This is a genomic window from Nocardia spongicola (assembly GCF_047200775.1).
Classification (GTDB): domain Bacteria; phylum Actinomycetota; class Actinomycetes; order Mycobacteriales; family Mycobacteriaceae; genus Nocardia.
The window spans coordinates 576716-633981 of record NZ_JBJZOO010000001.1 but is presented as its reverse complement, the minus strand read 5'-3'; the positions used below and the strand labels follow the sequence as shown (position 1 = coordinate 633981).

Sequence of the window (57266 nt, the reverse complement as noted above, 5' to 3'; positions counted from 1 at the left end):
GTCGGTCCCGGCTTCGGTGATGGTGCGGTGGAGCGCGTCGGCGTGCTGGTCGAGTGTTCGGGGGGTGTAGCAGTGCGGGTTGGCGTCAAGGACGAGTTCGGCGGTACCGGTCCGCAGGTAGAGGTTGATCGACAGATCTTCGACCGGTCCGGCGCTCAGGTTGTGTGCACGCACCTGGATGCCGGGTAGCCCCAGGTCGTAGTCGAACGGCATGATGTTGACCATCGGGCCGAGTAGGCTGCGTCCGCCGCCGATCAGGCCGAGTTCCGCGCGTAATCGTTCGTGCCGGTAGCGGGCGTGTCGCCGCGCGGTGCGCAGTTCGGCTCCGATGCGTGTGGTGAGTTCGGCGATGGTCTCGTCGGGGTCGACTCGGACCGGTAAGGCTATGGCATTGAGCACCATGCACGGTACGGTCGCGGCGGGCGAGCCGATCCGGTTCATCATGGGCACGCCGAGTGCTACGTCACGTTCTCCGGTGCGGCGGGCGAGGTAGATCGCTACCGCCGCGAGTATCGACTCCGCGATGTCGATGCGGGTGCGGGGCGCGGGTTGCCAGGAGGTGAGGGGGCGTCGTGTTCGGTGGGTGCCGATGGTGGGTGGGTGGGGTGTCGCGGTCAAGGTGGGTGCGCTGCGACCGGTCAGCGTTGTCCGCCAGTGTGTTCCGTCTTCGGCGCATCGGGTGGAACCGTGGTATGCCGTGTCGTCGGCGATGACATCGGTCAGGCTGTGGGTGAGCGGTGGGACGGTGTCGCCGGTGCCGGCACGGTAGTGGTCGGCCACCCGTCTGGCGCACAGTGCGAAACCGTAGCCGTCCAACGCGATGTGGTGTGCGCGGTGGTACCAGTACACCTGTTCGTTGTCGAGCACCAGGATGCGGTGGTGTGTGGTCACACCGTGGTGGGGGTCGGACGGTGTGTCGAGGTCGGCGCGCATGATCGTCATCGCTTCGGCATGGGGATCGGCGAGCTGGGTCAGGTCGTGGACGGTGACGGGCACCTCGTCGGGGAGGCCGATGATTTGGTGGGGACCGTGTTCGGTGTGTATCAGGCGGATTCGTTGTGCCTGGACGTCGGTGATCATGCGGCGGATCGCTTCGGCCAGTGCGGTTGGATCGACGGGGCCGTGCAGCGCAAGGTATTCGGCCAGGAGGAATGCTCGGCTGTCGGGCCACAGGCGTTGGGCGTCGACGATGCCGCGTTGTGCGGCGGTGAGGGCGATCGGGGTGGTCATCGGTGCTCCGTCAGCTGCTCGAGCCACAATCCAAGTACCGGTTCCTCGGCCAGGTCGGCGAAGGTGATCCTGGTTCCTGCCGCGCGCCAGCGCTCCACCAGGGTGGTGAGTCTGATCGAGTCGAGGCCGAGGTCGGTGAGGTCGGTGTCGGGATGTAGTTCGGTGGGGTCGGCGTAGAGCACGTCGGCGATATCGGTGATCACGTGTTGTCGGCTCAGCCGCATAGTGGTTCCTTCCTCGGGTGGCTCGACAGCCGCGGGGACACTGCCATCGCGGTGCTGGAGGCGGGCGGTGCGATGGCAGGCCACAGTGCGTGTTTCGGCCGGGGAGGCGCGTTCGTCTCAGTTGACGCGCCGATCACGATCCGCCCAGAATCGTTCCCGCAGTGTGCGGCGCAGGATCTTGCCGCTGGGGTTGCGTGGGATGGTGTCGAGGAACTCGTAGCGTGACGGTATTTTGAACGCGGCGAGTCTGCCGGTCAGGAAGCGTACGAGGTCTCGGGTGCGTAGCTCGGTGTCCGGGTGGGTGACCACGAACGCGTGCACACGTTCACCCCAGGTGTCGTCGGGTGTGCCGATCACCGCGCAGTCGTATACCGCGGGATGCGCGGTGATCGCTTTTTCCACTTCGGCGGGGTAGACGTTTTCTCCGGCGACGATGATCAGGTCTTTGACCCGGTCACGCAGCACCAGATAACCGTCGGTGTCGAGGTATCCGGCGTCACCGGTGCGGATCCAGCCGTCGGTCAGGGTGGCGGCGGTGGCCTCTGGGTCGGCGAAGTACTCCACCATCTGGGCCGGGCTGCGTAGGAACACCTCGCCGGATTCCCCGGTCGTGGCGCGTGTTCCGTCCACGCGGCGGATTTCGATGTCTACGCCAGGGTATGGTGTGCCCGCGGCGTGCAGGCGCTGCTGCCCGGGCACGTGGTCGGCGGGTGGGAGGCAGATCGCGGTGTTCCCGGTTTCGGTCAGACCGTAGATCTGGGCGAATTCGCAGCCGAAGGTGTCGACGGCGCGGGTCAGCAGATCCGGTCCGATCGGGGATCCGCCGTAGACGATCTTGCGCAGCGAGGCGAAGTCCGCTGCTGCTTTCCCTGGTTCGGACAGCAGCATCAGCAGCATCGACGGTACGAAACAGCTTGTGGTGACGTTGTTCTCCCGGATCGCGGTGATCGCTGCGGTCGCGGTGAAGGCCGGGATCACCACATTGGTCACACCGGCGCACAGACCTTGGAGCGCCCACCACAGTCCACCGATGTGGAAGGTGGGTAGTGCGAGCAGGTTCACCTCGGTGGGGTGCCAGTCGATCCAGTCGAGTCCGGCGGTGTCCAGCATGTTACGGACGGCGAAGAAGGTGCGATGCGCCAGCACCACACCTTTCGGGGTGCCGGTGGTGCCGCTGGTGTACATCTGCACGACCGGGGTGTCCGGTGTCGCGGTGACCGCGACGACCGCAGCGGGTTCGGTAGGTGTACGCCAGGATTCGAAGTCCGTGACCGGAACCACGAGATCGCAGGAGGATCCGATACGCGCCGGATCGTCGGTGACGACGAGCCGTGCGCGGCTGTGCTGGAGGATATCGGTGATTTCGCCGGGGGCCAGCCGCCAGTTGATCGGAACCAGGACTGCGCCGATGGTGGCGCAACCGTAGAGCAGCTCGAAGACGGCCGCTGTGTCTTTGGCCAGGTAGGCGATCCGGTCGTCGGCGCGGATACCCGCATCACACAGTGCCTGTGCCACTGCTGCCGCGCGGGCGGCGAGGTCGGCGTAGGTCGTTGTGGTGTTCGCTTCGAGCAATGCCGGATGTGCCGGGCGGGTGGCAGCGTGCCGCTGCAGGGTGGGTATCAGTGTCGGCAGGTTGTTCACCGGCCTGTCTCCCGGCTATCCGGGCGTGGCGGGTCCACCAGCACGATCTCGATGTCACCGGATGCGCTGCCGGTGGCGGTATCGGTGAACTCGACGTGGGTGCGCAGCGCGAGCAGCGGTCTGGACCGATGCCGGAATTCGACGGCGCCGATGGTCAGTTCCGCGTGGTAGGCGTGCGGGTCGATGGGTCGGCGGTAGTGGCTGTCGAATCTGCTGATGAGTACCGAGGGCAGTTGGCGGACCCAATAGTCGTCCAGCGACCAGTCCGCCAGTTCGGGGATGAACCGGTCGCGGATCGCGGCGGCCAGGGTGTAGTAGAACAGCTGGTTGTAGGAGATGGTGAATTCGACCGCGTTGAAGTGGCCGGTGTCATCGATGTAGCAGGACTGCGCGATGGCGAAGTCGCCGGCGCCGACGACGTGTTCGCCGCGGTGTTCGGCGCGGGCCCGGTGCAGGTAGACGGTGTCTTTATGGGCGTAAGGCCGCATGGCGCGTTCGAGTAACGCGATGTCTTCGGGTGGGCTTTCGGATACGGGTCGGGTTCCCGGTGCTGTGCTGCTGGTCATGCGGCGTCCTCCCGGGTCAGCGGGTATTCGTCGAGCACGGTGACGCGCAGCGATTCGGTTGCTTCGTTGCTCGGATTGTGCAGGGCGCGGTGGATGAGGGTGCGGTTGTCCCATAGGACCAGGTCGCCGGGCTCGTAGGATTGCAGGAAGATGTTCTCGTGCTCGTATCGGTCGTCCAGCTGGCCGGATTCGGTGAGCAGGTCTGTCAGTAGTGTCTCCGGCAGCGGTGTCGCGGACGCGTCTTCGATCGCGTAGGTGAACGCCTCCGACAGATACAGCACCTGTTCGCCGGTCACCGGGTGGGTCATCACGGTGGGCCATCGCTGTGCGGGGGTTTTGCGTTCGACCTCCGCGATGAGTTCACCCAAGGGGCGGAAGACGTCCGAGGGCCGGATCTTCACGTAGCGGCGGGCGCTGTGCTTGCAGTACGTGCCGGTGATCGCGTCACGTAGCCGCGGGCTCAATCGTCGATAGGCCTCGGCCATATCGATGAAGTAGGTGCCTCGGCTCGCGGTCGGGAGGCGCTGCGGGTAGAACAAGGTGACGGCGAATGGTTCGGGCATGAACTGGTAGTCGCTGTGCCAGAACGCGCCGGTCTTGGGTACTCCGATCCGTCCGGTGTCCCGGTCCAGGTTCGAGGAGACGAAGACGAGTTCGTTGTCGGGGTGGTGATACATCGGTTCGTAGTACGGCACCGGGGTGCCGAATTCCGTACCGAGCGCGACGAACTCGGTGATATCGAGTGACTGCCCTTTGAGCACCACGATCTTGTCGTGATAGATGTGCCGCCGTAATGTCGCCAGATCGTCCGCGGCCGCGTCGGCCGGGTCGAATCCGTGCACCTCGACGCCGCGACGATCCCCGGTTCGGGTGTCGATTCTCATGTGCTTTTTCCTCTGTCCAGCAGTGCGATCCGACGGTTGTGCGCCCCGGAAGACCGCGATGTTCACTCGAGCCGACATCACCGGCATGCCACCAGCCGTTGCTGTCGTGGGAGGTAGTCGGACAGTGGGGCCGTTCGGTTCCCGGCGCCGCACACAATGTTCCCTTCGTCTCAGCGGGGGTATCGCGCAGCGCCGTGGCGTGGTTGATCCCGCCGGATACTGGGGTGGTGGTGCGGAGGTGGCGTGCTAGGCTGCCGCTGCGCCCCGGCCGATTCCGGTCATCTCCCCTGCCACCAGCCGCACGATTCAGCGGTTTCGGCCGCTCAGCTCGAGAGCGAATTCCTGGTGAGCCACATCGATTCCGGCGAGGTCGGTGCCGAGCGGCGTTTTGTCGCCGACTCCGGTGCGCTGATGATCGCGGCCGTCGTCAACGGCGGGCTCGGTCTGGTGTTCTGGGCCGTCGCTGCGCGCACGCTGCCGGTGCAGGCAGTGGGCCGGTCCAGCACTGTGATCATGGCGGCGACAACGATCGGGGCTGTGTCCAATCTGAGCATGGGACCGTTTTTCGAGCGTTTCCTGCCTATTGCGGGTGCGGTGGCCCGCCCGGTGATCTTCCGTACGCATCTGGCTGTCGCCGGTGTCGCCGTTGTGCTCGCCGCCGCCTATGTGGCCGTGGCCCCACGCCATGAACTGTTCGGCAGTTCGGTGGACATCGCGGTATTCATGATCAGCACGGTCGTCGTCGGTGCGTTCGCACTGCAGGATTCGGTGCTCATCGGGTTGCTGCGCGGCCGGTGGGCGGCGCTCAAGAATGTCTTCCACGCGGTGGGCAAACTCATCCTTCTGGTGGTGTTCGCGTGCTGGTACACCGGTTCGACCGCGGTGCTGTTCGCTTGGACCGTGCCCGCCGCGGTCTCGGTGGTCGTTGCGCAGGTGGTGATCGCGACCGGCGGTGGTGGGCTCGATCGTTTGTTCGCCCGCACCGCCTGCGCGGTGCCGCCTTTGGCGAGGCTGGTGGGTGAGTGTGTCTCCCTCTATGGCATCGTGCTGGTGAACGCGGTGCTGCCGGTGTCGATCCCGCTGTTGGTGGTGCATATTCTCGGTGTTGTCGACGCCGCCTATTTCGGTGTGGCGTGGACATTGGTCGCTGGAACGACACTCGTCCTGTCGATCATCAGTGGTCCGTTCGTCGCGCGGGCGGCGGCACGTCCGGAGGAACTGCCTGCGTTGGTGCGTAGCCAGGCCCGGCTGCTGCTGTTCGTCGCGACGGCGGCGACTATCGTGCTCGGTGTTGTCGCGCCGATCGCGCTGGAACTGCTCGGCGCGGATTATGCCGAGAACGCGCGGCCGCTGCTGATGGCGATGGCCTGCGCGCAAATCCTCTCGGTACCGGGTTATGTGTTCGGTGGTCTGGTGCGGGTGCGGCGCACACTGGGTTATGCCCTGTGCGTCCAGATCGGGATGGTGGCGGGGGTGCTCACCCTGACCTGGTTGCTGTTGCCGAGGTTCGGTATCACCGCGGTCGGTATCGCGTACCTGGTGATGGAATTCGTCATGATCCTGGCCGTCGCGCAGCCGATCCGGCGGATGCTCACCGAGATCGGTGCCGCCGGGCGGGTACCGGCATGAGGAATCCGCGGATGACCGCCGCCTCAGCGGACCGGCCCGACTTGCAGTTGGTCACCGGCACCGGTCGGCACGCCGTGCGCCGTGCGCCGTGCTTGGAGACCACCCGCTATCCGACGGCCACAGTATTGCGATTGCGGCAGGTGCTCGATGCCAACCCGAGATGACCTGCCCACACCAGGTGGCCCGGTACGCACCTGCGGTGTCGAGGTGATCATTCCGGTGTTCGATGCCGCCGAATATGTACTCGATTGTGTGGCCTCGCTGGCTCGTCTCACACTGCGCCCGGAGCGGGTGATCGTCGTCGACGACTGTTCCACCGATGGCAGTGGCCGGTTGGCCGCCGCAGCGCTCACCGCCGCTGGAATACCGGTGACGGTGATCGAATCGGATTCCCGTGGCGGGCCGGGCATGGCCCGCAATCGAGGACTGGCCGCCGCGACCGCTGCCCTGGTCTGGTTTGTCGATGCCGACGACGTTGTCGCGCCGGAGGCGCTGCGTATCCTGCTCGAGGCACTGGGGGAACACGATTTCGCGGTCTGCCGTACCACCGTCATCGATGAATCCGGGACGATGATCGGTATCGATGAGCCGCTGCCACCGTACCCGGTGGTCTCCGGCATCGAGTACGGGCGCATGTTGTTGCACGGCACAGCACGTGCTTATGCGCCGACGAAGCTGTTCCGTCGTGCGCTGCTGCCTGCCGATCCGTGGGACGAGGTCCGTCGTTATGAGGATATGGCGGCCATGGTCGCGCTCGCGGTGCGCGCGCGGTCGGTCGCGTTGGTGCCCGATGCGCCCTACCGCTATCGCAGGCATGATCGGTCGGCCTCGCGATCGTTCGATCCGGTGTCGTTCGAGCTACTGGAACTGCCTGCCAGGGCGCTGTCGCGGATGACGGCGGCCGGTGCGGTGGTCGGTACCGCCGAAGCGGCCGAATTCACGTTGCGTGAGGCGGTGTTTCCGCTCGCGCATCTGGCGATGCGGGCCGAGGCCGGTCCGCGATCGCGGCAGGCGGTGTATGCCGCGCGGCGGCGTATCCGGTTCGCCGACCTCGCCGCGTTGGCAGGTGCGGGCCGGATACGCCCGGTCGCGGCAGCGATCCTGCTGCTGTTTTTCCCCCGTTGGTACGCAAGGATTCTGAGGAACCGATGAACATCAGGCAACGTCACGCTACCGACATCGTCGTCATGGACGCTTGGCGGGAGATTCTCGGTATCGACGATATCGACCCGCACGACACGTTCACCGCGCTCGGCGGGACCTCACTGCAGATCGTGGAGTTGCGGGAGCTGCTGACCCAACGGTTCGGGCTGCGGCTGAGCGTCGCCGACCTCGCCGCCGCACCCACTGTCGCGGAACTCGGTGCCCGGCTGGAGAGTGCCGGTCGCCGCGAGTTCACGGCCGGTTCGGTGGCGGTGACACGTGTCGGCCGGGCGGCGGGGCTGCCTCCGCAACCCGGTGCGCCGCAGATCAACGTCTTCTGTCTGCCGGGGTCAGGAGGCAGCTCGTGGTCGTTCGTGCCGTTGGCTGATCATCTGCCCGCCCAGGTGGCGGTACATGCCATCTGTCAGCGTGGACTCGAACACCGTGGGGTGCCGCATTTCCGGATGCGGTCGCTGACCGGTTATGTCGCGCGGGCGATCCGATCGGTGCAACCACACGGACCCTATGTGCTGCTGGGGCATTCGATGGGTGCGGTTGCCGCACTGGAGGTCGCGCACCGGCTGCGCGGCGACGGCGCCGATATCGCCCTGGTCGTGCTGTTGGACGCGCCGCTACCGGCGGCCACCGCGCGCAGGCTCGGTGAGCCGGTGCACGCACCGGGTGGCGCGGCCGGTGCGGGCGGGCATACGCTCGCCGAGCGCGCCGGTCTCTATGGTGCGATGCTCACCGCGGGAGTGGTGCGGCGACCGATCGGCAGACAGCAGCAGGTGTTCTACGAGATCGGGTTACGGGTGCAGAACCGGCATCGGATGCGGCCGAGGGAATGCCCGGTGCTCGCGGTGGTCACCGAACATACCGCCCATCATGTGCCTGGATGGCGGCGTGTGCTTGGCGATGTCCCGACTTACGTGGTCGACGGCGGGCATATGGATGTGGTGCGGGAGGGGCCGCTGCTACGGGGGGCGGCCACCCGGATCGGTGCGGAGATCCTGCGGCGGTGCGGCTGATCGCGCACCGCCGCGGTGAGCCGGGTCAGATCTCCCAGACCCGGCCCAGTGTCGTGACTATGTCACCGGAATCGCTGACCACGGTCACATACGGTTGTACGGTGGCTGTGCCGATGATGCCGGTGACGGTGCCGAGGAAGTTCACGATCTGGATATGTCCGGCGGTGCCGGTGATTTTGCCGCTGGCGACCTCCACCTGCCGTACCCCGGGACCGAAACCGGCTTCGATTTCACTGGTCACGGTGGGAACGAGGCTGATGCTGAGGCCGAGTCCGAGGCCGCTGGAGTCGATGTCGAGATCGAGCGATGGGCTGGTGTAGCCGACTCGGATCCTGCCGCCGAAGGTCGCCGGGTATCCGAGGAGGTAGCCGATCTTGATGGTCCCGGTGAACTCCTCGGCCTTGTCGCCGGTCACGGTGAATTCGGCTGTGCCGTCGTACAGCCATTGGCGGGTCAACGGATTGCGATCCAGTGGCGGCACTCCACGGATGACGGTGTCGGCTTGGATCGCGCTGATCGTCCGCTGCTTGGCGTCGACCACGATATCGGTGCTGTCGACGGCCGCGGCCGCCATACCACCGCCGAGAGTGCACGCCACGGTGGTGGCGAGCCCGAGGATCGCCAGTTTGGCGTGTCTTCCGGTGCCCAGATGCGAGAGGACTGTCTTCAATTCTTTCCTTTTCCATTTTCGTATCGCCGATCCCGACATCGGCGTGGCAGATCATCGGCCGGCTGCGGGTGGTCTCGGTCGGTGTGGTGTGCAGCGGGCCCGGCAGTGCGGCTGCCGCGGGATGGCCGCGGCGGCTGCTGTTCACCGGATTTCGGCGGTGGCCGAATGACAGGGCGGCCGGCGCACCCGCGGCGAACAGTTCCGGGCAGTGAGACTGCCGGATCGGTGCGGTCGATTCCACTCGGAGCGGGAGACCGGGAAAGTCTTTTGTGGCGAAAGCCATTGTCATTCGGGTGAACTGGGTTCGCGGGTGCAGCCGGTGTAGGGGCATATCAGCTGGTGCGGGGCGCTTCGCTCATCGTCCTTGCTCCGCGATCGTGACCGGTTCGTACACACTCACCCAATCGATCTGGATTTCGGTCAGCGCGGGTGTCCCTGCCCATGGGCACGGTGGGGCTCCCTCGGCCAGCGCCTTCCGGCAGCCGTCCGCTTGCGCTTGGATGCCGAGCCACATCGGCACCGACGGCACCCGCGTACCGGTCTCGGTTCCCCATACCCGGCCGTCGATGGTGTAGCGGATTTCGCCAGGCAGCCATTCGACACCGAGGGTGTGCCACTGGGTGAAGTCGCCGTCGAGCACCTGCTCGGATTTGTCGGCCTTGCCTGCCCGGTCGGTCCAGTGCAGAAAGGCGTCGAGGTAATCGCGTGACCCGCCGAAGTTCTCGGCGAAATCGATCTCCGGTGGCCACACTTCGTTCTGTGGCCAGAGCAACAGGTGATAGGTGACCTCGTCGCTGGCGTCGGCACGAACCCGGACCTCCCATTTGCCGTATTGCTGAGGGTGCGGCCACATACCAACACCGCCGGTCACCATCCGGCCGTATTCGTGATAGCCCTGCAGCACCAGCATGCCGTCCCGCACGATGGTGTGTGAGGGCAGCCAGAAGCTTTCCGGGTCGCCACTAGGGACACCGCTGTACCGGCCCCAATCCGTTTCGGCGAGATCCGTGCCGGTGAAGTCGTCGACGAATACCTGCCGCCAGCCGTCCAGATCCCCGCGTGGGGCCGCGATACCGGACGGTAGGGCGGCGCTGCTGTGCCCGCCCGCGCCGCCGGTGATCGCGAGCACCAGCAGGCATACTCCGGCCGAGACGGCGATCGACCAGGCCACCGGCCCCCGGATACGCGCCCTCGCCGCCATGTTCATGTCAGCACACCCATCCGGACCGCGGTGGCGCTGAGGCCGAGGACAATAGCGGCGAATACGATGCCGTGGATCACCGGACGCGAGGTCGCCAGCCGATCAGTACTCCCCCGCACGGACACCCCCCACTCCCGTAAGCAAGTGGACACTACCAGAAAACCCAGCGCCACAGCGAACATCACCGCCCCACCCGGACCGATGACGAAATCCCACATCGACGATCACCCCTGTTCCTTGCGTGCCAGCACGAGTGCGTGCCGGGTTCGTTCGACAATCTGATAGCGGCCCTGATCGACCAGTTGATCGGCGAAGTCGTAGAGCCAGCCGGGTGGCGCCGCCCTTCGCAGTTCCAGGTCGGCCTGCTGGCTGGTGCTGATCAGGATGTAGTCGGCGCCGAAGGCGTCGACACATTCGACGGTCCACGCATTGCAGGTGCTGCTCTGTGGTCGCACCACGGTGGTGAGCCGCCCCAGTTTGAGTACGCCTTCGCTGCCCGACGGCAGTAGTGTCGTGCCGTCGGGCACTGTGGTCAGCAGTGCGCGCGCGGCACCGACGAGATCGGCCGGGTTGCGTTCGAATGCGGTGTTGAGCCCGCGGGTGGTCATTCCGAGCATCGCGGCCGACCACACCGCGGCAGTGAGCACCAACACCGGCGCCGCGGGCGAGCGGCCGAGGACCCGGATATGGCCGAGAATCCAGCGGTAGAGCCGGAACAAGCACACCGCGGCCAGCGGCGCCATCACCGGCAGCGCGTAGAAGAAGCAGCGCAGCACGATCTCACCGCCGTAACTCTGGCCGATGATCAGGGTGAACGGGGCCACCAGCAGTACACCTACCGCGAGCGCGGATCTGTTGCGCCGATAGCACAGCCAGCCGATGCCCGCCAGCACAGCCAACCCGCCACTCCAGGCGATTCGCACCAGTTGCATACGCTGGTATTGCTGCGCGCCGCTGAAGCGATCACCGAGCCCGGTTTGCAGCGAGCCGGTGACCTTACCGAAATCGCCGAGAAGTACCTGCAGGTGACCGGTCCAGTAATCCGGTGCGCCGTAACTCAGCCAGACGACGAACACGATACCGATCGCCACGGGCAGGCAGCGTTGCCGCAACGAACCAACCACCGCCAACAGGGTCACGGTGATGATCGTGAGCACCGGGGTGAGCTGGTGGCTGACCACCATCGCCGTCGCGATGAACAACAGCAGCGACTCCAGCAGCAGCGCTTGCCGCCTGCCGATATGTGGCGGCAGGCCGGGCAGCCGGATCAGCATGGTCGAGGCACGGTGGGCGAGACCACCCTCTAGCGGAGGAAACGGCGCCGCCCGCAGCCACCACAGCAGGGTCGCCACGATACTCAGATGCATGACGAACGCGATGGCCTGCGGTGAGAAATAATCCTGCTGGAACCAATTGCCGCACACATAGATCGCCATGCTCACCCAAGCGAGCCTGGTGCCGCCGGTGATGAGCCTGGCGATGATGAACACCGGCAGCGCCACGAACGCGGTCAGCACGGCGGGCGCCCACAGCAGCAGCGGGCCTGCATCGGCCAGCCCGGTCAGCTCGACCAGCACCGCAGCGGCATCGAAGAACCCCGACCAGCTGAACCGTGCGTCCACGCTCGGCGGCAACCGGTGCGCGGTGCCGATGTAGTCGATGAACCCCACATGCACGAACCCCGTGCCGACCACCGGGTTGCCGTCGCTGATCGCGACCAGTTGATAGAGCAGGCACACCAGTATCGCGAGCGCGGCGAACGCGACCGGCTGGTCCAGCCGCCTGCGCCCGACGGCGATCCCGAAGGCCGAACCCACCGCACCCAACGCGAGCGGCAACCGCCAGGTGACGACCCCGATCAAGCCGTAGGCGCCCGTGGCGTCGAGATCGATCACCCGCGTCTCCCACCAGCCGAGCGTCACGGCCCCGCACAGCAGTGCCGCGGCCACACCCCGAGGCCGGTCCCACCGGTATCGTGCCCGGCGCAGGCGGGTGGTGAGCGGAACCGATGCCGCGGGCGCGGCACCCGTGCGCACGGAGAACGCGGCGGCGGCCACCGACACGGTCGTGACCGCGGCGGCGCAGGGCACCGGCGCCCACCAGCCTGCCGTCACCTGCCACAGCGAGATCAACAGCCAGGTCGCCCACGATGCGCTGATGCCGAGCATGAGCGCGATCGCCCGGTTCGGTAGCCGCAGCAACGCCACCAACGGAATACCCGGTGTGCTGGACATCATCGCCACCACCACCGCCATCCGCACGAGACCGCCACCGAGGTCGGTGGCTGCCGCGAATGTCGCCGCCCCGGCGATCCCGGCGCACGCCAGGACGAGCCCACAAGGCAGTGCGGGCGACCGAGAGAGCAGTGCGGTCCTGCTCACGGGGTGCACGCTCACCGTCATGCCCGCCCCAGCCGGGTCCGGTGCGCCCGCCGGTGACTGCGCAGCAGATGCAGCGGTCCCGCGGCATACCCGGCCAGCTCGATCCAGGTGAGCGAGCGCGGGTAATCGGCAGTCTTGCCCGCGTTCTTCTCCGACGCCGGATCCAGCAACAGGCGCATACCACCCGGTAGCACCCGCAGTGTGGCGCGGAACCCGGTTGATGTGCTGGTGGCGTAGCGGAGCACCCCTGCGCACATACCGACGCCGTAGTCGTACATCTGCCTGCGCAACTGTGCGACGGTGGCGCGATGATAGTGGCGCACGATCGCCGCGGGCTGGTAGACCAGCGCCCTGCCGTCGAGGATCACCCGACGGAACATGTCCAGATCCTCACCGCCACGCGCCGGGCTCCCGGTGCCGAGCACGGTGTCGAACCCCCCTGCGGCCAGCAGCCAGTCCCGCCGCAGCGCCATGTTGTTACCCGACCCGAACTCGCTGCCCGCGACGGGAAACGCCGGGCCACGCCGGCCGGCCACCGCATACGGTTCGTATCGCCGCAGCCGCCGCAGCAGGTCCACGGACGCTGCGGGTTCCCACACCATCGGGACGTAACCGCGTTCGAATCCACTGCTCTGTTCGAACCAGCGGTGCGTGGCCAGCCCGAGATCGGCGGGCACCACCAAACCGGTCACACACCCGATCTCGGCGTGGGTATCCGCGTCGAAGACCTCGCTCAACCGTGCCAGCCAGTCCGGTTCGGCCGCGACATCATCATCGGTGAACGCGACCACGGTCGATGTGGCGGCGGCGACCCCGGTATTGCGGGCCCAGGAGACCCCGCGCCGAGGCTCCGCGACGATACGCAGCCTCGGGTCGTCGAATTCCGCGAGCGCCCGCACGGTGCAGCCCGAAGCCGGGGCGTTGTCGACGACGATCACCTCACGGGCCGGACGGATCTGTCCGTGCAATACCGCGGCTACGGCGGTGGCGAGAGTCTCGGCGCGACCGAGGGTGCACAGCACCACCGAGACCGAGGTCCCGCCGGGTGGCCAGCTCGCTGCCGGTAGCGCGGGCTCTGGCAGGGCGTCCCGGAAACGCGTTGCCGCCGAAACCATTTGTTCGACCAGGTCGTGGCCGGGTCGTACGGTCAGCTCGGTCTGGCCGACAGGACGGTGATCCACCCGTACCAATACATGGGCCTGTTCCACACCGTGGGTGGTATCGGCCGGTATGCCCGATACCGGTGCCGCGGGGACCTCCCCCACCTCGACACACCACACCGGTGCGCGGTCGCGGTCCGTGACCGTCGATGTCGATGCGGTGGTGCGGCCGGGACCGCGGCGCACGCACCCGAACAGCCAGCCGACGACTGCCGCGCTCAGCCCGAGCGCCGTCCAGCCGATGCGGCTCGGTGCGGCACGATCCCCGCTGGTCCAGGCGATCAACTCCCGACCGACCGCACGTGGGAGCGTGATCAGCGCGTGGTCCGCCTCGGCCGAGAGGGCCCCGGTCGTGCCTGTCATCCGCATCAGGGTGGCTTTGGAGCGACCCTCGGCGAAGCATCGGCGCAGCAGGTAGCGGCCGGTGCAGCGGTCGGCCTCGACGTGATGGTGCACCGGTGCGCCGGGAATACGGCGGATGCTGCCGTGTGGCGCCGCCGCCCGCATCCTGATCGCCAGGTCGGTCTCCTCGCATCCGCTCGGGGTACCGCCGCGGCGGCCGAGTTCCTGGCGGAATCCGCCGACCCGCCGCAGGGCTGATCGGCGCAGCGCCATGTTCGCCCCGATCGGGTTACGGATCTCGGTGCCGAACATGGCGATTCCCGCATAGTCACAGCCGATCACCCAGTCGAATTCCGGCGGAAACCAGGAGGGGCGAGCACCCGGATCCGGCCATACGGCAACCACTTCCCCACCGGCGGCGAGCAGGTTCGTGTCGGTGAACGCCGCCCGCAGGGTGGACAACCACCCAGGCTGGGGTACCGCGTCGTCATCGACGAACAGCACGATATCGGCGTCCACCATCTCGGTGCCGGTGTTCCTGGCACCCGACAGTCCCCGTTCATGACGGTTGGCGACGACGAGCACCGAATCGAAGGCGGCGAACGCCGATGCGCACCGGCGGCGCAGCGACTCGTTGTGGTCGACGACGAGCACCACTGTCGCCTCGGCGGCACGCGCTTGGGCGGCTGCTTCGGATACACACGCGGACAACAGCTGCCACCGTCGCTCGGTATAGCAGCAGATCACCACTGCGACCATCGGCTCGGGGCCGTTCATTCCCCGGCCTTGTCGGCCGCCAGGGCTTCGGCGGCGGCCGGGCGGTGTGGCGCGGGCATAGGGCATTCGGCGAGCGGATGCCCCGTTTCCGCAATGCTGGAAGCGAAATATCTTGCCGCGGGAGATAATCGGATGCTGCGATCACGGGAGCGCCACTCGTGCACCAAGGTGCGCAGCACCCGGCGGCCGTCGCGCCACGCGTGCAGATTGCTCGGTCCGTGTAACCGGTGTCGCTCCTGGCTGGGGACCTCACGGATCACCAGCCCCGCCGCCGCGGCGCGGCAGGTGATCACGGTTTCGATCTCGAACCCGTCACCCCAGCGGAACACCCCGTCGGCCGGTCGCTGGTCGGGCAGTTCCAGCAATGGCAGCACATCGCGCCAGAAAGCGTTGTAGCCGTAGCACAAATCGGTGAAATGCATACCGAACAGCTGGTTGGCCACCGCGGTGAGACCGTGGTTTCCCGCCCGCCGCAGCGCGGTGATGTCCACACTGCCGCCACCGGCCGCGAAGCGGGTCCCTTTGGCGAAATCGGCCCCGGCCATCAAGGTGGCGACGAACGCGTCGATCTCACGTGCGTCCGCGGACCCGTCGGCGTCGAACATCACGATGACATCCCCGGTGGCCGCGGCGAATCCGCAGCTGAGCGCGTTCCCCTTACCCCACCTGGTCTGCCGCAATCGGATCGCGTCGGCACGCAGCTCGGCCACCACAGCCATCGAATCGTCGACCGAACCGCCGTCGACGACGATCACCTCGTAATCGCGTGGGATGGTCGGCAACACCTGCCGAAGATTGCGTGCCTCGTTGAGCACCGGGACGACAACCGAGATCCTCGGCCCGTCACGATGCGCCGAGCGGTCGCCGTCCTCCGTGCGCAGGCCGCGGTTACGTCCGCGATACCAGTTGCCGCCAGTGGGCATGATCCGTCCTCGTGTCCGGCCGGCTTCCCTACACCGGCTCACCGGACAAGTCGGACAGGTGGTGGTTCTGGTTCCCGGTCCGGCTCGCACTATGCGACAGATCACGTTCAGGTGATCAACCGGTGACAGCTTTTGTCACGCTTCCGCTTTCGGTGGGAGAGCTGTCGGTGGGCAGACCCGTCACCAGGTGTGGGCGACCGGTGATCGGGTTGTCGATGATCTGTGCGGACACCCCGAAGACTTCCCGTAACAACTCGGCGGTGATGATGTCGGTAGGCTCACCCGCTGCCACTACTCGCCCCGCCCGCAGGACGATCACCTGATCCGCGTACGCCAGGGCTTGGCCGAGGTCGTGTATCGCCAGCACGATCGTTGTGCCGAGTTCACGCAGCAGCTGCAGCAGTGTCAGCTGAGCGTGGATGTCGAGATGGTTGGTGGGCTCGTCGAGCAGGATCACCGGCGCCTGCTGCGTCAACGCGCGAGCCAGCAGGACACGTTGCCGTTCGCCGCCGGACAGCCCGGCGAAACGGCGGTCGGCGAACGATTCCACTCCTACCCGCCGCATGGCGGCCAGCGCGATATCACGATCGTGGCGCGACTCGGGCTGAAAGTACTTCTTATGCGGTGAGCGTCCCATCGCGACGATCTCACCGACGGTGAAATCCGCTGCCTCGCCGTGATGTTGGGTGACCACCGCGCGCATTCTCGCCATCTGTTTCACCGAGGTTCGCCACACATCACATCCATCGATGTAGGCCGCGCCCGCGCTCGGCTTACCCGCCCGGTATATCGATCGCAGCAGGGTGGATTTCCCTGAACCGTTCGGGCCGACGATCGCGGTGATCCGGCCCGGCGCGGCGGTCAGATCGATGGCGTCGACGATGATCGCGCCATCGATCTCCACCCGCAGACCGACGACTTCTACGGCTGCGCCGGTCGGCGCCGCGCCCGCAGGCATGCTGCCCGCTGATATGTTGCCCGCCGGGGTGCTCATACGGTGCCCCCGGACCGGCTGCGTTTGAGCAACCACAGGAAGAAGGGGCCGCCGAGTGCGGCGGTGAAGATGGTCAACGGGTACTCGTTCGGGATATCGATCGCGCGTGCCGCCACATCGATCAGGACGAGGAAGCTCGCGCCGAACACCGCCGCCGCGGGCAGCAGCCTGCGATAGTCGGAGCCCGCCGCGAACCGGGCCAGATGGGGAATGATCAGGCCGACGAAGCCGACACCGCCTGCGATGCTCACCGAGAGCCCGGTGAGCATCGCGACGATCACGATGAGCTGCACCCGCAACCGGTTCACCTCGACACCCAGCGCCACCGCGTCGTCATCGCCCATGGACAGCGCGTTGAGCCCACGCCCCTGCGACAGCAGCCACCCCAGGCAGGCGGCGACCAGCACCGCGGGCAGCGCCAGCGCACCGAGCTCGGCGCCGGCGACACTGCCCATCATCCAGAACAGGATGCCGCGGACCTCGGCCGGTTCGGAACGTAACTGGATCAGACTCGTCGCCGCCGTCGCGACCTGGCCGACCGCGACACCGGCGAGCACGATACGCGGACCGGTGAACTGGCCGTTGTGGTGGGCGAAAAGCAGAACGAGCAGCAACGCCGCCATAGCCCCCGCGAACCCGGCGACCGGGACACCGAGATCGCGGATCCACAGCGCCGACACCGAGGACATCACCGCGACGGCGGCCAGCGCCGCTCCCGAGGAGACACCGAGCACGAACGGATCGGCCAACGGGTTACGAACCATCCCTTGCAGCACCGCGCCCGCGACCGACAGCGCCGCGCCGACGAGGACCGCCGCGAGCACCCGAGGCACCCGCAGCTGCCAGACGATCATCCCGTGCAACGCGTCCGGTGCGGGCCCGATCCCGAATCCGTTGAACCGCACCGCCGCCCACACCTCGGCGACCGGAACCGTCACCGACCCGAGCGATACCCCCGCCAGGCATGCGAGCACCAGAGCCGACACACCGGCCCAGAACACCACACCAGGAGCGAAACGGCCCGATCCCACCCAGCCTGCGCGTTCCCGGTCAGAAGACGGTGGGATGGGCGACCCTGGCGATCTTCTCGATCGCAGCAGCGTTCGCGGGCCCGAGATAGATGCCATCGGAAACCTTCACATAGGTGTTGTTCTTCGCGGCGTTCCACTGCGGGTACGCGGCGAAGAGTTTCGCGGCCTCGGCGTCGAGATCCTCGCCGGGGCGATACGCGCCGAGGATGAGCACGTCCACCTGCGCGGCGGCCAACTGTTCGGCGCTGAGATTGCCGGTGAGCTCCCAGTCACCGTCCGGGAAACTCGGCTCACCGCCCGCGGCCCGCACCACCGAGTCGTAGATCGTTCCGGACAGGACCGCGGGCAGTCCGTTCGCGTTCATCACGCTCATATCGGGAAACGCGATGAGCATCCGTTTCGGCTCCTGCCCCGCAACCTGCTGCCGCACCAGCTCGATCCGCTCCCGCAGTTCGTTCACCACTGTGGTTGCCTGATCCGGCACACCGAAGACCTCACCGATCAGCTCGACAAAAGCCAGCGAGGACTCGGTGGACCCGGTGCGGTAGGTCTGCTCCTCCGCGGCCGTGACATTCCTCGGTTTGCCGTAGGCGCAGTTGACCGGATTCACCAGGGTCCGGATCCCGGCCTGATGCAACATCTCTCGGTCGGCGAACCCGTATTTCGGGTCGAATCCACCCGACCATGTGGAGACCACCAGATCAGGGCGCAATGCCAGTATCTGTTCGGCGGGCACGTCGGCGGCGGCATTGAGGACCAATCCGCCCTTGGGCAGTGCGTCGACCTGCTCCGCCATGCCAGGGATATCGGAAACCCCGTAATACTGAGTGTTGGCCACGATCGTTTCCCCGAGCCCGAGCGTGAGGAACGTCTCGACCTCACCGACCGAAGCTCCCTGCAGGATCAGCACCCGTTCCGGTGGACGGTCGAAAGTCTGCTGGTAGCCGCAATTGTCCACCGCGACCGGATATCCGGTCGCGGTGGCCGGTCCGGTGGTGAGGTTCTCCTCGACCGGCGGGGACCCGCAGGCACCGAGCAGTCCGGGGCCCGCGATCAGCAGCCCGCACAGGGCTGTCCGGGAAAAGCCTGTCCAGGAAAAGCTTCGGATCATCACGCCGTGCACTCGTCCTCTGCGATATCGACTACCGCGGACCGTGATCCGGCCCGCCGCACAGATAGTCGCCCGGCCCACTCGCCCAGTTCCCGTGGTATAGCTCACATCGGATTCGGCCCGTCCGGTGGCGCCGCGACCGCGCGCCGCCGATACCGGTTGTGGCGTACGACAGCGGCGACGAACAGCACCGTCCCCACCAGCACAGCCAGCACCATCTGCGCGAACGGCAACGCCCACAGCGTTTCCGCGCGCAGCACTTCCGGCCGATCGAGCGATACGGTCGCACCGTCGCTATCGGGGGGCAGGAAAGCGATCTGGGTATCGAAACGCACACCCGGCCACACCTCGGGCAGCCGTACGATCCCCGAATACGACGCGCCCGGTACCAGAACAACCATGGGCAGGGCAGTCGGATCGGGGAGCACCCACCTGCGGTACAGCCCCTCCAGACCGGCGAGGAAATACCCGGACATCGTCACACTGCCGGTATTGGTGACAGTGAACCCGATCTCGGCCGAACCGGGCTCGAACGGGTTCAGGTTCGGTTCGTACACGCCGGTCATGCTGGTGATCTCGACCGCGGGTCGTAGTGCTCCCGCGATCCGCAACGGCACCGGCCGCCAGGTATCCACCACCCCGGCAGGCCGGTCGGCAGGGTCGCGCACCGCGCCGAGAGCCAGCGGATGATCGCCAGGTGCGGCGTCCACGGCGGCCGATACGGTGAACGGCACCCATTCCGAGGCGCCTGCCGCGACGATCACCTCGGTGTGTTCGACCGTGAGCGCACCGGCTCCGGACGGCTCCGGTGACCAGGCCATCGCTCCGTCGGCTCCGGTCCCGGTCCGGCCGGTCCGCAGCTGCGCTACGACCGGTCGCGCGCATCCGTTGACGAGCTCGACCACCCCGGACACCCGCTCTCCGGGCCACAACTCCGAGCGCACCTGCGCATACGAGGGATCACGCAACGACAGACACGGATACGACTCCTCGGCAGGCTGGGGACGAGCGGGAGCGGTGCTGCCGAGCGCACCGCAGCCGACCAGCGTCGCCATGAGCACGGCACAGGATCGCGCCGTGCGGCGATTCGGGTGCATGGCCTCCAGCATGGCGTCCGGCGCGCCGATCACTCAACCTCGCAAACCGTTCGGCTCGGACGGGAACCACGCACCGGGCCACCGCGACCAATCAGGTATGCCGGGCCCGGGTACATCCAGCCCTGATCATCGCCCGACCCGAGATGGATGCGACGATGGACGGCGCTATGAGACCGCCACACACCTCACCGACCCTCCGGCTGTGCCGGGCGATGGTCTTCGCGGTGATCTGTGTGTTGCTGTCGGCGACCGGGCACGCCGCCACCTCAGGGCATCCGATGTCGTTGTCGACAGTGTCGCTGGCTTTCGCGGCGGTTACGGGCGTGACCTGGGCGGTTGCCGATCGCCAGCGTGGCCTGTACGCGATTACCGGCGGATTGCTCGCCGCACAAGGTTTGCTGCACCTCTGGTTCGGTGTCGCACCGGTCCCCGGTGGACACGGCGGCGCGCATGGCACGGCCGCCGACCGCTTGGCCGAATCGCAATCGATGGCGATGCTAGGGGCGCACTGTCTGGCCGGACTGGTCTGCGGCATATGGCTGTGGCACGGGGAACGCACCGCGTTCTCCCTCGTCCAGTCGTTGTATGCGCGGATGGTGCTGCCACTTCTGCTCTTACTGGCGCGCCCGATCCACACACCTCCGGCTGTCACACCGATGTCCGGGTGCCCGACCGTACGCGTGCGGCCGATGCGGATGCTCCGCCACACCGTGGCACGGCGTGGTCCCCCGGCCGGTTCGATCTTGTTCGAAGAGTCCGCCGCGACACCGTGACCCGCTGATTCCCGCTGCGCCGGGAACAGCCTTCGGCATCGGTGCGCGCGATGGACGCCGTCCGCACCGTAGGTCGCTGCCGGTGGGGACGTTGTTCCACGGCCAGGAGCTACGCAGTGCGACTGCGGCGTACCCCGGCCCCGACACGACACCGATGCCGCTGTGCGTGCGTCCTGAACCGGAGATCCCGATATGAATCCCGACCCCAACTGGTGTCCCACTGTGCTGCGGCGACGCAGCAGATCCCACTGCCGGGCCACCGCAGGCTCGACACTGTCCCCCATCGACACCACATCGACGACGATGTCGTCCGATGAGCAACTGACCGCGCTGGCCCTAGCCGCTGGCGCGGGTGATCGCGCAGCGCTGGAAGAATTCATCCGCACCACACAGACCGATGTATGGCGATTCGTCGCCCATCTGGCGGACGTGCAGTCCGCCGATGACCTGACCCAGGAAACCTATCTCCGTGCGATGGGCAGCCTCCCGCGTTTCGCCGGTCGATCGACCGCGCGCACCTGGTTGCTGTCGATCGCCCGCCGGGCAGTGATCGATCGGTTGCGCAGCGCCGCGGCCCGCCCACGCACTGCCGACACCACTGACTGGGAAACCGCGCTGGAAGGTCATCGCGATCGGCACCACAGCGATGTCGGCGAGGAGATGGTAGTCGCCGACCTGCTGCGGCATCTGCCCGAGGAACGTCGGGAAGCTTTCGTGCTCACCCAGATCCTCGGGCTGTCCTATGTCGAGGCCGCGCAGGCGGCCGACTGCCCGGTCGGCACTATCCGATCCCGGGTCGCGCGAGCGCGTGAAGCACTCGTCGAACTATGGCAAGGCATCGACATGGAGTACTCCGTGATCTGTACCTTCCCTCCCGATCGGCCCGCTGTGCTACACGCTTCGATCGCCGGCGCTCGGTAACCGGGGACCTGATCCGGCCCGGTGACCACCGGCAGCGGCCACCGGGCCGGATCCCTCGACTCGATAAGAGCTGTATTCGATGCGGGTCACAACTGAATGGGCACGAACTCATATGTGATACACGACAACTATGCCGCTATCGGATCGTCGCTATCCATAGCCGAAAGGTATGTATGGATGGCAGGGATCCGATCCGTTGACGCGACGGAAGGCGGCAGTGGCGGTGGTGGAAGTTGCAATCCAGCGGGCTATGCGGCATCTTTGCGAGTGGAGTGCCGGGAAGTCTGGTCGGCAGCCCGGCCCGAACAGGGTCGGTTCGGTTCGACGACAGGTGACATCGTGCTGATACGACGTCTCCGCCCGGACCTCGGCGACGGTGTGGCACTCCTTCATCGACGCACGGTCGGTGTGCGGTGTTCACGACCATACGCCGTGCCCGGTTCGTTTCCGTGGCCCGGGCAACCAGGCGAGCGATCGCGCGGGGATCCGCTCACGTGACCTCGATGATCGACCACTCGATGCGTGGCGTCTCATTCGTCCGGCGAACATTCGATATCCCGCCGCCGGATATGAGGCCTCGCCGCTGGTTGTGGTGAGTCTCGGGGAACCGCAGGCTACCGAGCACCCGCCCACACCGTCTGCTGGGCACGTACGCACCGACCTCGACAAGGCAGGACCACATCCGATGAGTAGGCCCCAGCCCCGCCTCCGATTGTTCGCCCCTGGTTCGTGGCCCGAAGCGCAACGCATCACCACGCTCCTGCGTACCGAGACCGCGGGTGGTCTCTTGCTGATCGTCGCCGCGGCGATCGGTCTGATCTGGGCGAATACGCCGTGGTCTGAGTGGTATGAATCCCTCCGCGATTTTCGTGTCGGGCCGGAAGCCTTACATCTGAATCTGACATTGCACGCCTGGGCGACCGACGGACTGTTGGCAGTCTTCTTCTTCGTGGTCGGGCTGGAGCTCAAACGCGAATTCGTGGCCGGAGACCTGCGCGACCCCCGGCGAGCGATGCTGCCGGTGGTGGCCGCGGTGGGCGGAATGGTCGGGCCCGCGCTGGTCTTCCTGGCGATCAACGCCGGTAACGGTGACGCGACGACAGGCTGGGCGATTCCGACTGCCACCGATATCGCCTTCGCCCTGGCCGTACTGGCGGTGCTGAGTACCCATCTGCCGACGGCGTTGCGCACCTTCCTGCTCACTCTCGCCGTGGTGGACGATCTGCTCGCGGTGACAGTGATCGCCGTGTTCTACACCGATGATCTGAACTTGCTCTGGCTGGGCCTCGCGATGCTCCCGCTGGCGCTGTTCGCGCTGGTGGTGCAACGCGGGAACGTCTCGGTCTGGCTGCTGCTGCCCTTGGCGATGATCGTCTGGTGGATGGTGCATCAATCGGGGGTGCACGCCACCGTTGCCGGCGTCCTGCTCGGGTTCACCGTCCCGGTGTTGTCCAGGGCTAAGGCGGCTACCGGCAAAGAGGCGACCGAGGAGAATGCGTCGTCGCCGGGGATGGCCGAGCAATTCGAGCATCTCCTGCGTCCGCTCTCGGCCGGGGTGGCGGTACCGGTGTTCGCGTTCTTCGCCGCCGGCGTCACGATCGGTGGGCTGTCCGGTCTCGTCGATTCGTTGTCCGACCGGATCACTCTCGGCATCATCACCGGGCTCGTCGTCGGCAAAGTGCTCGGCATCACCCTCACCACCTTCGCGACCGCGCGGTTCACCCGTGCCGAACTCGACGACGACCTCGCCTGGGTCGATGTCATCGGGGTGGCTTTACTGGGCGGAATCGGGTTCACCGTCTCACTGCTCATCGGTGAGCTCGCCTTCGACGACCCCACCAAGGCCGACCACGTCCGGATCGGCGTATTGTTCGGCACCCTCCTGGCCACAGTGCTGGCGGCGATCGTGCTACGGCTGCGTAACCGCACCTATCGCCGGATCGCCGAGCGTGAGGTCTGCGATGACGACCACGACGGTATCCCCGACATCTACCAGCAGCGATAGCGCATCCCACCCGCAATCGGGTGCACACCGGCCTGCCGCGTCAAGGGGTCGATTCGTGCACCCGTTTGTCATGGAATTCCAGAAGTGCCGCTAGGGTCTGCTCAGGCGCTTCCAGCTGGGGATAGTGGCCGACGTTCGGCAGCTCCACCACATCCGGGTCGGGGATCAGTTCGCGATAGCGGCGGGCCATATGCCCCCCGGAGACCGGGTCGAGCACTCCGTCGACGAACCGGATCGGGACCTTGGCCTGCTGTAATGCGCCCACCCAGCGCTGCCGCTGCTTGCGACGCTCGGCCAGATAACTGATCAGTTTGTGGCCGTTGCGCTTACCGTGCTTACTGCACCACAGCAGCCAGAACTGGTGGAGTTCGGCCTCGGTGGGTTTGCTGTCGGGACCGAACACCGCGGCCAGGCTGTGGTGGAAGGTGCGTTCGTTGCCGAGCACCCCGACCAATGGTCCGAGCGGACCGGCCAGCAGCCGTTGCACCGGTCGCGGGCGATGCGCCTCGGGAAACAGGCCCCCGTTGAGCAGGCATACCGATTCGAGCACCAGCGATCGGTCGCCTGCCGCGCGACGTGCACTGGCACGTGCCAGCAGTTCCTGGGCAACGGTATCGCCGTAGTCGTGGGCAAGTATGTGGAACCGGTCGATGCCTTGTTCGCGCAGTAGGCTCTCGTGGATATCCGCCTGGTCGGTGATGCGATAGTCGTAGTGGCGTGGTTTCGCCGACCAGCCGAAGCCGATCATGTCCGGGGCGATCACCCTGGCGAAGCGCTCCCGCAGACCGGGCCAGATCCGATGCCAGTCCCAGGATGCGGTGGGAAACCCGTGTATGCACACCAGGACCTGGTCACCGCCGCCTGTGTCATCGCGCCAGAAGACTTGATGACCGCGATGCGTGAGGCGTCGCCCGTTGGCTCGCCACGTCGCGAATTCCTCCATGTCTACCTCCTTGTCATCGACAAGCATGGCGCGTGCGCGCGCTGCGCACAGCGGTTCGGCCGAGTGCCGATCGCGCAGTACTCACCGGTGTGGCCGGATCCGGACGAATTACTCGGCTGCCCCCGCGAGCGCGGTATCGGCATACGAGTAGATCAGCCGCGCGTATTCGGCAAGAAGCCCCTCCAGGGACAGTTCTTCGCCGCCCGCGGCGATCTGCTGATAGCCGACGAGCATCGCCATCCCCAGTGAGGTGACCGCGTCGGTGGTGGCATCGTCGGCGACGATGCCACTGATCGCCTTGCGCATGGTGCGCCTACGGGATTCGTCGACGCGTTTGAGGGCCAGGTTGACCGATTCGTCATTGGCCGCCCACGCGCGGATGGCTGCCTCCGCGGCATGGTGCAGGCCTTCGGCCAGGACGGACATGGTGCGGATATCGTCGTCCGGATTTCCCTGGTTGAACGGCAGCGTCGCGAGGATACGTACCTGGCGGTTCTCCCAATAGTCGAGCAAGGCATCGACGAAACCCTGCCAGCTGCCGAAATGATGGTAGAACGAACCACTGGTTACGCCGAGCCTGCGGCACAGTACACCGATGTTCAGGCCCTTGAAGCCGAATTCGGCAAGCACGAGCAAGCCGGTGTCGAAGTACTGCTCCTTGGTGACCACACGTGACATTCTCGGCGCCGTTCTCTTCGTTCGGGCAGGGGCGGGAGCGAACAGTACCGCATCGTAGTGCCGGGCGGACCGAGTCGTCGCAGACTCGACGACTGGATATCGGACACAGTGAGTAGCTGTTACCTGCGGAGATAATTACCGATACGGCAGGTGCTCTCCCCTGCGCCCTCCCCCGTGCCCACGTACGGCTTCGCGCTGGGTGGCTGCCGGACATCGACCCGGTCGCCGTCCTCCGCATGAGAGTGCTCCGGTCATCCGGAGTTCTTGTCCTACAGAATTTTTCGGAACAAAGAAGTATGCCGGCGGTGGTGCCGGCGCGGGGAGTTCTTCATCGGAAAGCGATCGAAAACGCCCCGCGCACTACGGCAGGACGCTTAGTGTCTGGGGAAGTCTGTGTACCGAACGAGAGTTGTGTGATGATCGAACCCAATACGTCCTGTGCCGCATTCCAACGTAGCGCGGCGATCGATCCGGACGCTGTGGCGGTCCGGACTGTCGGGGGCGAGCAGACGCTCACGTGGCGGCAGTACGCCGAGCAGGTTCGTGCGATCACGGCCGGGCTGTCCGCACTCGGTATCGGTCGTGGTGACACCGTGGCGTTGATGATGGGCAACCGGGTGGAGTTCTATCCGATCGAAGTCGGCGCACAGCACACCGGCGCGACCTCGTTCTCGGTGTACAACACTCTCGCGCCCGAGCAACTGAGCTACATTTTCCGCAATGCGGGCAACCGGGTGGTGTTCTGTGAGGAGCAGTATGTCGAGCGCATCCGGCGTTCCGGTGCGCCGATCGAGACCATCGTCTGCATCGATGGCGCTCCGGACGGCACCATCGGGCTCGATGAGCTGAAGGCCATGGGGCGCCCCGATTTCGACTTCGAGGCGACCTGGCGGGCAGTGCGGCCCGAGGACGTCCTCACTCTCGTCTACACCTCGGGCACCACCGGAGACCCCAAAGGTGTCGAGGTGACGCACGCCAATCTGTTGGCCGAAACGCGGGCGATATGCGCGGTGCTCCCGGTCGAGTTCGGCGACCGGCAGACTTCTTTCCTGCCGTCGGCGCATATCGCCGACCGGGTCTGTTCGCTGTATCTGCACGAGATGTACGGTGTGCAGCTCACCGTGGTGCCCGACCGTGCGTTGCTGCCCGCCGCGCTGGTCGATGTGCACCCGACGATCTGGGGCGCGGTGCCCCGGGTATGGGAGAAACTGAAAGCGGCTATCGAGTATTCCGTCGCCAACGAGCCCGACGAGGCCACCCGCACTGCCCTGGAATGGGCACTCGGCGTGGCGGCGCGCAAAGCGGACGCGCAACTGCGAGGTGAGCCGATCGATGAGCAGCTGGCCGCCGAATGGGCGAAGGCCGATGAGCGGGTGCTTTCGGCATTGCGCGCGAAAATCGGTTTGGACCAGTTGAAGTGGGCGATATCGGGTGCCGCGCCGATCCCGCCGCAGACGCTCGGATTCTTCTTCGGACTCGGCATCCCGATCTCGGAGATCTGGGGCATGTCCGAACTCACCTGTGTCGCGAGCGCCTGCTCGCCGGCCGAGGCCAGGTTGGGTTCGGTGGGCCGGATGCTGCCAGGAATGGAGTGGCGTATCGCCGAGGACGGTGAATTCCTGGTGCGGGGGCCACTGGTGATGAAGGGATATCGGAAGGAGCCGCAGAAAACCGCCGAGGCGCTCGACTCGGACGGCTGGTTGCACACCGGTGACATCTTGTCGGTCGACGACGACGGTTACCTGCGGGTGGTCGACCGCAAGAAAGAGCTGATCATCAACTCCGCGGGAAAGAACATGTCCCCGGCCAATATCGAGAACACGATCAAAGCCGCGACTCCGCTGATCGGCTCCATCGTCACGATCGGCGAAGCCCGCCCGTACAACACCGCCTTGATCGTCATCGATGCCGAAACGGCGGAGTTCTATGCCGCCAAGCGCGGTCTGCCGGACAATTCTGCCGCGACGCTGGCCGCCGATCCGGAAGTAGTGGCCGAAATCGCACACGGTGTGGCGGCGGGCAATGCGGCGCTGTCGCGGGTCGAACAGATCAAACGGTTCGCCATCCTGCCGACCTTCTGGGAACCCGGTGGTGACGAGGTGACCTTGACCATGAAGTTGCGTCGCAAGCCGATCTCGGCCAAATACGCCGAGCACATCGCCTCGCTCTACGCCGATGACCTGCTCGAGGGCGTGTACGAACCGCAGCAACAACGGGCCGGCCTGTAGCCGGAACCACCCAGCTGTTGCTGGGTGCGCCCGTAGTCGCGGACTGTGCCGAGCCACCGACACGGTGGCTCGGCACAGTCCGTATCAGAGTTCGATGCCGAGCAGCGCGTCGACCGCGGCAGCGATCACCGCGGGGGCTTCGGCATCGGTGCCCCCGTAGTCGAGCGCTTGGCGCGCCCAATTGTCCACCGCGTCGAGTGCCTTGGGGGTGTCCAGATCGTCGGCCAAGTGCCTGCGCAACCGCGCGACCGTATCGGTGGCCGCTGGACCCGTCGCCGCTGTCGCGGCCGCGCGCCACCGTGCCAGCCGAGCGTGCGCCTGCTCCAGCAGGGCATCGGTCCACATCCGGTCCTGGCGGTAATGCCCGGCCAGCAGGCCGAGACGAATCGCGGCCGGGTCGACGCCGTCGCGGCGTAGCGCGGATACCAGTACCAGATTGCCCCTGGACTTGGACATCTTCTCCCCATCGAGCCCGATCATGCCGGTGTGCACGTAGTGCCGGGCGAAACGACGGCCGGCGATCAGCGACTCGGCATGTGCGGCGGAGTACTCGTGGTGCGGGTAGATCAGGTCGCTGCCGCCACCCTGGATATCGAATCCCGAGCCGATGCGGTTCAAGGCGATCGCCGAACACTCGATATGCCAGCCGGGCCTGCCCGCACCGAACGGCGCGGACCAGGACGGTTCGCCGGGGCGGGCCGCACGCCACAGCAGCGCGTCGATGGTGTCGCGTTTACCCGGTCGCTCCGGATCGCCACCGCGTTCGGCGAACAGCTGTTCCATGGTGGCCCGGTCGTAGCCGGATTCGTAGCCGAACTGCTCGGTGGCGTCGCTACGGAAATAGATATCGGGATACTCCGGATCCTCGACCGTGTAGGCCGCGCCGGAAACCAGTAACTTCTGCACGAATTCGACGACCTCGTCGACGGATTCGATCGCGCCGACGTAGTCGCGGGGCGACAGGATACGCAGCGCGGACATATCCGTACGGAACAGGTCGGTCTCCGCGGCGCCCAGTTCACGCCAGTCCACGCCGTCTCTGGCCGCGCGTTCGAACAGCGGGTCGTCGACATCGGTGACGTTCTGCACGTAGTGCACCTCGTGTCCCAGATCCCGCCAGATCCGGTTGACCAGGTCGAAAGTCAGGTAGGTCGCGGCATGTCCGAGATGCGTGGCGTCATAGGGGGTGATCCCGCAGACGTACATGGTGGCGGTCGCCCCGGCAGCCACCGGGCGCACCCGGCGGTCGGCGGTGTCGTACAACCGCAACGGCGGTCCTGTTCCGGGGACGGTCGGGAGGGCGGTATCGGACCAGGACTGCATGTCTACGAGGGTAAGGGTGTGCTGGAGATCATCCGCTCCCGGCCCCGTTCCGACCGTGGTGAGCTGTGTCCGGAGTAGCCGTGGCGTGGGCTTACAGCGCGGGCCACGGGATGGGGCGCGCGGTGCGCGGAACCGGCATCACCGGATTACCGACCATATGCCGGGTCCGTTCGATCAGTGCGTCGATCTCGGCATCGGTGATATGTTCGCTCAGGGTATCGGCGACCCGGCCCGGTAGCCGGGTAGCGAATGCGGTGATATCGGTGATCAGCTCCGCGCTGATCGGTTGCCCCGCCCAGCCCCACAGCACGGTACGCAATTTGTCCTCGGTGTGCAGGCAGATGCCGTGGTCGACACCGTAGACTTGCCCGTCCACGCTTTCCAACGCATGCCCACCCTTGCGGTCGGCGTTGTTGAGCAACACATCCAGTACCGCCACCCGCTGTAGCCGCGGGTCGTCGGCATGGATCAGCGATACCGGGTTGCCCTCCTGATCCAGCGCGCGCAGCACTTCGCGGAATCCGTCGGGGACCGCGCCGGTGGGACACAGATCGATCAGGTCGAGCCGGGTGCCGCGTTCGGTGTGGTTGTCGACGCCCTGCACCCAGCGTTGCACCATCCCGAGCCCGAAAGGCCCTTCGCGCAGAATGGTTTCGGGGATCACCCCCCAGCCGATCGCCTCGGAGATCAGGTACGACGCCACCTCACGTCCGGCCAGGGTGCCGTCGGGGAAATCCCATAACGGCCGTTCACCGCGGATCGGTTTATAGACCACCCGCAGCGGTGGCTGCTCGGTGTCGTCGTCGGTGTCACCGATATCGCAAACCAAAGTCACGTTACTGGCGGTGCTCACCCGCCCGGCCACCCTCAGCTCACCACTGTGCAGCCGGTCCCAGGCCTCGACCACCGGATTACTCCTCTAGCTCGGCCGTACCGAAGATGTCGCCGCGCTTGTAGCCGTTGGTGCGCACGCACATATGACCGCGCGAGGAGAGCGGCTCGCCGCACAGCGGGCACGGTGGTCTGCCTGCCGCGATCACCCGGGTGGAGCGCAGCGCGAATTCGCGTGCCTGGCTCGGGGTGAGGAACACCCGCACGGCGTCCGGACCCTCCTCGGTGTCGTCGAGCACCACCGACTCGTCGACCTCGGTTTCGGTGATCGCCAGCAATTCCACCACTACTGCGCCTGCGTCGGCGTCCCAGCCCAGTCCCATGGTGCCGACCCGGAACTCGGCATCGATCGGGGTCACCAGCGGCGCGTTGTCGGCGACGTCCTCGGCCTGCGGCGGTACCTCCGCGCCGAAACGGCGCGCCACCTCGTCCAGCAGCAACCCCATCCGGTCGGCGAGAACCTTCACCTGCTGCTTCTCCAACAGCACGCTGACCACGCGTGGCTGTTGCACGGCCTGCAGATAGAACGCGCGATCGCCCGGCTCACCGACGGTCCCGGCGACGAAACGATCGGGGGTGCGGAATACATGGATTGCGCGTGACACATGCACCTCCTGATACGTGACCCTGATCGACTACCCGCGGTGCGGGGATTCCCTACAACTACTGACAACTGCTCCACTGATCACCGGGAATCTCGGCGCTCCGCACCCCCATTATCCGCACTTCCCGAACCACCGAGCTCGCCACCCGGAACAGCTTCGGCGCTCACGGTTCCCGAGGAGCCCGAAGCTCCCGAGCGTTGCCCGCCGGTCGCGGCGAGCGCGGACAAGTCGGTACCGGTGTCGTTGATCCGCCACACATACGGTGCGGCCGGGGTATAGCGGACGACACTGATCGATGCGGGTTCCACCACGATCCGCTGGAAGCCGTCGAGGTGGATGCCGAGTGCGTCGGCGAGCACCGACTTGATCACATCCCCGTGGGTGCATGCCACCCACAACACATCGCGGCCGTGTTGTTCGGCGAGTGCGCGCTCGTGCTCCCGGATCGCGGCCACCGCGCGGGACTGCACCTGGGCCAGGCCCTCACCGCCGGGGAACACCGCACCCGACGCATGCCGCTGTACGACCTTCCACAGCGGTTCGGCCACTAGTTCCGCCAGCGGCCTGCCTGTCCACTCGCCGTAGTCCACTTCGATGATCCGGTCGTCGGATACCGGTTCCAGGCCGAATTTCTCCGCTAGTGGGGTCACGGTGCGTCGGCAGCGCAGCAGCGGAGAGTGCACGATGCGCTCGACCGGGAGCCCGCTCAGCCGTTCGGCGATAGCCCTGGCCTGCTCGTCACCGTGTTCGGTGAGATCGACGCCGGTGCTGCGGCCTGCCAAGGTCCTGGCGGTGTTGGAGGTGGACACACCGTGCCGCAGCAGGATCACTGTCATGCGGCCAGCTTAGCGATCATGTCGCCGAGACCACCCCGCCTGCCAGCAGACCCATGATGGTCAGCCCGAGCAGGATGCGGTAACCGACGAACCAATTCAGCGAATGGCGTGCCACGAAACGCAGCAGCCAGGCCACCGCGGCATAGCCGACGATGAACGACACCAGCGTCGCCACCAGCAGTTGCGGTCCACTGGCATTGAGTCCGGCACCAGCGGGCTCGAATGCGTCCGGGAGGCTGAACAAGCCGGAAGCGGTCACGGCGGGGATGGCGAGCAGGAACGAAAAACGCACGGCTGCTTCGCGCTCCAGCCCGAGGAACAGTCCGGCGGATGAGGTCGCGCCGGAGCGGGAGACCCCGGGGATCAGTGCCAGGCACTGCGCGAAACCCATCACCAGTCCGTCACGAGTGGTCAATTGCTCGATCGGGCGCTGTTTGCGTCCGTAGTACTCACTTGCGGCGATGACCAGGGCGAAGGCGATCAACATGAACGACACCAGCCACAGATTGCGGGCGCCAGTGCGGATCTGATCTTTGAACAGAAGACCGAGCACACCGATCGGAATGGTGGCAATTATCACATACCAGCCGATTCGGTAATCCAGTCCACGGCGCGCCGAGTCGCCCAGCCCGGCGAACCATGCCCGCACGATGCGTGCGATGTCCTTGGCGAAGAACACCAATACGGCGGCTTCAGTACCGAGCTGGGTGACCGCTGTGAACGAAGCGCCCGCATCGTCGCCGAAGAACACCGACGACACGATGCGCAGATGCGCCGACGACGATACCGGCAGGAACTCCGTCAATCCCTGCACCAGCCCGAGCACCAGTGCCTGTACCCAGGTCATCGACTCGCCCACGAAATCCCTCTCTGCTACTACACGAAACCTCTACTACCCGAAACCTCGGAGCGGACTGGGCAATTGGCGCGCCGCGCCGGTTCCGTCGCAATCTCGCAGCGAGAGTACAGTGCCCGGTTGTGCGCGATATGCCGGGCTACCGCCGCGTTCGGTGGTACGCCGGGAAGTGGTGTGCGCGGAACTCACTGCGGTCGGCACGTTCTAGGCTTGGCGCCGTGACGAATGCGCGGACACGGTGATGGAACAGCGGACGGTCGGGCGCAGTGGCCTGCGGGTATCGCGGATGGGTCTGACAACCCATACCTGGGGTACGCACACCGATGCCGAGGCCGCCAGGGGGCAGCTGATGGCGTTCGTCGAGGCGGGCGGCACGCTCGTGGACACCTCGCCGGTCTATGGGGGTGGTGCCGCGCAGCGGATCCTGGCCGAGCTGCTCGGTGATCTGGTCTCCCGCGACGATCTGGTGCTCAGTGGGTGCGCGGGGGTCGTTCCCCAGAACTCCGCCGAGGGGCCGATGCCGGAGCTGTCGCAGGCCACGGTGGATACTTCGCGGCGGGCGCTGCTCCAGCAGCTGGATCGCACGCTGCGGCAATTCGGCACCGATCATCTCGACATCTGGAATGTCGCGGTGTGGGATCCGTTGACGCCGCTGGCCGAAGTCGCCGCGACCCTGGAACAGGTGGTGCGGTCGGGGCGGGTCAGGTACGTGGGAGTGCGTGGTTTCGGGGCATGGCAGTTGGCGAGCTTGGCGGCGACCACGTCCGTGACCGCAGTGCAGACACCGTACTCGCTGCTGGCGCGCGATGCGGAGGCCGATATCGTTCCGGCCGCGCACTACCACGGTGTCGGGGTGATCGCTTCGGCGCCGTTGGCGGGCGGCATCCTCACCGGGAAGTATCGCGACGGTGTCCCCGCCGATTCACGTGGCGCCGAGGAGGCTACCGCGGCCGAGATCCGCAGCGGCCTCGACGAGCGCGCAACGCGTGTGGTGGAAGCGCTGGTGACCGCGGCGGACGGGCTGGGCACCTCGCCGCTGGCGGTCGCGCTGGCCTGGGTCCGGGATCGGCCCGGTGTCGCGGGCATGATCGTCGGTGCCCGCGACATCGGGCAGCTCACCGGGGTGCTCGCCGCCGAAACCCTCGAACTGCCCCGGGCGATCGCGGCTGCCCTCGACGACGTGAGTGCACGCGCCGAATGACCGAGAATTAGCCTTGCCTGCATGAGCACTGCAGTGACCGAGGGTCGGCGTGGCGACCGAGTCCGAGCCGGATGGTGGCGGGTTGTCGCGGCCCTGTGCATCGCGAGCCTGCTGGCCTGCGCGACCGCCTGCACTTCGAAGAGCTCGGAGAACGACGCCGAGCGGGCCGGGCACGGGCCGTCGACAGCGCGGCTGACCGACCTGGATCCGGTGCCGATCGAATCGGATACGGCGCCGGTGCTGCCGGTGACCGTGCGGTCGTTCGACGGCAGTATGGTCACCGTCACCGATGCCGACCGCATCATCGCCGTCGACCGCTTCGGCACCCTGGCCCAGATCGTGTACGCGCTCGGTTTGGGGCCGAAGCTGGTCGGCCGCAGCACCAGCGCGTCGTTCCCCGCGGTGCGTGATGTGCCCAATGTGGCCGGTGGCAACGGGTCGATGAATGTGGAATCGATCCTGGCGTTGCAGCCGTCGGTGCTGTTGACCGACACCACCAGCGCCACCGCCGCGGTGCGGGAACAGTTGGGTGCCGCGGGTGTCACGATCGTCTATTTCGATCCGTCCCGCACGATGGCAGGGGTGCTTCCGCAGATCGAGGCGGTGGCAGCCGCGCTGGGGGTGCCCGAGCGCGGGCAGGTGCTCGCGCAGCGCACCGGCGACGAGATCGCCGCGGCGAAAGCCGCCGTTCCCGCGCACGATCCGCCGCTGACCATAGCGTTTCTCTACCTGCGTTCCACAGCCATCATGATGATGGCCGGGCCGGGCTCCGGTGCGGATACCCTGATCGCCGCGCTGGGCGCGCGAGATGCAGGCACCGTCGTCGGGTTGACGGAGCCGTTCACCACGATCACCAGTGAGGCCATGCTCGGTGCTGCGCCGGATGTGCTGCTGGTGATGTCGGACGGGCTGGAATCCATCGGCGGGGTGGACGGGCTGGAGAGCATCCCCGGCATCGCGCAGACCCCGGCGGGCCGCGACCGGCGAGTGGTGGATATGTCCGACGCCGTGCTGTTGAGTTTCGGGCCCAATACCGGCCGGGTGATCGCGGCACTGAGTGCGGCCGTGTACGACACCGGGCACGCATGAGTTCTCCGGCTACGCCGGCAGCGCGCCCGCAGGCCGCCCCCGCACCGGGAACACGTGGCCGCTCCTGGGTGCTGCTGGTGTATATCGTCGCGGTGACCGGGCTGGTCGCGTTGGCGTTGGCATCGGCGGCGATCGGCCAGGTGCCGACGACACCGGCCGAGGTGGCGGGCAGTGTCTTGCACCGGATCGGGCTGGATCTGGGACCGCTGCCCGCACATCCGGCAGGTGAGGTGGCCTTGTGGGAGGTCCGGTTCCCTCGGGTGGTGCTGGCGATGCTGGTCGGCGCGGCGTTGGCGACAGCGGGTGCGTTGTTGCAGGGAGTGTTCGCCAATCCGCTCGCCGAACCAGGGGTGATCGGGGTCTCGGCAGGCGCGGCGGTCGGCGCAGGCACGGTGATCGTGGTGGGTGGCGCGTTCGTCGCGGTGTGGTCGGTGGCCGCCGCCGCGTTCGTCGCCGGGCTCGGGACCACGCTGCTGGTGTATGTGCTGGCCAGATCGCAGGGGCGTACCGAGGTCGTCACACTGGTGCTCACGGGGGTGGCGATCAACGCTTTCGCGGGCGGGTTGATCGCGTTACTGCTGTTCATCGCCACTCCCGCGGCCAGGGACCAGCTCGTGTTCTGGCAGCTGGGTTCGCTCAACGGTGCGACATGGGAGTCGGTCGGTGTGGTCACACCGTTGGTCGTGGTCGGTAGCGTCGCGGCGGTGGCGTTGGCGCCACGGCTGGATCTGTTGGCGCTCGGTGAGTCCGCCGCACGGCATCTCGGCGTCGATGTGGAGCGGCTGCGGCGCGCGGTGATCGTCGTCGTCGCGGTGCTGACCACCGCGAGTGTCGCGTTCACCGGCATCATTCTGTTCGTCGGGCTCATCGTCCCGCACCTGGTGCGCATGCTGGTCGGCCCAGCCCATCGCATCCTCATCCCGCTCAGCGGCCTCGTCGGCGCTGTGGTGCTACTCGCCGCCGATGTCACCGCCCGCTCGCTGATCGACAATGCCGATCTGCCCCTGGGGATGCTCACCTCCCTGATCGGTGGTCCCGTCTTTTTCTGGTTGTTGCGGCGCACGCGCGCCCGTTCCGGAGGGTGGGCATGATCCGAGGAGTACGCGGGGTGTTCGAGCGGGAACACGAGCTGCCGGAAACGCCGGAACGCGGGGCGGTCACGCTACGGGCGCGTGGGGTGCGGGTGGATCGGCGAGGGGCGGGCGGAACGCATACCAGGCATGTGCTGGAGGGGATCGACTTCGATGTCGTCGCGGGGCAGGTGATCGCCCTGGTCGGCCCGAACGGTGCGGGAAAATCGACGTTGCTGGCCGCCCTCGCCGGTGAGCTCACGCCGAGTGCCGGGGTGATCGAGCTGGAGGGGCAGGCGCTGCGGCAGTGGACACCGCTGGATATGGCGCGCCGTCGTGGCGTCTTGCCGCAGAGCCACACCGTCGGCTTCCCGTTCACCGCGCGGGAAGTGGTGGCGATGGGGCGTGCGCCGTGGGTACGGACCCGGCACCAGGAACGCGACGAGGACGCGATCGCCGCCGCGTTGGCCGCTACCGATGTCGAACACCTCGGCGCCAGATCGTTTCCGACCCTGTCGGGTGGTGAACGCGCCAGGGTGGCGCTGGCGCGGGTGCTGGCCCAGGACACCGCGACAATACTGTTGGACGAACCGACCGCCGCCCTCGACCTCGGTCATCAGGAGGCGGTGCTGCGGTTGGTGACCGAGCGGGCCGCGGCGGGTGCGGCAGTTGTCGTCGTCCTGCACGATCTCGGGATCGCCGCCGCCTACGCCGATCGGGTCGCGGTGCTCGAATCCGGCCGCATCGCCGCCGACGGGCCACCGCGTGCGGTGCTGACCACCGAATTGCTCACCCGGGTCTATCAGCATCCGGTCGAAGTCCTCGACCATCCCGTCACCGGCGCTCAGCTGGTGTTACCGGTTCGGGGTTGACCGCATACCGCCAGGAGCGGGCGGTTGAGGACGTCATCGCCAGATCAGTTTCAGCACCGCGGGGGTCAGCAGCATGCGGATCACGGTGGCGTCCAAGACCAACGCCGCGATCATCCCGTAGGCGATGTATTTCATCAACACCAGATCCGAGAACCCGAACGCACCGGTGACCACGATCAGGATGGCGGCGGCCGAGGTGATCACACCACCGGTGTTGGCGATACCGGAGCGGATCGCTTCCGGTGCGGTGGCGCCGTTGGCGCGTGCCTCCGAGACCCGGGACAACAAGAACACCTCGTAGTCGGTGGACAGCCCGAACACCACGGTGACGATCAACGCCAGTACCGCGAACATCAATGGGCCCGGCGTGAAATGGAAGATCTCCGCACCGTGGCCCTCGACGAATATCCAGGTCAGTACGCCGAGGGTGGACAGGAGACTGAGTGCGCTCATCGCGACGGCCTTCAGCGCGAGCACTATCGACCGGAATGCCGCGTACATCAGTGCCAGCGCTGCCGCCACCAGGATCGCCAGCAGTGCGGGAAGGCCATCCAGCAGGCCGTTGATACTGTCGCGTTCCAATGCGGGCACTCCGGTGACCATCACCCGCACCCCCGGCGGCGCATCGATAGCGCGCAGTGCGTCGATCACCCGGTCGGCGTCACGTTTGTCGACCAGCCCGGCGGCGAGGACGTTGATGCCGTCGGTGGTCGGCGCCGCGGGCTCGAAACGTCCGGTCAGACCGGGGATTTGGTTGGCAGCGTAACGAATATCGCTCAGTTGCCTCGGATCGGCGCCGATCACCACGAGCTTCAACGGTTCGGTGCGGAAACTCGGGAACAGCTCGTCGAAACGCTCCTGCGCCACCCGCGCCGGATTGTCCTGGTTCAGATACCGTTCACTCAATCCGCCGAATTCGATGTGGCGCAGCGGGATGCTGAGCGCGAGCAGCCCGAGCACCAGTGGCACGGCCACCGCCAGCGGATGGCGCATAGCCCATACCGCGAGACGAGAGAAGAATCCGGCGTCGATCTGTGCCCGGGTCTTGGTGCGGGAAAACCGCTTCCAGCACAGGAAGTCGATGCGGTGCCCGATGATGCCCAAGACTGCGGGGAGCGCGGTCACCGACAGCAGCGCCGCGAGCAGGACCGCGCTGATGCCGCCGAAAGGCACCGAACGCAGGACCCCGTTCGGGAAGATGAACAGCGCGGCGAGGCTGGTCGCGATGATCGCGGCCGAGAACAGCACGGTACGCCCCGCGGTCGTGACGGTACGGGCGACGGCGTCTTCCACGGTGCGGCCCGCGGCGAGCTCCTCCCGGAAGCGGGTGACGGTGAACAATCCGTAGTCGATCGCCAAGCCCAGGCTGACCAGGGTCATGACAGCGCTGGCGAAGGCATTGACCTCGATATGGTCGGTCAGCAGCCGCAGCGCACCCTGCGTGCCGAGGATGGTCATACCGCCGATCAGGATCGGCAACAGCGCCCCGATCACGCCGCCGAACACGAAATACAGCAGGATCGCCACGATCGGCAGGGCGATCACTTCGGCGCGTCTGATGTCGTGCTGCATTCCGGCGTTGATGCCTTCGACAATCGGTTGCAGTCCGGCCAGTTGCACTGTTGTCCCGCCGGGGCCGCCGCCGGGGTGTCCGGCGCCGAGCTGATCGGCGATGGCCGTGTAGTGCTCGATGGCCGTGGTGCCCGAATCGCGCAGGCCGACACTGGCGAACGCGTGTCTGCGCGTGGCGTCGGTGGCCTGTGCGGCGAACGGGCTGTCCCAATAGCTGTCGATCTTCAGGATGCGGTCGGGATAGGTATCCAGCAGCCCGGCGAGTTGCGCGGTGACCGGGCCCCGGATGGCTGGGTCGTCGACGGTCGTGCCCTCGGGGGTGGTGTAGAGCAGGATCAGGTCGCTGTCGGTGTCGCGGCCGAAGGTGCGGTCGGTCAGTTCGGCGGCGGCGACCGATTCGCTGCTCTCGTCGAACCAACCCTCCTGGGTCAGCCGCCCGGACAGATCATGGCCGTACCAGCCCGAGCACAACACGAACAGCACGGAGAAGATCAGGAGGGGGAAGCGGTTGCGGTGGACGAAGCGTCCCCAGCGCAGCGATTCGGATCTGCCCATCACGTCGCGGGCGCGTTCAGCCGCAGGCCGGGGTGTGGTAGTCCGCCGAACGCAGAATGCCACACAGATCGGTGCGCGAGATCTTCCACATGCCATCGATGAGTACGAAATGGACGACGGTGGTGCGGATCGCGGTACCGGTGCCGTCTTTGTCCAGGCGCATGGTGGCGGTGAGTGTGCCGTCGTGGTTGTCGAATACCGGATCGGTGACGCCGTAGCCGGCGCGCGGATTGTCCTGCAACGCCTGGTACATATCGGGGATGGCCTGCTGGAAGGCTTCGCCGTCTTCGATCAGAGCGGTGCGTTCACTGTCGGGCAGGGCCGGATCCAGTGCCCGTTTGATCTGGGCGTCTAGTTCGGCGGCTGTCGGTAGTGGCGGGCGGGCGGCACTGCTGGAAGCGGTGCTCGCGGCGGACAGTGCCGCGTGCGCCGATGAGCGGGCCGCGGCGACGGAGGCATCGTCCGGTTCGTTACCGCAGGCCGCGATCGATACCGCGAGCAGGGCACTCGCCGCGATGAGGGTGGTCAGGGCGAGCGGTGGGGTGGTCATCACGTCCTACATACCTTCGATGGCAGAGCTGATCCGCCCCAACAGGGCTCGCACGGTGGTGACATCCTGGTCCGCGGGGGCGCTGATCGGTACGGCGGTGGGGATCATATCCCGTACCAGCGCGACGACGCTGCGTTCATCGTCGAGATCGATGTCGGTGACCGGCGCTTCGGCGACCGCGAGTACGTCGTCCGGGCCTGGGACAGGGCTGTCGAGGTCGCGACGGTAGATCTCCAGCATCAAGGTCGCGCGAACTGTGCGGAACGCGAAGGGATTGCCGCCGGCCGTGGTCCCGAACCCGTGCGCGTAGCGACCGACAGTCACGTCATCGATGGCAAATTCCGACGAATGGTCGGCTTCCAACCCTGATCTCCCTACATCGGACAGCATGTACTGGCTAAACCGTAACTCTGATCACCTACTTTCCGCTCGAATCGGCACCCGGTCGGTCGGCTTGGTGCGTCATCATGGTCAGATGGTGAGGTTTGCAGAAGATGCGGAAGTCCCAGTGGTAATCGGTAGCCGGTAGTTCGTCGGTAGAAGGAGTTCGGTGGATGCACCCTCGCGGCTCGGTCGTCTCGGCATTCGCGGTGTCGGGAGTGTTGATGCTGCTGACCGGATGCTCCTCCCCCACCTCGGGGCCCGACGTGCCGACCAGGGAGCCTGCCACCGCCGCGGTGGCGCCCGAAACCGTCACACCGCCGTTCGGCCGGGTACTGCCCAGCGGGCCGATCACCGCGCTGGAAGCGGATTCCGCCGGCGGATTGCTGGCTGCCCTGCACGGTGCCGTTCTCACCGTGTTCGACCCCGATGGCGCCGTACCGGTAGTACGCACCGTGACCTTGCCCGAACGCGCGACCGGTCTCGCACCGGGCGGACCCGGCGAGATGCTGGTGGCCGCGCCGGGCCGGGTGCTGCGGGTCGACCTCGCCTCCGGCACGATCGGCGAGGTGACGGTCGACGGTGATGTGCGCTCGGTGCGCTCGCGTGCCGACGGTGGACTGCTGATCGGCACAGCCGACGGCCGGGTGCTGGAGACCGCGGCGGACGGCACGGTGAACCGAACCGTATCGGGCCTGGTCTCCGTGGACGAACTCGCCGAAGCCGGGGGTGAGCTCGCGGTACTCGACCGGCACCAGAGCGCGATCTTCGAGATCGATCCGGATAGCGACCGACCGGGGCTGGCCTTACGGGCCGGTGACGGGGCCACAGAGATGATCGGCGATACCGAAGGCAGGTTCGTGATCACCGATACCGCGGGCGGTGAACTGCTGGTCTACACCGCGGGACCGCTGGTCCTGCGCCAGCGGTTCCCGGTAGGATTGTCGCCTTATGCGCTGGCCTACGATCAGCGGTCCGACACCGTATGGGTGACGTGTACCCAGCGCAACGAGGTGGTCGGATTCGATCTGTCGACTGGTATACCGAAAGAAGTGGGTCGCTATGCCACCGTTCGGCAACCGAACTCGGTGACCATCGAGCAGCGCACCGGGGATCTGTTCGTGGGTTCCGCGGTCGGTGAGGGGCTGCAACGGATCGGTGCGGACGATCGGAAGAGAGGGCACTGATGGCTCGGAGACCGCGCGCGGGCGACGATTCCGCGACACCCACCGATCCGGCGGCACACCGGGGGCGCGGGCGTGCGCTGCCCGCGGGCTGGGAGACCACCGGTGACGATTACGAGTACGTGCCGCTGCGCCTGCCGCCGGATGTCACGAGGGTGACCGCCTCCATGCGGTTGGCGATCCAAGCCGAGTTCGGTGGCTGGGAACTCTCGCGCGTCCGGGCCTATACCGACGGCAGCAGGCGGGTACTGCTGCGCCGCCGGAAATCCGCCCTGCTACCTCAGCCCGAACCCGGAATGTGAGCCGATGTACGCCCTGTTATTGCGACTGATGTTCCTGGTCGCACCGGAACGCATCCACCATGTGGTCTTCGCGGTCCTGCGATTCGCCACGTGGTGTCCGCCGCTGCGCTGGATGCTGCGCAAGACCCTCGTCGTCGACGATCCGATCCTGCGTACCGAGGTATTCGGGGTCGAGTTCCCCGCGCCACTGGGTTTGGCCGCCGGGTTCGACAAGGACGCCGTCGGCGTCGATGCCTGGGCTCCGCTCGGGTTCGGCTTCGCCGAGATCGGCACGGTGACCGCACGAGCACAACCGGGCAATCCGTCGCCTCGGCTGTTCCGCCTGCCCGCCGACCGCGCCCTGATCAACCGAATGGGCTTCAACAACCACGGCGCCGCCGCCGCTACCGAACGGCTGCGACAGCGCCGCGGTGGTGTGCCGATCGGCGCCAATATCGGCAAGACGAAAGTCGTCGAACCGGATGCCGCCGCCGCGGATTACGCCACCAGCGCCGCCCTGCTCGGCCCACAGGCCGACTTCGTCGTGGTCAATGTCAGCTCCCCCAACACGCCCGGACTCCGTGATCTGCAGGCGGTCGAGTCGCTGCGCCCGCTGTTACAGGCGGTACTGGACCAGGTGCGAGTTCCGGTACTGGTGAAAATCGCGCCCGATCTGTCCGACGAGGACATCGACGCGGTCGCCGATCTGGCTGTCGAACTGGGGTTGGCGGGCATCGTAGCCACCAACACCACCATTCGGCGCGACGGTCTGCGCACCGATCCGGACGAGGTCGCCGCCCTCGGGGCCGGCGGTCTGTCGGGGCCGCCGGTCGCCGATCGTTCGCTCGAGGTACTGCGCAGACTGTACCGGCGAGTGGGGAATCGAGTGGTCCTGATCTCGGTCGGTGGTATCGAAACCGCCGATCAGGCATGGGAACGTATCCGCGCGGGCGCGAGTTTGCTGCAGGGCTATACAGGCTTCATCTACGGCGGCCCGTTCTGGATGCGCACGATCCACCGCGGACTGGCGCAGCGGTTGCGCGCCGGTGGGTATCGGAATATCAGTGAGGCCGTCGGCGCGGAGCACGCAGCGCATACCTGATCCGCCTCGCGGACAGTGGGATGTCATGGCCGCCGTATAGTGGGAAACCCCCTATCCGTGCGGCGGGCAACCGTGGGTAAGCGGCGTTTCGTCGGTGTGATCTCCCGGCGGTGCCGGGGCGGTGTGTGCTCGTCGCTCCCGTTCCAGCCGCGCCGCCATCCGTTTGGCCAGGAGGATCACCGCGTGATCACGCAGGATGCCGAGCTGATCAGCATAGGTTTCCCCACGGGCTCGGGCGGTCCGGTCGTGCACCATGCGTGGGTCGCTGAGTAGTTCGTCCAGGCGCATACCCGCCAGCGCCTGGGTGCGAGTCAGTCGTCGATCCGGCAGCCAGCTCAACTGCCAGCAGCTGCCGCTGCCCGCACTGTCGCGGTAGGCGGATTCGGGGGTGATATCGCTGGTCATCGTCCATTCGGTGGTGTGAATGGTCATGATCTTCTCCGCTGCAACAGGTGGAGTGAGGCGGGCTCGAGAAGTGCTGAGTCCGATGATCACGCATGCCTGATGTGGCATATCCGCCTGCCTGTCGAGCAAGCAGGCGCGGTGCTGCGTGCCGGTGCCCAAGGGCTACAGGGCTACAGCCGGTCCGCTCGGCGGCGCGGCTCGGCTACCTGTGCTGGTTGTGCCGAGGAGGAGGAAGCAGGATCGGAGGAAGGGGCGGGCAGAGCCGCCCATGCGATATGGCCGGCCTGGCAATGCGGTACCGCCGGTACGCAGAGAAAGACGACCGAGGCGTGACATCGAGGATGTCCGGCGGCTGGTTCAGTCCACCACCGGCTTCGGAACCGGGTCGGTACTCGATCCGGCGGAACGGTGCCGCCGCCTGCGAGTCTGCCGTATTCGGGGAGTCACTCTCATCACCAGCCCTCCCGATGTGTCTGGTGGTGCGATGGAAGATCGCCGTATCCAGTGTGGCATTTGTGGTTATCCGAGGGCAACTGCCGATGTAATTCGGTGATCGATGGTGTGCCCGTCGGTCACACTCGATAGGCACGGCCGGCGCGCGCGTGCTGTCCCGGTATTACGCCGAGTGCAGCGAGATTCTTCGCCATGTCCCGCAGGATTCGGGCACGGCGCGCAGTGCGCGATACTTTCACCAGGCTGTGCGTACGGCCCGGATCAGGCGAACCACGGGCATACCTCGCCGAGTGCTGGTTTCCGCTGCGCGAAGCCGTTGGAGCGCGGGTGTTTCCCGCCGCGCCTGCGGTCCCGTCGTTGCGTGGCACACCCGAGCACCGCGCGCCCACTGAGCTGAGTTTCCCGGTGGGGTCACCGTATTCGGTGATACGGTGACCCGAGCACCCCTACCTGGTCGGCCGGATCCCGGCCCCGGCAACAGTACTCGCGGACGGTGTGCCGAACATCCTGTTCCATTGCGCCGGAGTCGTGTCCGGATCAGAATCCTATTCCGTTGCGCGGGGTGTGATCTGCGGTTTTCTGCGCCGTAACAGCTCTCGCGCCGTGGTCCGCCACGGATCGGTGTGTATCGGTTTCCCAGTAGCGCCACCATGATTCCCGCATCTGGCTACCATTGACGGATCGCGCTTTTGTGGTGTGCATCACTAATGACAGATTGAGGCAGTATTCGATACTTTCTGTCATCAAGCGTGTCTAGGATCGGTCATCGGTGAGTGCCGGAGTCCGGTTCACGCTAGAGGTAACGGAACGGGGATATGACGAAAACAGATATCGGATTCGCGCACGAATCAGGCAAAACGGTTTACACTGTGCCCGCGGCGTTTCAGGAGACTGCGCGGCTACGACCGGATCAGATCGCGCTGCGCAAGGTAGGCGGCACCCAGAAGTACACCTGGCGTGAATACGCTGAACGAGTACGCACCATCGCAGCGGGCTTGGCCGGCCTCGGCATCGGGCGCGGCGACACCGTCGGCATCATGCTGACCAACCGTCCCGAGTTCAATCTGATCGATACCGCCGCACTACATCTGGGCGCTACCCCGTTCTCGATCTACAACACCAGCTCCCCCGAGCAGATCACCCACCTGTTCACCAACGCGGGCAACAAAGTCGTTGTGACGGAACAGGTTTTCCTGGACCGGATCACCGCGGCCGGAGTGCCGATCGACCACATCATCATGGTCGACGGCGCCGCGACGGGAGCCATCACGCTCGAACAGGTCGAGGCGGAGCCCGCCATCGATTTCGATTTCGACGCCGCCTGGCAGGCCGTCGAACCCGACGACCTGGTCACGCTGATCTACACTTCCGGCACCACCGGGCCGTCCAAAGGCGTGGAAATCACCCACCGCAACGTATTCGCTCAGATCATCGCGCTGGTCAACGGTCCGCTGCAGGTCGGGCTGGACGATCGCGCCGTGTCCTATCTGCCTGCCGCGCATGTGGCCGACCGGATCTCCGGCCACGCGATCAACCTGCTCACCGGTATCCAGATCACCACCGTGCCGGACCCGCGCGAAATCGCCGCCGCTCTGCCCGATGCGCGCCCTACCGTTTTCTTCGGTGTGCCGCGGGTGTGGCAGAAGATCAAGGCAGGCATCGAGAGCAAGCTCGCCGCCGAACCGAGCCCGGTCAAGAAGGCCCTGGCCAACTGGGCGATCAGCACCGGCATCGCCGCCGCGCAGACGGGGCTGGCAGGTAAGAGCCGTGGTCCGGTCCTGGCTGTGCAACACAAGATCGCCGAAACCCTGGTGCTGTCCAAACTACGGCACACACTCGGTCTGGATCAGCTGAAGGTCGCTACCTCCGGCGCCGCCCCGATCCCGCCGGAGACCCTGGAATACTTTCTCGGCCTCGGTTTCACCGTCAGCGAAGTGTGGGGCATGTCGGAGACCACCGGCGTGGCCACCTACACCGAATTGGACAAGCCGCGTCCCGGCTCGGTCGGGCGCCCGGTGGACGGTATGGAACTGCGGCTCGGCGACGACGGCGAGATACTGGTCCGCGGTCCGGTCATCACCGGCGGCTACCGCAATATGCCCGATAAGACCGCCGAGGCCATCGATTCCGACGGCTGGCTGCACACCGGCGATATCGGCACCCTCGATGCCGATGGCTACGTGCGGATCGTCGACCGCAAGAAGGAACTGATCATCAACGAGGCGGGCAAGAACATCGCGCCCAGCAATATCGAGAACGCGATGAAGGCCGCCTCCTCCCTGATCGGGCAGGTGGTCGCCATCGGCGACGCCAAACCCTACATCGCCGCGTTGATCGTGCTCGATCCCGATATCGCCGCGATCCGGGCCAAGGAACTCGACGCCACCGCCGACGATCTCGCCGCGCTGGCCGCCCATCCACGGATCGTCGAGGAAATACTCGCCGCGGTGCAGGCGGGCAATAACCGGCTGTCGCGGGTCGAGCAGATCAAACGGTTCATCATCCTCGGCGCCGTATGGGAACCGGGTGGCGATGAACTGACCCCGAAGATGTCGCTCAAGCGCACTCCGATCGCGGCCAAATACCAGGCCGATATCGAGGAGCTGTACGCCAAGGAACCCTCCGGCCGAGTTGTCAACGTCGAATAATCTCACCGGAACCCGCTGTGGCATCGAATATTCCGTTCGAGGCCACAGCGGGTCACCTGGAGAACTCACCGCAATGCCACAGGAGTGATCCCGGTCGTTCCCGACCGGGAAGACATCAATTCTGTTCGTAGGTACCGATGAGAGTCGCGCGGGCCAGTGCGTGGGAGAACAGGGTGAAACCGAGATAGGCGGGCGTGGCGTTCGCATCGATGCCGAGACTCTCGACATCCACCGCGTGGACGACGATGAAGTAACGGTGCGGGCCGTGGCCTGGCGGCGGTGCGGCGCCGACATAACCCGGGAAACCGCCGTCATTGCGCAGGGTGATGGCGCCGGTGGGCAGGGCGCCACCTTCCGTACCGCTGCCCGCGCCGCTGGGCAGGGAGGTCACCCCCGCCGGGATATCGGCGACGGCCCAGTGCCAGAACCCGGATGCGGTGGGGGCATCGGGGTCGTACACCGTGACCACGAAGCTCTTGGTCGCTTCCGGGAATCCCGACCAGGACAGCTGCGGTGAGATGTCCTTGCCGCCCGCGCCGAATACCCCGCTGACCTGATCGTTGTTCAGCGGCTGTCCGTCGGTGACATCGGTGGAGGTGAGCGTGAACGACGGCAGCTGGGGCAGCGCGGCGTACGGATCGTGAGTCATGGAACCCCTTTCCGGGATCGGTTCAGCTGTGCAGTAGGAAATGTTCCAGCACCCGGGTGCCGAATTCCAGGGCCTGTACCGGCACTCGTTCGTCGACACCATGGAACAGGGAGGTGAAGTCCAGTTCCGGCGGAAGCTGCAGCGGCGCAAAACCGAAGCAGCGGATACCGAGGCGGGCGAACGCTTTGGCGTCGGTCCCACCGGAGAGCATGTAGGGCACAGTACGACCCTGCGGATCGTGGGCCAGGATGGCGTTGTTCATCGCCTCGACCAGATCACCGTCGAAGGTGGTCTCATAGGGATCGAGCTTGGTGATCCACTCCCGCTCGACGTCCGGGCCGATCAGCGCGTCCACCTCACGTTCGAAGGCCGCCAACCGACCGGGAAGCACCCGGCAGTCCACCACCGCTTCGGCGGTCTGCGGAATCACATTGGCTTTGTACCCCGCCTGCAACATGGTCGGATTCGCGGTATCGCGCAGTGTCGCACCGATGATGCGCGAGATGGTGCCCAGTTTGGCCAGTTTGCTGTCGATATCCGGGGTCGCCGGATCGAACTGCATCCCGGTCTCCTCGGCGACAGCGGCGAGGAACTCGGCCACCGAATCCGGAACCACCAGCGGGAAGGTGTGTTTGCCCAGGCGTGCGACCGCCTCGGCGAGGATGGTCACCGCATTGTCCTCGTGCAGGAACGAGCCGTGGCCCGCGCGCGCCTTGGCGCGCAACCGCATCCAGCCGATGTCCTTCTCGGCGGTCTCCACCAGATAGAGCCTGCGCTCGGTGCCGTCGGGGCGCGGCACGGTCAACGAGAACCCGCCGACCTCCCCCACCGCCTCGGTGACACCGTGGAACAGGTCCGGGCGATTGTCCACCAACCAGTGCGAACCCCAGGTGCCGCCGTTCTCCTCGTCGGCGAGGAACGCGAAGACCAGATCACGCGGCGGGACCGTGCCCTCGATCTTGAACTGACGGGCTACGGCCAGCATCATGCCGACCATATCCTTCATATCGACCGCACCGCGCCCCCACACGTAGCCGTCCCGTACGGCGCCGGAGAACGGGTGCACACTCCAGTCCGCGGCCTCGGCTGGGACCACATCCAGGTGCCCGTGGATCATCAGTGCGCCGCGTCGCGGGTCGGCGCCGGGCAACCTGGCGAAGACATTGCCGCGTCCGGGCGCGCCGGATTCCACGTACTCGGTGGTGTACCCCGCCTGGTTCAACTGGTCGATCACCCACTGCGCGCACTCGTACTCCCCCTTGGTAGTGGCCGGGTCGCCGGTATTGGAGGTATCGAAGCGGATCAGGCTACTGACCAGCTCCACCACTTCAGATACCGCCAGGGATCCCCTGTTCGGGTCGGTTTCATCACCAGTCACAGACACCTTCCCTTCCTACCACCTCACCGTCACTCGGTGGATCCTCGGCACGGCCACACCGTTGGGCCCGTCGTACCGGGCCCGTCGATAGGCCTGCGGGGGCATCAGCAGCCAGGACAGGGCTGTTTCCGCTCATCCGGATGTGGTGCGGTCCATCTCGTCGGGGAACACCACCCGGACGAACGCCCAGAACCGGAACACCATGCCCAGCGCGGTGCCGATCAGCTGGGCGGCCACGAAATCGGCCACGTCCTGGGTGAGTCGTGAGACCTCGGGTACTTCCAGATGTAGGACATAGCGCGAGACCCACAATGGTGCGGTATTGATCGCCACCGCCAGGAAACTGACCAGATAGAAAAGCGCGGCCTCGTGATGCCCACGTCGTCCGCCGCGTCTGTGGAACGACCACTGTTTGTTGAGCGCGTACGACAGTGTGATCGCCGCGAGCACCGCGAGGACCTTGGCGGTGATCGGATACGATTCGAGCACGGTGCTCTTCAGGGTCAGGAACACCGTGGTGTCCAGGGTGAACGCGGCGATACCCACCATGGCGAAACGGGTCAGTTCACGCCGCCGTGCCTCGCCCCCCAGCGCGGATCTCACCTTTGCGGAAATGGGGCGTTCGGAAAACAGCACAGGTAAAGTTTCCGGCACGTACTCCGACCCCACAACAAGATCGGCGGATTCTCCGGACCGCGTATTCCCTCGGTGCGCGGCAGGTGGATCGCGGGCAGTGAGCAGGCAGCGTGAAGAAATCCGAGCGACGCACCCGTGCCCGACCACCGGCAAGAGACAGTACACCGCCTGCCGCGGAGCCGATCGCCGTTGTCGGTATGAGCTGCCGCTTCGCCGGGGACATAGATTCTCCGGAAGCATTGTGGCGCTTGCTGATCGAGGAGAACGATGCGATCACCGACGCGCCGCCACCCTGGCGCCGGGGCGATGGACACTATCGTGCTTCCGACCGCGCCACCGCGGGCAGGACGGTGTCGATCGCCGGTGGCTATCTGACGGATGTCGCCGGATTCGACGCCGAATTCTTCGGAATCACCCCCCGCGAGGCCGCCGATATGGATCCGCAGCAGCGCCTGGCGCTGGAACTGGCCTGGGAGGCGTTCGAAGACGCGGGTATCCGGCCCGATCGGGTCCAGGAGACCGGGGTGTACTTCGCCAACAAGTTCAACGACTACCGGGCCGTCAAACTGGCCTGCGGCGCCACCGCCATCACCCCGTTCACCAGCACCGGCGACGTCGAGGGGGTCATCGCCAACCGGGTGTCCTACACCTTGGGTTTCGACGGGCCCAGTATGACGGTGAACGCCTCCTGCGCGGGCTCACTGGTCGCGGTGCACCTGGCCTGCCAGGCGCTGCGCGCCGGGGAGAGCGCGCTGGCGATCGCCGGTGGCGTGCAGCTCAACCTGATTCCGGAGACCACGATCGGCCTGTCCGCACTGGGCGTACTGTCCCCACACGGCCGCTCCCGCGCCTTCGACGCTTCCGCCGACGGATACGTCCGTGGCGAAGGCGGTGCGGTGGTCGTACTCAAACCGCTGACACAGGCGCAGCGCGACGGCGACCGTATCTACTGCACATTGCTCGGCAGCGCCACCAACAACAACGGCAGACACCACGCCATGCCCGCCAGCAGTGCGACCGGTCAGGGCCAGTTGCTGCGCCGCGCGTGCGCACGAGCAGGTGTCGACCCGGCGACGATCGACTACGTGGAGGCCCACGGCACCGGCACCGCGGTCGGTGACCGCGCCGAGCTGTCCGCGCTGGCCGAGGTCTACGGCGCGGGCCGCTCCCCTGCCACACCATTGATGATCGGCTCGATCAAAACCAATATCGGGCACACCGAAGCGGCATCCGGTATGGCGGGCCTGCTGAAGGTGGCGCTCGCCTTATCACATGACCGCATTCCACGCAGCCTGCACTTCGACTCCGCTCCAGCGGATCTCGACGTGGCATCGGCGGGATTGCGTATCGCAGACAGCGCCCTGCCGTGGCCCAGGTCCGACCGGCCGCCGCGGGCCGGAGTGAGTGCGTTCGGTTTCGGTGGTTCCAACGCCCACGTGATAGCCGAAGCAACCCCAGCGCCGTCCCCAGCGATCTGCTCCGCGGTCTCCGAGCGGTTGGTGGTGCTGTCCGCACACACCCAGGCCGCGTTACGGGCGCACGCCCGCAGAGTACGTGACCACCTCGTGCGTGATCCCGGTATCGATCTCGGTGATCTGGCGCATACCCTGGCCACGAGAACACCCCTGCCGCAACGGATCGCGATAGTGGCCGACGAGGTGGGCCGGGTCGTCGAATTCCTCGATGATTATCTGGAAGACGACCATTCCGAAGGTGACCATCCCGAGGGGGGCTACCTCGAAGCACGGGCGCGGACTGCTGCCGAGGAAACGAACAGCACCGACTGCGCGGAGGAAGAGATACTCCGGCGAGTACTGTCCGCGGCCCTGCGGCCGGGCACGGTGGCCAAGCATGACCTGATGCGAGCAGCGGCCGTACTGTTCCGGCGTGGTGTCGAACCCGATTGGGCCGAGGTGAATCCACCGGGACACCCTATCGCGCTGCCCACCTATCCATTCCAGCGGAAACGGCATTGGGTGGCACCGCGGCTCGCTGTCTCGGAACCCGATATCACCGCCCCCGATCCTGCGGTACCCCAAGCACTGTCAGGTGGATCAGCCATCGCGACAGGTGATCCGGGGTCGCCGCGTACTGCGGGCGCCGTATCCGGCAGCGCGACACTGGCGGCGCTTGTGACCGCGGAGTTGGCCGAAGTCATCGGCATCGCATCCGCCGAGATCGATACTCGGCGCAACTTCGACCGGTTCGGCGTCGGATCGGTGCACGCGGTGGAACTCAGCGCCCGGCTGACCACCCGGCTCGGTATCGCAGTGCCCGCGGCGATCATCTGGGGCTGCCCCACAGTCGAGCTCCTGGTCACCGAACTGGAGACACGTCTGCTTTCGACGGATTCAGCACCCGGGTCGACCTCGCTGCCTGTGGATCCACCGGCGGCGATGCGAGAGCCGGACTCGGGCGAGGAAGTGCTCTCGACCGCCGAGCTACTGGCCCTGGGGCGAGAACTACTCGGCCCCTAGCAGTTCGGCAGGAAGAGAAAGGAATTCGGTCACTCGTTCACGCCTCTGTCAGCGCGGCCACGCCCTCAAGGCGATACTCGCGATACTGTCCAGCTCCGCGCGAGTAGCCCCGTCGGCGGCTTGCGTATCCATCCCTTGGATCACTGCCGCGTAGAACCGCCCCAGTGCGGTGGCGTCTGTTTCCGCCGGGAGTAGTCCGGCCGTCACATCCTCGGCGATCTTCGCTGTGATACGAGCTTTCGCCTGCTCCCGGAAGCCGCGCAGTTCCTCCTTCACTGCCGTATCGGCCTCGCTGACGTTGACCGCGGCGCTGATCACCAGACACCCAGGCGGGTGAACCGAGCTGGTGTAGCCCTCTGCGACTTCTCGCAGCATCCTTTCCACCGCCGCGTATGCCGTTGACTCTTCTGCCAGTGGGCGGGTTCCGTACTGGCCCCACGTTTCCGCGTAGCGCGCGACCGCCTCACTGAACAGCGTGCGTTTATCGCCGAACGCCGTGTAGAGGCTCGATGGGTTGATGCCTATCGCTGTGGTCAGCATCGAGATCGACGTCGCCTCATATCCATAGCGCCAGAACAGGTCGAGCGCCGCATCGAGTGCCGCATCGCGGTCGAAGGCGCGGGGACGGCCCCGGGACGGTGGTGCAGCCATAAAGGAATTCTATAGCGGTCACTAGGAAATGTGGTACGTTCCTTTTGTAGCAATCACTACAAAATTATCGGAGACCTGCCGCCTGCCGAGCACCCCGAACGGTGGCAGCCCTCATCACGAACTTCCCCAGACCCCACCGCCAAGGAGAACTGAGCACTATGCGCGCGATCACCCAGCATGCTTTCGGCGCCCCGGATGTCCTCGAAGTCGCCGACGTCGCCAAACCCGCCCCGCTTCCCTCCGAGGTGCTCGTCCGGGTCCACGCCGCCTCGATCAACCGCGTGGACACCTATGTCCGCTCCGGAGCCCTCCCGCTCCTCGGCGAACCGCCGTTCATCCTCGGCTGGGACATCTCGGGGGTCGTTGAAGAAGTCGTCCCCGGCGTGACCCGCTTCGATATCGGAGACGAGGTCTTCGGTATGCCGTTCTTCCCCAGAGCGGGCAGCGCCTTCGCCGAATACGTCGCCGTTCCCTCGCGACAACTCGCCAGGAAACCCGCGAATCTCAGCCACGTCGAAGCAGCGTCCATCCCGCTCGCAGGCCTGACCGCTCGGCAGAGCCTCATCGATACCGCACACATCACAGAAGGCGACAGGGTTCTGATCCACGCAGGTGCGGGTGGGGTCGGCCACTTCGCCATCCAAATCGCCAAAGCCGCAGGCGCCCATGTCATCACCACCGCCGGCGCCGCCAAGCACGACTTCGTGAAGAGTCTCGGCGCGGACGAGGTGATCGACTATCACACTACCGACTGCACCGGACACCTCCGGGACCTCGATGTCGTTCTGGACACGGTCGGCGGCTATGGTGACGCCGCGATCGCCACTCTTAAGCCCGGCGGCCGGTTCATCACGATCGTCGAGCGCACGGACCTCGACCTCGCACACCGCGTAACGGCGGCCGGACGCCGCTTCGCGGGAGTCACCGTCGAGCCGGACTATGCCGGACTGGAGCGGCTCGCCGCACTCGCTGCCGACGGTGCGCTTCGGCCACATATCCAGCAGACATTCCCGCTGGAGGAGGCCGCCAAGGCGCATGAGCTGGTCGAGTCGGGTCGCACCGTCGGCAAGATCGTTCTGACGATGTCGAACTGACCGGAGCGGCGGGCGCCTCGCTGCCCGGCCGTGTTCTCGGGGCGCTCTGGTATCGAGGCGGTGTTGGCTGTGTTGTCGACGATATTTCGGGTGAAGCCGCCGTGGATCACCCGCTCAGTTCGCGGCGGCGTAGACCTCTGCGCCACTGAGTGATTCGCTGGGGTGTCCGTCGATATCGAACGGGATGTCCCCGGTCAGGGTGACCCGGTGCATGATGCGGCGGCTGTTGCCGTAGTCGTCGACGGCGCGATGCTGAGTGGCCCGGTTGTCCCAGATGGCTACGTCGCCGGCTTCCCAGTTCCAGCGAATCGTGTGCTCGGGCAGGGTGATCCGCTCCTGGAGCAGGTGCATGAGCACTTGGGATTCCCTGGCGTCGAAGCCGACGAGCTGCTGTGCGAAATTTCCGAGTAGCAGTACCCGTTCGCCGGATTCCGGGTGCACCCGTACCACCGGGTGCACGGTGCGGATATCGGGCGCGGTGAACCGTGCGGCCTTCTCCTCGGACATCCGCCCGGCGAACCGGAGCTTATCGGCGTAGTCGAACCGGTTGCTGTGCACTGCTCGTAGCGATTCGGCCAGCCTTTTCAGCGGTTCGGGTAGCGCGGTGTAGGCGGCGGCAGCGGAAGACCACAATGTAGTGCCGCCGTAGTCGGGCAGGATGACCGCACGCAGGATCGATGCCTTGGGGAAGTTCGGCATGAATGTCATATCGGTGTGCCACCGTGTGGCTTTGGTTTCCGCGGAGTCGATCGAGGTGATCGGGTCGCCATCGCTGACGTGATGGGCAACTGGGGTGCCGAGCAGTTCGGCGAAGGCATGGTGCCCGGTGTCGTCGAGGTGGTGCTGGTCACGGAAAAAGAGCACCTTGTGCTCCAGCAACGCCTGGTTGATCTTCTCGATCATTCGCGAGTCCAGCTCGCCGCCGAGGAGTACGCCGTCGACGCGCGCCCCGATATGCAAGCCCAGCTTGTGAACGGTCATCACACTCATGGGTCGAACCTTTCCGAATCGAATCCCCGCGCCACTGTAATCAGTTGCTTACGGGCTTTGGATCGAGTGTAATCAGTCGATTACAGTCGTAGGTGAGAGAGAGCTGAGAGTTGGGAAGAGGATGGCCACGGCAGATAAACCCGATAAACCGACCGGGCGCGCGCAGGTGGTTGCCGCGATGCTCGAACACGCTGCGGATTTGTTCGCCGAGCGTGGCCCGGCGGCAACGTCGACTCGCGAAATCGCCGCACGGGCAGGTATCAACCAAGCGCTGATCTTTCGCCATTTCGGCAGTAAGGAACAACTTGTCGGCGCGGTGCTGGACGATCTCGCCGCACAGGCCGTCGCCGCCCGCCACGCGGATACGGCGGCCGCGGGAACCGATGGCCCGAATATCGAAGGCATGCTCGCCGGGGTGCTGCCACCCGGATATCCGGAGGAAGAAGCGTCCGTCCGGGCGATCAACAGCAAACATCGACAGGTATTGGCCCGGGCATTGCTGGATGGGTACCCGGTCGGCCGGTTGCAACGGCAATTCCCCGGCGTGAGCGAATTGATCGAGGTGACCCGCGCCAGAATCGACGATGACACCGACGCTCGCTTGGCCGCGGCCAGCGTGGTCGCCCTTGTCCTCGGATGGCAGATGTTCGGACCGTTCATCCGTTCGGCCGCCACTGTCGACGATGTACCCTACGGGCGTATCAGACAGGCGATCGAAACCGCGATCACCGGCATCCTCGATAGTGCAGGTCACGATGCGGGGCAGCACAGTGATCCCGACGCCGAGCCCACCGCACGGGGCTCGATTGATCAGTGACGTCAGCGGGCGCGCATACCCTGTTCCACCGCCAAGCCACACCGGCGATCAGCACCGGAGGAATTCTGCTGGCGCTGGGCCGAGAACTGCTGGTTCGATGAGGTTTCGGACCGGCGAGGCCGGATAAGCGCTCAGGCCGGAAGAGGATAGGAGCATAGTTCGTGAGCATTCCCATACTGCTCGGGTTCACCGGCCTGTGTTTGCTTCTGGCGATCACACCTGGTCCCGACACGTTTCTTGTACTCAGATACGGTCTCGGCGGTGCCAGGCTCGGCATTGCGGCCGCGATCGGTTCCGGGATCGGGTCGCTGTGGTGGGCCGCTATGGTCGCGCTGGGGTTGGCCGCTCTGCTCCAGAACTCGGCCTCCGCGTTTCTCCTTGTCAAAGTGGCAGGCGGGCTCTACCTGCTCTACCTCGGGATCGCCGGGTTCCTCCGCCGCGGTCGCGGCAACGCGGATAGCGCGGACAGTGGTGCGGGCGTTACCGGTGCCGCCGGACTGCCGAGCATCCGATCGGCCTTATGGTCCGGATTATTTTCCTGTGCGTTGAACCCCAAGGTCGGCCTGTTCTTTCTCGCAGTGGTCCCGCAATTCCTGCCTGCCCACGCGATCGGTATCGGCCCGACCATGGTCCTCGGCGCCATCGATGGGGTCGTGGCCGTGTTCTGGTTGACTCTGGTGGCGGTGGGGTCGGCCACGGCGGTGGGATGGCTGCGGCGGCCGAAGGTGAGCCGCCGACTCGAGGAGATCAGCTCGGGCATTCTGGTCGCTCTCGGCATCGGTACGCTCGCCAGTACCGCGTGATGGATGGCTCGGGTTTCGATCGACGGGTCGGTGCCGCCGGTGTCACTGTTCGGAGTCGACCACACAGATATCCGAAGTCCTCGGTATTCCCAGGGGATCACCGAGTCCGGGCTCGGTATGGGCGGCTTCCTGTGCTGCTTGTCCTTCTGCGATATCGCGCGGAGTGAACCGCATCATCAACACGACGAATCCCGCTGCTATCGCGATGGCGGCGCAGCAGACGAACGCCAGTCCGTATCCACTGGCCAAGGCATGGATCTCCGGCTCGGACATATCCGGGAGGGCTGTGGCCGGGCCGCCGAGCGACCGGGTCCGCGAGCCTGCTATCGCGCCGACCGTCACCAGCCCCACGGCGCCGCCCAGATTCTGGGCTACCTGCGCGAGCGCGGTGAGCGGGCCGATCTCGGCCGCGGTGGCGCCCGCGATGACCGACAAGGTCAAGGGAATGACCGCGAACCCGACACCGAACCCGACCATGACCACCGCCGTGGCAATGGCGGGAAAGTAGGCCGGCCGATGGGTGACGATGGCGGAAGCGTAAAGACAGCCGATGAGGATGACCATCCCGCCGAGGATCACCAGCCAGCGCGGCTGCCAGCGCAGGGCGAGTGCGGACGCGAGCGCCGCGGCGACACCAAGCCCGACCGCGAACGGGGCAACAGCCAACCCGCTGCGCAATGGTGAATACGCCAGAACCCCTTGCAGATACAAAGAGATGAACACCGCCAAACACATCACGATCGCACCGGCAAGCACGATCGCCACCAGAGCCGCGACCCGGCTGGGATTGCTGAACACAGTGAACGGCAGGATCGGGTTCGCGGCCCGTTGTTCCACGATCACGAACCCGGCCAGCAGCACCACCGCCATAACCGCCGGGACAACGACGATCGGGCGATCCCATCCACCAGGTCCCTCGTTCACGGCGAACACCGCCGCGGTGACCCCGAGCGTGACCAGCACCGCACCGGGCACATCGAGGGCCGAACCCGGCCCGTGCGACTCCCGCAGATACATGACCGCGCCGACCACCACCAGCACCCCGATCGGCACATTGATCAGGAACACCAGCCGCCATGACAATTCGGTGAGCGCACCGCCCGCGATGAGCCCGGCCACCGACCCCACACCACTGAGAGCCGCGTAGACGGCGAAAGCCTGGCTGCGGGCTTTACCGGGGGCATAGGTAGTGGCGATCAACGCCATCGCGGTCGGTGCGGCCACCGCCGCCGACATCCCCTGCAAGGCGCGCCCGACGATCAGACTGGTCTGATCCCATGACAGCCCGCACAACAACGAGGTCAGCGTGAATGTCACTACTCCAGCCGTGAATACCCGCCTGCGACCGAAGCTGTCACCCAGCCGCCCACCAAGCAACATCAGACCACCGAAAGCCAGCACGTAAGCGGTGATGATCCAGTTGCCCGCCGACTCGGTCATCCCCAGCGCATCACGAACCCGCGGCAGCGCCAACGCGACAACGGTACCGTCCAGCACCACCAACAGCTGCAACCCGCCGAGCACGAAGATCGGCACACCCCACACTCGATTCTGCCCAGCGTCGGTGATCGTGCCCGAAGAAGTCATGATCAGCGACGCTACCGGTTAATTGCGGGGAAGCGGCCGAGTGTCTGTGCACCGGTTATCCTCATCCGATCGATACCTCGTCGCCCACGCCTGAAGATTCGAATTCGTTACTGGACGGTGGTGAGGTAGTCGCTTCCGCCGACGTAGACCGTGTGGCCGAGGGGAACGGGGGCATGGGCGGCGCGGGCGATGGCATCGGCGAATTCGTCGACGGTGGGCAGCGCCCCGTGAGCACGGCGGGCGTCCACTGCGGCGGGATCACGGCGTTCCAGCAGCTGCACGATGATCGTGCCATCGATCATGTCGCCACTGACAACGACGAACTCGATGCCGCGAGCGGCCAAGTCGGGAATCCGGGTACGCAGGGCGTCTTCGCCTGCGCGTTTACTTGCCGCGATCGGCTCATACCCGGCAGGCAGCGGACCGCCACGGGGATGGAAATGCGCTTGGTGGCTGGTGATGAACACGATGCGCCCACCCACAGGCATCAATCCGGCCGCGCTATCGGCCAGATGTAGTTGGGCATCGCGGTTCAGGCGCATCGCGTACCCGGGATCGGCGTCACGTTCCAGTCCGCCGGAGGCATTGAGTACCAACACATCCAATCGCCCGAAACGGTTCTCGATCTCGGCCAGCATCCGATCGGCCGAATCGGGGTCTGAGACATCGGCGCCCACCGCGTCGGCCGTCGCGCCCGTACTTCGGATCCGGTCGACCACCGTCTGGGCGC

At 66.3% G+C, this 57266-nt stretch carries 54 protein-coding genes (2 of these 54 running past the window's edge); 21 read left to right on the top strand and 33 right to left on the bottom strand.

Annotated elements, in window-relative coordinates; all coding sequences use genetic code 11:
* The 5 genes from ACL02S_RS02750 to scoE all read right to left on the bottom strand — a co-directional run.
* Positions 1-1230, bottom strand: the start of a protein-coding gene (locus ACL02S_RS02750; protein ID WP_412800647.1) for an AMP-binding protein. It extends 2946 nt beyond the left edge of the window; only the first 1230 of its 4176 coding nucleotides appear in the window; it begins with the start codon at positions 1228-1230; the stop codon falls past the left edge of the window.
* A complete protein-coding gene (locus ACL02S_RS02745; RefSeq protein WP_412800646.1) occupies positions 1227-1454 on the bottom strand; it encodes a phosphopantetheine-binding protein in 228 nt (75 codons plus the stop codon). The genes ACL02S_RS02750 and ACL02S_RS02745 overlap by 4 nt, the downstream gene beginning before the upstream one ends.
* 117 nt (positions 1455-1571) lie before the next feature.
* The gene (locus ACL02S_RS02740; RefSeq protein WP_412800645.1) at positions 1572-3095 is read right to left on the bottom strand and encodes a long-chain-fatty-acid--CoA ligase; all 1524 of its coding nucleotides are present in this window, start codon (positions 3093-3095) and stop codon (positions 1572-1574) included.
* Positions 3092-3661 carry an FcoT family thioesterase gene (locus ACL02S_RS02735; protein WP_412800644.1) on the bottom strand — a complete coding sequence of 190 codons (570 nt, stop codon included), beginning with the start codon at positions 3659-3661 and terminating at the stop codon, positions 3092-3094. Before ACL02S_RS02735 ends, ACL02S_RS02740 begins: the two co-directional genes overlap by 4 nt.
* Positions 3658-4545, bottom strand: a complete 888-nt coding sequence (gene scoE, locus ACL02S_RS02730; protein ID WP_412800643.1) for a (3R)-3-[(carboxymethyl)amino]fatty acid oxygenase/decarboxylase — start codon at positions 4543-4545, stop codon at positions 3658-3660. Before scoE ends, ACL02S_RS02735 begins: the two co-directional genes overlap by 4 nt.
* Before the next feature lie 345 nt (positions 4546-4890).
* Here scoE and ACL02S_RS02725 point away from each other — a divergent pair, with 345 nt between their 5' ends.
* From ACL02S_RS02725 to ACL02S_RS02710, 4 genes are read left to right on the top strand one after another with little or no spacing between them, the layout of a single operon-like run.
* Positions 4891-6174 carry a lipopolysaccharide biosynthesis protein gene (locus ACL02S_RS02725; protein WP_412800642.1) on the top strand — a complete coding sequence of 428 codons (1284 nt, stop codon included), beginning with the start codon at positions 4891-4893 and terminating at the stop codon, positions 6172-6174.
* 11 nt (positions 6175-6185) lie between these two features.
* Complete coding sequence (locus ACL02S_RS02720) at positions 6186-6338, top strand: hypothetical protein (RefSeq protein WP_412800641.1); 153 nt, start codon at positions 6186-6188, stop codon at positions 6336-6338.
* Positions 6322-7326 carry a glycosyltransferase family 2 protein gene (locus ACL02S_RS02715; RefSeq protein WP_412800640.1) on the top strand — a complete coding sequence of 335 codons (1005 nt, stop codon included), beginning with the start codon at positions 6322-6324 and terminating at the stop codon, positions 7324-7326. The genes ACL02S_RS02720 and ACL02S_RS02715 overlap by 17 nt, the downstream gene beginning before the upstream one ends.
* Positions 7323-8345 carry an alpha/beta hydrolase gene (locus tag ACL02S_RS02710; RefSeq protein WP_412800639.1) on the top strand — a complete coding sequence of 341 codons (1023 nt, stop codon included), beginning with the start codon at positions 7323-7325 and terminating at the stop codon, positions 8343-8345. The genes ACL02S_RS02715 and ACL02S_RS02710 overlap by 4 nt, the downstream gene beginning before the upstream one ends.
* A gap of 25 nt (positions 8346-8370) precedes the next feature.
* Here the strand turns inward: ACL02S_RS02710 and ACL02S_RS02705 are convergent, their stop codons facing one another.
* The 10 genes from ACL02S_RS02705 to ACL02S_RS02660 form a co-directional block, all read right to left on the bottom strand.
* Positions 8371-9015, bottom strand: coding sequence for an MspA family porin (locus ACL02S_RS02705; RefSeq protein WP_412800638.1), 645 nt, complete (start codon positions 9013-9015; stop codon positions 8371-8373).
* 355 nt (positions 9016-9370) lie between these two features.
* Positions 9371-10222: a glycoside hydrolase family 16 protein gene (locus ACL02S_RS02700; protein WP_412800637.1), complete on the bottom strand. Its 852-nt coding sequence runs from the start codon at positions 10220-10222 to the stop codon at positions 9371-9373.
* Positions 10219-10434 carry a hypothetical protein gene (locus ACL02S_RS02695; protein WP_412800636.1) on the bottom strand — a complete coding sequence of 72 codons (216 nt, stop codon included), beginning with the start codon at positions 10432-10434 and terminating at the stop codon, positions 10219-10221. Before ACL02S_RS02695 ends, ACL02S_RS02700 begins: the two co-directional genes overlap by 4 nt.
* A 6-nt stretch (positions 10435-10440) precedes the next feature.
* The gene (locus tag ACL02S_RS02690) at positions 10441-12597 is read right to left on the bottom strand and encodes a hypothetical protein (RefSeq protein WP_412800635.1); all 2157 of its coding nucleotides are present in this window, start codon (positions 12595-12597) and stop codon (positions 10441-10443) included.
* A 17-nt stretch (positions 12598-12614) separates the two neighbouring features.
* Complete coding sequence (locus ACL02S_RS02685) at positions 12615-14876, bottom strand: glycosyltransferase family 2 protein (RefSeq protein ID WP_412800634.1); 2262 nt, start codon at positions 14874-14876, stop codon at positions 12615-12617.
* A complete protein-coding gene (locus ACL02S_RS02680; RefSeq protein WP_412800633.1) occupies positions 14873-15799 on the bottom strand; it encodes a glycosyltransferase family 2 protein in 927 nt (308 codons plus the stop codon). Before ACL02S_RS02680 ends, ACL02S_RS02685 begins: the two co-directional genes overlap by 4 nt.
* 115 nt (positions 15800-15914) lie before the next feature.
* Positions 15915-16793, bottom strand: a complete 879-nt coding sequence (locus ACL02S_RS02675) for an ABC transporter ATP-binding protein (protein WP_412800632.1) — start codon at positions 16791-16793, stop codon at positions 15915-15917.
* Positions 16790-17824, bottom strand: a complete 1035-nt coding sequence (locus tag ACL02S_RS02670) for a FecCD family ABC transporter permease (protein ID WP_412800631.1) — start codon at positions 17822-17824, stop codon at positions 16790-16792. The genes ACL02S_RS02675 and ACL02S_RS02670 overlap by 4 nt, the downstream gene beginning before the upstream one ends.
* 19 nt (positions 17825-17843) lie before the next feature.
* Positions 17844-18935, bottom strand: a complete 1092-nt coding sequence (locus ACL02S_RS02665; protein WP_412801082.1) for an ABC transporter substrate-binding protein — start codon at positions 18933-18935, stop codon at positions 17844-17846.
* Between the two features lie 104 nt (positions 18936-19039).
* Positions 19040-20065, bottom strand: a complete 1026-nt coding sequence (locus tag ACL02S_RS02660) for a COG1470 family protein (protein WP_412800630.1) — start codon at positions 20063-20065, stop codon at positions 19040-19042.
* 134 nt (positions 20066-20199) lie between these two features.
* Here ACL02S_RS02660 and ACL02S_RS02655 point away from each other — a divergent pair, with 134 nt between their 5' ends.
* The 3 genes from ACL02S_RS02655 (at position 20200) to nhaA (ending at position 23731) form a co-directional block, all read left to right on the top strand.
* On the top strand, positions 20200-20805 hold the full coding sequence (locus tag ACL02S_RS02655) for a hypothetical protein (RefSeq protein ID WP_412800629.1): 606 nt from the start codon (positions 20200-20202) through the stop codon (positions 20803-20805).
* A gap of 303 nt (positions 20806-21108) precedes the next feature.
* Complete coding sequence (locus ACL02S_RS02650; protein ID WP_412801081.1) at positions 21109-21726, top strand: sigma-70 family RNA polymerase sigma factor; 618 nt, start codon at positions 21109-21111, stop codon at positions 21724-21726.
* Between the two features lie 685 nt (positions 21727-22411).
* A complete protein-coding gene (gene nhaA, locus ACL02S_RS02645) occupies positions 22412-23731 on the top strand; it encodes a Na+/H+ antiporter NhaA (protein WP_412800628.1) in 1320 nt (439 codons plus the stop codon).
* Positions 23732-23771: 40 nt separating this feature from the next.
* Here nhaA and ACL02S_RS02640 read toward each other — a convergent pair whose 3' ends face one another.
* On the bottom strand, positions 23772-24674 hold the full coding sequence (locus ACL02S_RS02640; protein WP_412800627.1) for an alpha/beta fold hydrolase: 903 nt from the start codon (positions 24672-24674) through the stop codon (positions 23772-23774).
* A 108-nt stretch (positions 24675-24782) separates the two neighbouring features.
* The gene (locus ACL02S_RS02635) at positions 24783-25352 is read right to left on the bottom strand and encodes a TetR/AcrR family transcriptional regulator (RefSeq protein WP_412800626.1); all 570 of its coding nucleotides are present in this window, start codon (positions 25350-25352) and stop codon (positions 24783-24785) included.
* Between the two features lie 416 nt (positions 25353-25768).
* On the opposite strand from ACL02S_RS02635, the gene fadD11 reads away from it, so the two are divergent.
* Entirely contained in the window at positions 25769-27580 is a 1812-nt protein-coding gene (gene fadD11, locus ACL02S_RS02630) for a fatty acid--CoA ligase FadD11 (RefSeq protein WP_412800625.1), read from the top strand.
* An 84-nt stretch (positions 27581-27664) separates the two neighbouring features.
* Here the strand turns inward: fadD11 and mshC are convergent, their stop codons facing one another.
* The 5 genes from mshC to ACL02S_RS02605 all read right to left on the bottom strand — a co-directional run bounded on the left by mshC (position 27665) and on the right by ACL02S_RS02605 (position 32094).
* Positions 27665-28903 (bottom strand): cysteine--1-D-myo-inosityl 2-amino-2-deoxy-alpha-D-glucopyranoside ligase, encoded by a 1239-nt coding sequence (gene mshC, locus ACL02S_RS02625; RefSeq protein WP_412800624.1) that lies wholly within the window; start codon positions 28901-28903, stop codon positions 27665-27667.
* A gap of 91 nt (positions 28904-28994) precedes the next feature.
* Entirely contained in the window at positions 28995-29810 is an 816-nt protein-coding gene (locus ACL02S_RS02620) for an SCO1664 family protein (protein ID WP_412800623.1), read from the bottom strand.
* 4 nt (positions 29811-29814) lie between these two features.
* Entirely contained in the window at positions 29815-30399 is a 585-nt protein-coding gene (locus tag ACL02S_RS02615) for a DUF3090 domain-containing protein (protein ID WP_412800622.1), read from the bottom strand.
* An 80-nt stretch (positions 30400-30479) separates the two neighbouring features.
* Positions 30480-31235 (bottom strand): histidine phosphatase family protein, encoded by a 756-nt coding sequence (locus ACL02S_RS02610; protein WP_412800621.1) that lies wholly within the window; start codon positions 31233-31235, stop codon positions 30480-30482.
* 16 nt (positions 31236-31251) lie between these two features.
* Positions 31252-32094, bottom strand: coding sequence for an undecaprenyl-diphosphate phosphatase (locus tag ACL02S_RS02605; RefSeq protein WP_412800620.1), 843 nt, complete (start codon positions 32092-32094; stop codon positions 31252-31254).
* A 238-nt stretch (positions 32095-32332) separates the two neighbouring features.
* Between ACL02S_RS02605 and ACL02S_RS02600 the strand changes: the two genes are divergently transcribed.
* The 4 genes from ACL02S_RS02600 to ACL02S_RS02585 are packed head-to-tail and all read left to right on the top strand — an operon-like array spanning position 32333 to position 36323.
* On the top strand, positions 32333-33292 hold the full coding sequence (locus ACL02S_RS02600; protein WP_412800619.1) for an aldo/keto reductase: 960 nt from the start codon (positions 32333-32335) through the stop codon (positions 33290-33292).
* A gap of 21 nt (positions 33293-33313) precedes the next feature.
* The gene (locus ACL02S_RS02595) at positions 33314-34381 is read left to right on the top strand and encodes a heme/hemin ABC transporter substrate-binding protein (RefSeq protein ID WP_412800618.1); all 1068 of its coding nucleotides are present in this window, start codon (positions 33314-33316) and stop codon (positions 34379-34381) included.
* Positions 34378-35472: a FecCD family ABC transporter permease gene (locus tag ACL02S_RS02590; protein ID WP_412800617.1), complete on the top strand. Its 1095-nt coding sequence runs from the start codon at positions 34378-34380 to the stop codon at positions 35470-35472. The genes ACL02S_RS02595 and ACL02S_RS02590 overlap by 4 nt, the downstream gene beginning before the upstream one ends.
* On the top strand, positions 35469-36323 hold the full coding sequence (locus ACL02S_RS02585; RefSeq protein WP_412800616.1) for a heme ABC transporter ATP-binding protein: 855 nt from the start codon (positions 35469-35471) through the stop codon (positions 36321-36323). The genes ACL02S_RS02590 and ACL02S_RS02585 overlap by 4 nt, the downstream gene beginning before the upstream one ends.
* Positions 36324-36356: 33 nt before the next feature.
* Here ACL02S_RS02585 and ACL02S_RS02580 read toward each other — a convergent pair whose 3' ends face one another.
* The 3 genes from ACL02S_RS02580 to ACL02S_RS02570 are packed head-to-tail and all read right to left on the bottom strand — an operon-like array spanning position 36357 to position 39324.
* A complete protein-coding gene (locus ACL02S_RS02580) occupies positions 36357-38450 on the bottom strand; it encodes an MMPL family transporter (RefSeq protein WP_412800615.1) in 2094 nt (697 codons plus the stop codon).
* A gap of 16 nt (positions 38451-38466) precedes the next feature.
* A complete protein-coding gene (locus ACL02S_RS02575) occupies positions 38467-39000 on the bottom strand; it encodes a WKL family lipoprotein (RefSeq protein ID WP_412800614.1) in 534 nt (177 codons plus the stop codon).
* 6 nt (positions 39001-39006) lie between these two features.
* Positions 39007-39324, bottom strand: coding sequence for a hypothetical protein (locus tag ACL02S_RS02570; RefSeq protein ID WP_412800613.1), 318 nt, complete (start codon positions 39322-39324; stop codon positions 39007-39009).
* A gap of 230 nt (positions 39325-39554) precedes the next feature.
* Here ACL02S_RS02570 and ACL02S_RS02565 point away from each other — a divergent pair, with 230 nt between their 5' ends.
* From ACL02S_RS02565 to ACL02S_RS02555, 3 genes are read left to right on the top strand one after another with little or no spacing between them, the layout of a single operon-like run.
* On the top strand, positions 39555-40568 hold the full coding sequence (locus ACL02S_RS02565; protein ID WP_412800612.1) for a YncE family protein: 1014 nt from the start codon (positions 39555-39557) through the stop codon (positions 40566-40568).
* Positions 40568-40867 (top strand): DUF5703 family protein, encoded by a 300-nt coding sequence (locus ACL02S_RS02560; RefSeq protein WP_412800611.1) that lies wholly within the window; start codon positions 40568-40570, stop codon positions 40865-40867. Before ACL02S_RS02565 ends, ACL02S_RS02560 begins: the two co-directional genes overlap by 1 nt.
* A gap of 4 nt (positions 40868-40871) precedes the next feature.
* Complete coding sequence (locus ACL02S_RS02555; protein ID WP_412800610.1) at positions 40872-41948, top strand: quinone-dependent dihydroorotate dehydrogenase; 1077 nt, start codon at positions 40872-40874, stop codon at positions 41946-41948.
* A gap of 51 nt (positions 41949-41999) precedes the next feature.
* Here ACL02S_RS02555 and ACL02S_RS02550 read toward each other — a convergent pair whose 3' ends face one another.
* Positions 42000-42380 (bottom strand): hypothetical protein, encoded by a 381-nt coding sequence (locus ACL02S_RS02550; protein ID WP_412800609.1) that lies wholly within the window; start codon positions 42378-42380, stop codon positions 42000-42002.
* 618 nt (positions 42381-42998) lie between these two features.
* Here ACL02S_RS02550 and ACL02S_RS02545 point away from each other — a divergent pair.
* Both ACL02S_RS02545 and ACL02S_RS02540 read left to right on the top strand, forming a co-directional pair.
* Positions 42999-43241, top strand: a complete 243-nt coding sequence (locus ACL02S_RS02545) for a hypothetical protein (protein ID WP_412800608.1) — start codon at positions 42999-43001, stop codon at positions 43239-43241.
* A gap of 380 nt (positions 43242-43621) precedes the next feature.
* The gene (locus tag ACL02S_RS02540; protein ID WP_412800607.1) at positions 43622-45454 is read left to right on the top strand and encodes an AMP-dependent synthetase/ligase; all 1833 of its coding nucleotides are present in this window, start codon (positions 43622-43624) and stop codon (positions 45452-45454) included.
* A gap of 115 nt (positions 45455-45569) precedes the next feature.
* Here ACL02S_RS02540 and ACL02S_RS02535 read toward each other — a convergent pair whose 3' ends face one another.
* From ACL02S_RS02535 to ACL02S_RS02525, 3 genes are all read right to left on the bottom strand, one after another.
* A complete protein-coding gene (locus ACL02S_RS02535; RefSeq protein WP_412800606.1) occupies positions 45570-46103 on the bottom strand; it encodes a YbhB/YbcL family Raf kinase inhibitor-like protein in 534 nt (177 codons plus the stop codon).
* 22 nt (positions 46104-46125) lie between these two features.
* A complete protein-coding gene (locus ACL02S_RS02530) occupies positions 46126-47487 on the bottom strand; it encodes a M20/M25/M40 family metallo-hydrolase (RefSeq protein WP_412800605.1) in 1362 nt (453 codons plus the stop codon).
* 126 nt (positions 47488-47613) lie between these two features.
* Positions 47614-48084 carry a GtrA family protein gene (locus ACL02S_RS02525; protein WP_412800604.1) on the bottom strand — a complete coding sequence of 157 codons (471 nt, stop codon included), beginning with the start codon at positions 48082-48084 and terminating at the stop codon, positions 47614-47616.
* Positions 48085-48227: 143 nt separating this feature from the next.
* On the opposite strand from ACL02S_RS02525, the gene ACL02S_RS02520 reads away from it, so the two are divergent.
* Positions 48228-50594, top strand: a complete 2367-nt coding sequence (locus ACL02S_RS02520) for a beta-ketoacyl synthase N-terminal-like domain-containing protein (protein ID WP_412800603.1) — start codon at positions 48228-48230, stop codon at positions 50592-50594.
* A gap of 48 nt (positions 50595-50642) precedes the next feature.
* Here ACL02S_RS02520 and ACL02S_RS02515 read toward each other — a convergent pair whose 3' ends face one another.
* On the bottom strand, positions 50643-51245 hold the full coding sequence (locus tag ACL02S_RS02515) for a TetR/AcrR family transcriptional regulator (RefSeq protein WP_412800602.1): 603 nt from the start codon (positions 51243-51245) through the stop codon (positions 50643-50645).
* Between the two features lie 158 nt (positions 51246-51403).
* Here ACL02S_RS02515 and ACL02S_RS02510 point away from each other — a divergent pair, with 158 nt between their 5' ends.
* A complete protein-coding gene (locus ACL02S_RS02510) occupies positions 51404-52339 on the top strand; it encodes an NADP-dependent oxidoreductase (protein ID WP_412800601.1) in 936 nt (311 codons plus the stop codon).
* 114 nt (positions 52340-52453) lie between these two features.
* On the opposite strand, the gene ACL02S_RS02505 is transcribed toward ACL02S_RS02510, so the two are convergent.
* Positions 52454-53329 carry a TauD/TfdA dioxygenase family protein gene (locus ACL02S_RS02505; RefSeq protein WP_412800600.1) on the bottom strand — a complete coding sequence of 292 codons (876 nt, stop codon included), beginning with the start codon at positions 53327-53329 and terminating at the stop codon, positions 52454-52456.
* A gap of 121 nt (positions 53330-53450) precedes the next feature.
* On the opposite strand from ACL02S_RS02505, the gene ACL02S_RS02500 reads away from it, so the two are divergent.
* Together ACL02S_RS02500 and ACL02S_RS02495 are read left to right on the top strand one after the other, a co-directional pair.
* Entirely contained in the window at positions 53451-54146 is a 696-nt protein-coding gene (locus ACL02S_RS02500; protein WP_412800599.1) for a TetR/AcrR family transcriptional regulator, read from the top strand.
* Between the two features lie 161 nt (positions 54147-54307).
* Positions 54308-54949 carry a LysE family translocator gene (locus ACL02S_RS02495; RefSeq protein WP_412800598.1) on the top strand — a complete coding sequence of 214 codons (642 nt, stop codon included), beginning with the start codon at positions 54308-54310 and terminating at the stop codon, positions 54947-54949.
* A 42-nt stretch (positions 54950-54991) separates the two neighbouring features.
* On the opposite strand, the gene ACL02S_RS02490 is transcribed toward ACL02S_RS02495, so the two are convergent.
* Positions 54992-56536: an MFS transporter gene (locus ACL02S_RS02490; protein ID WP_412800597.1), complete on the bottom strand. Its 1545-nt coding sequence runs from the start codon at positions 56534-56536 to the stop codon at positions 54992-54994.
* A 107-nt stretch (positions 56537-56643) separates the two neighbouring features.
* Positions 56644-57266: the 3' portion of an SDR family oxidoreductase gene (locus tag ACL02S_RS02485; protein ID WP_412800596.1), read on the bottom strand. It continues 136 nt past the right edge of the window; only the last 623 of its 759 coding nucleotides appear in the window; its start codon lies beyond the right edge, outside the window; it ends in the stop codon at positions 56644-56646.

Excerpts from the sequence above, each read along its gene's own strand:
- ACL02S_RS02695 (WP_412800636.1), bottom strand. The coding sequence starts at position 10,434 with ATGTGGGATTTCGTCATCGGTCCGGGTGGGGCGGTGATGTTCGCTGTG.
- ACL02S_RS02715 (WP_412800640.1), top strand. The coding sequence starts at position 6,322 with ATGCCAACCCGAGATGACCTGCCCACACCAGGTGGCCCGGTACGCACC.
- ACL02S_RS02575 (WP_412800614.1), bottom strand. The coding sequence starts at position 39,000 with ATGACCACCCCACCGCTCGCCCTGACCACCCTCATCGCGGCGAGTGCC.
- ACL02S_RS02490 (WP_412800597.1), bottom strand. The coding sequence starts at position 56,536 with ATGACTTCTTCGGGCACGATCACCGACGCTGGGCAGAATCGAGTGTGG.
- ACL02S_RS02500 (WP_412800599.1), top strand. The coding sequence starts at position 53,451 with ATGGCCACGGCAGATAAACCCGATAAACCGACCGGGCGCGCGCAGGTG.
- ACL02S_RS02550 (WP_412800609.1), bottom strand. The coding sequence starts at position 42,380 with ATGACCATTCACACCACCGAATGGACGATGACCAGCGATATCACCCCC.
- ACL02S_RS02560 (WP_412800611.1), top strand. The coding sequence starts at position 40,568 with ATGGCTCGGAGACCGCGCGCGGGCGACGATTCCGCGACACCCACCGAT.
- ACL02S_RS02565 (WP_412800612.1), top strand. The coding sequence starts at position 39,555 with ATGCACCCTCGCGGCTCGGTCGTCTCGGCATTCGCGGTGTCGGGAGTG.
- ACL02S_RS02735 (WP_412800644.1), bottom strand. The coding sequence starts at position 3,661 with ATGACCAGCAGCACAGCACCGGGAACCCGACCCGTATCCGAAAGCCCA.
- ACL02S_RS02655 (WP_412800629.1), top strand. The coding sequence starts at position 20,200 with ATGAGACCGCCACACACCTCACCGACCCTCCGGCTGTGCCGGGCGATG.
- ACL02S_RS02680 (WP_412800633.1), bottom strand. The coding sequence starts at position 15,799 with ATGCCCACTGGCGGCAACTGGTATCGCGGACGTAACCGCGGCCTGCGC.
- ACL02S_RS02640 (WP_412800627.1), bottom strand. The coding sequence starts at position 24,674 with ATGGAGGAATTCGCGACGTGGCGAGCCAACGGGCGACGCCTCACGCAT.
- ACL02S_RS02700 (WP_412800637.1), bottom strand. The coding sequence starts at position 10,222 with ATGAACATGGCGGCGAGGGCGCGTATCCGGGGGCCGGTGGCCTGGTCG.
- ACL02S_RS02545 (WP_412800608.1), top strand. The coding sequence starts at position 42,999 with ATGTCCCGCAGGATTCGGGCACGGCGCGCAGTGCGCGATACTTTCACC.
- ACL02S_RS02510 (WP_412800601.1), top strand. The coding sequence starts at position 51,404 with ATGCGCGCGATCACCCAGCATGCTTTCGGCGCCCCGGATGTCCTCGAA.
- ACL02S_RS02585 (WP_412800616.1), top strand. The coding sequence starts at position 35,469 with ATGATCCGAGGAGTACGCGGGGTGTTCGAGCGGGAACACGAGCTGCCG.
- ACL02S_RS02685 (WP_412800634.1), bottom strand. The coding sequence starts at position 14,876 with ATGAACGGCCCCGAGCCGATGGTCGCAGTGGTGATCTGCTGCTATACC.
- ACL02S_RS02600 (WP_412800619.1), top strand. The coding sequence starts at position 32,333 with ATGGAACAGCGGACGGTCGGGCGCAGTGGCCTGCGGGTATCGCGGATG.
- ACL02S_RS02710 (WP_412800639.1), top strand. The coding sequence starts at position 7,323 with ATGAACATCAGGCAACGTCACGCTACCGACATCGTCGTCATGGACGCT.
- ACL02S_RS02635 (WP_412800626.1), bottom strand. The coding sequence starts at position 25,352 with ATGTCACGTGTGGTCACCAAGGAGCAGTACTTCGACACCGGCTTGCTC.
- ACL02S_RS02665 (WP_412801082.1), bottom strand. The coding sequence starts at position 18,935 with ATGATCCGAAGCTTTTCCTGGACAGGCTTTTCCCGGACAGCCCTGTGC.
- scoE (WP_412800643.1), bottom strand. The coding sequence starts at position 4,545 with ATGAGAATCGACACCCGAACCGGGGATCGTCGCGGCGTCGAGGTGCAC.
- ACL02S_RS02675 (WP_412800632.1), bottom strand. The coding sequence starts at position 16,793 with ATGAGCACCCCGGCGGGCAACATATCAGCGGGCAGCATGCCTGCGGGC.
- ACL02S_RS02555 (WP_412800610.1), top strand. The coding sequence starts at position 40,872 with ATGTACGCCCTGTTATTGCGACTGATGTTCCTGGTCGCACCGGAACGC.
- ACL02S_RS02580 (WP_412800615.1), bottom strand. The coding sequence starts at position 38,450 with ATGGGCAGATCCGAATCGCTGCGCTGGGGACGCTTCGTCCACCGCAAC.
- nhaA (WP_412800628.1), top strand. The coding sequence starts at position 22,412 with ATGAGTAGGCCCCAGCCCCGCCTCCGATTGTTCGCCCCTGGTTCGTGG.
- ACL02S_RS02720 (WP_412800641.1), top strand. The coding sequence starts at position 6,186 with ATGACCGCCGCCTCAGCGGACCGGCCCGACTTGCAGTTGGTCACCGGC.
- ACL02S_RS02650 (WP_412801081.1), top strand. The coding sequence starts at position 21,109 with ATGTCGTCCGATGAGCAACTGACCGCGCTGGCCCTAGCCGCTGGCGCG.
- ACL02S_RS02745 (WP_412800646.1), bottom strand. The coding sequence starts at position 1,454 with ATGCGGCTGAGCCGACAACACGTGATCACCGATATCGCCGACGTGCTC.
- ACL02S_RS02610 (WP_412800621.1), bottom strand. The coding sequence starts at position 31,235 with ATGACAGTGATCCTGCTGCGGCACGGTGTGTCCACCTCCAACACCGCC.
- mshC (WP_412800624.1), bottom strand. The coding sequence starts at position 28,903 with ATGCAGTCCTGGTCCGATACCGCCCTCCCGACCGTCCCCGGAACAGGA.
- ACL02S_RS02505 (WP_412800600.1), bottom strand. The coding sequence starts at position 53,329 with ATGAGTGTGATGACCGTTCACAAGCTGGGCTTGCATATCGGGGCGCGC.
- ACL02S_RS02590 (WP_412800617.1), top strand. The coding sequence starts at position 34,378 with ATGAGTTCTCCGGCTACGCCGGCAGCGCGCCCGCAGGCCGCCCCCGCA.
- ACL02S_RS02540 (WP_412800607.1), top strand. The coding sequence starts at position 43,622 with ATGACGAAAACAGATATCGGATTCGCGCACGAATCAGGCAAAACGGTT.
- ACL02S_RS02535 (WP_412800606.1), bottom strand. The coding sequence starts at position 46,103 with ATGACTCACGATCCGTACGCCGCGCTGCCCCAGCTGCCGTCGTTCACG.
- ACL02S_RS02595 (WP_412800618.1), top strand. The coding sequence starts at position 33,314 with ATGAGCACTGCAGTGACCGAGGGTCGGCGTGGCGACCGAGTCCGAGCC.
- fadD11 (WP_412800625.1), top strand. The coding sequence starts at position 25,769 with ATGATCGAACCCAATACGTCCTGTGCCGCATTCCAACGTAGCGCGGCG.
- ACL02S_RS02515 (WP_412800602.1), bottom strand. The coding sequence starts at position 51,245 with ATGGCTGCACCACCGTCCCGGGGCCGTCCCCGCGCCTTCGACCGCGAT.